This is a genomic window from Streptomyces sp. NPDC037054 (assembly GCF_055606745.1).
In genome coordinates this window covers 110,645-152,513 of sequence record NZ_JBVJSJ010000017.1, presented here as the reverse complement: position 1 = coordinate 152,513, position 41,869 = coordinate 110,645, and the positions used below count along the sequence as shown (strand labels likewise).

Here is a 41,869-nt window from a genome sequence, read left to right as displayed (position 1 = left end):
CTTCGGTCTTGCGTTTCCGACTCTATCAGATCCTTTTCTCGACCTGACCCCCAGTCAGCGGGGTTTGTCTTCCCGGCCGTTGGGCCGTTCCGACGAGTGAGACTTTAGCGGATTCTCAGCTCCCGAGCGAATCGGGGGTTGATTCCTCATTTCGCGAATACGCATACCAATGAAACGACGGCAGACGCAGCACGACTGTCGCCGAGTAATGGTGGTACTTGCGGAATGGTTGTCCGGGGACCGACCGGAGTCGGCGCTCACGTCGGACAACTCGGAGAACAGTACGGAGGGACCCGGGGCGTGTCAACTTCGGTGCGGACGGCACCCCCGGGGCGTACCCTGAGCCGCATGACGACGCGTACGCGCAACCAGTTCTGGTGGGCCGCCTGACGGCGGCCGCGCTCACGTACGCACTCAACGGCCGCCGCTACGGCGGCCGTTCTCGTTTCTCCTCCGGGGGTCGGCCGGCCGGTCGCGGCGGTCTCGACCAGGAGGTGGAGAGATGAAGCGGGTTTTCAGCGGGATCAAGCCGACCGGGCATCTGACGCTCGGGAACTACCTGGGGGCCATGCGGCAGTGGGCCGCGGTCGACCAGCACCGGGCCGACGCGTTGTTCTGCGTCGTCGACCTGCACGCGCTGACCGTGGACCACGATCCGGCGCGGGTGCGGCGGCTCAGTCGGCAGGCGGCGACGCTGTTGCTCGCCGCCGGTCTCGATCCGCGGTTGTGCACCGTGTTCGTCCAGAGTCACGTGGACGAGCACGCCCGGCTGTCGTACGTGCTGGAGTGCGTCGCGACCGACGGGGAGATGCGGCGGATGATCCAGTACAAGGAGAAGGCCGCGCGGGAGCGGGGGCGCGGCGGGAGTGTGCGGCTGTCGCTGCTGACGTATCCCGTGCTGATGGCGGCGGACATCCTCGCGTACGGGGCCGACGAGGTGCCGGTCGGTGACGACCAGGCGCAGCACGTGGAGCTGACGCGGGACCTCGCGGTGCGGTTCAACCAGCGGTACGGGCACACGTTCGTGGTGCCGCGCGCGACGGTGCCGAAGGTGGCGGCGCGGGTGATGAACCTCCAGGACCCCGCGTCGAAGATGGGCAAGTCCGACGACTCGGGGCCGGGCATCGTCTATCTGCTCGACGAGCCGGACGTGATCCGGAAGAAGGTGATGCGGGCCGTGACCGACAGCGGGCAGGACGTGGCGTACGACCCACAGGCGCGGCCCGGGGTGGCGAACCTGCTGGAGATCCTCGCGGCGTGCTCGGGCGGGGATCCGGCGGAGCTGGCCGGTGCGTACGCGTCGTACGGGGCGCTGAAGAAGGACACCGCCGAGGCCGTGGTCGAGACCCTCAGGCCCGTGCAGGAGCGGCATCGCGAGCTGTGCGCGGACCCCGGTCACGTGGAGGGCGTGCTGCGGGACGGGGCCGAGCGGGCGCGGGGCATGGCCCGCCCGACCGTGGACGCGGCCTATCGGGCGATCGGGTTGCTGCCGGCCGGGTCCGAAGCGGAGGCGGAGGCGGGAGTCGTGCTGAACGCGGCGCGGTAGGCGCGTGGGCTGGTGGCGAGGCGCGATGCGAAGTGCTGGCGCATCGTGACCTCGCTGCCGAAGCCGGCGCGGCGGGCGACCTCGGGCATGGGCAGGTCGGTGCGTTCGAGGAGTTTCTGCGCGGCGGCGAGGCGCTGGTCGAGGAGCCAGCGCAGCGGCGTGGTGCCGGTCTCGGCCGTGAAGTGCCGGGCGAAGGTGCGGGGGGCCATCCCGGCGCGGGCGGCCAGGTCGGCGACCGTGAGCGGTTCGTGCAGGTGGCGCAGGGCGTGTTCGCGTACGGCGGCGAGGGTGTCGGCGGCGCGGTCGGCGCGTGGGGTGGGGCGCTCGATGAACTGGGCCTGCGTGCCGGTGCGGAAGGGGGCGGTGACCATGGAGCGGGCGATGGCGGCGGCGGCCTCGGCGCCGTGGGCGACGCGTACGAGGTGGAGGCACAGGTCGATGCCGGCTGCCGTGCCGGCGGAGGTCCAGACGGTGCCGTCCTCGATGAAGAGGGCGTCGGGCTCGACCGTGATCCGGGGGTAGCGGGCCTGGAGGTGCGGGGCGAGGTGCCAGTGGGTGACGGCGCGGCGGCCGTCGAGGAGTCCGGCCTGGGCGAGGACGAAGGCGCCGGCGCAGAGGGCGGCGATCGGGGTGCCGACGGCGTGGGCGCGGCGCAGCGCGTCGAGGACGGGGGCGGCGACGACGGTGTCGTGGTCGACCAGTCCCGGGACGACGACCAGGTCGGCCCCGTCGAGCCAGTCGAGGGGGCGATCGGGGGTGAGGGTGAGGCCGCCGGGCATCGGGACGGGGTCGCCGGGGGCGGTGGCGGCGCGGCGCAGTTCGAAGGGCGGGACGCCGCGGAGGGTGCGTTCGCTGCCCCAGACCTCGGTGATGACGGAGACGTCGAAGGCGCGGATGCCGGGGAAGGCGAGGAGGGCGATGCGCTGCATGGCGTCATGATGGCAGTAAGCCATCGATGCTCGGCGTTGCTGCCACTGTTTCGGCGGGTGCCGGATCGGCAGCATCGTGGCCATGGAGAAGACACAGCTTGAGGTGGCAGGCGACGCGGCGCTCGTGGTCGTGGATGTGCAGAAGGGGTTCGAGGACGCGTTCTGGGGGCTGCGGAACAATCCGGACGCGGAGCGGAACATCGCCGCGCTCATCGATGTCTGGCAGGCGACGGGGCGGCCGGTGGTGTTCGTGCGGCACGATTCGCCGGCGCAGTCGCGGTCTCCGCTGCGGGTGGGGTACGCGGGCAACGACTTCAAGGACTTCGTGGAGGTGCGGCGGGGCAGGGGTTCGGGCCCCGAGCTGCTGGTGACGAAGTCGGTGAACTCGGCGTTCTACGGCGAGCCCGATCTGGACGGCTGGCTGAAGGGCTCCAGGGTGCGGCAGATCGTGGTCGCCGGTATCCAGACCAACATGTGCAACGAGACGACGGCGCGCATGGCCGGGAACCTCGGGTACGACGTGCTGTTCGCGCTCGACGCCATGCACACCTTCGACCTGGCCGGGCCGTTCGGCTGGTCGGCGACGGCGGACGAGTTGACGCGGGCGACCGCGGTGTCGCTGCACGGCGGTGGATTCGCAAAGGTCGTGACGACCGGGGACGTGGTGGCCGCGGCGGAGTGAGGCCGCGGCCGGGCGGGGGCCGCCGGGTCAGCCGTTGCCGGAGGCGAGTTCGCGGCTGCGGTCGCGGGCGGCTTCGAGGGCGGCGATGAGGGCGGCCCGTACGCCGTGGTTCTCCAGTTCGCGGATGGCGTTGATGGTGGTGCCCGCGGGGGACGTGACGTTCTCGCGGAGCTTGACCGGGTGTTCGCCGCTGTCGCGGAGCATCGTGGCGGCGCCGATCGCGGACTGGACGATCAGGTCGTGGGCCTTGTCGCGGGGCAGGCCGAGCAGGATGCCCGCGTCGGTCATGGCCTCGACCAGGTAGAAGAAGTACGCCGGTCCCGAGCCGGAGAGCGCCGTGCAGGCGTCCTGCTGGGACTCGGGGACGCGGAGCGTCTTGCCGACGGCGCCGAAGATCTCCTCGGTGTGGGCGAGGTGATCCGCGGTGGCGTGGCTGCCGGCGGAGATGACGGACATGGCCTCGTCCACGAGGGCGGGCGTGTTCGTCATGACGCGGACCACCGGGGTGCCGGGGGCGAGGCGCTCCTCGAAGAACGCGGTCGGGATGCCGGCGGCGCCGCTGACGACGAGGCGGTCGGCGGGGACGTGGGGGGCGAGTTCGTCGAGGAGGGTGCCCATGTCCTGCGGCTTGACCGTGAGGATCAGGGTGTCGGCGCTCTTGGCGGCCTCGGCGTTGGTGACGGGGGTGACGCCGTGGCGGGCGCGGAGTTCCTCGGCGCGCTCCGGGCGGCGGGCGGTGACCAGGAGGTCGGCCGGGGCCCAGCCGGCCCGGATCATTCCGCTGAGCAGGGCTTCGCCGATCTTGCCGGTGCCGAGGACTGCGACTTTCTGGGTCATGGTGCGGGGCCCTCCGGGGGTTGCGTCGTCCGGGGTCATCCTCGCACCGCGGGCGTGGTGGCGGGGTGGTTGTCCGGTGGGCGGGACGCGTCGGTGGCCGCTGGCGAGGTGCTCGCCCCCGCCACCCCTTCCCTTCCCGACCCCGGGGGGCTGCCGCCCCCGGATCCCCGCTTCGGCCCGAAGGGCCTCGTCCTCAAGCGCCGGACGGGCTGGTTGGTCACTGTGTGCGGCGTTTCAGTGTGGCCGCTCCCAGGCCCAGGACCAGCAGGGCGCAGCCCGCGACGATGAGGACGTCCCGTACGAAGGCCGCTGTCATGTCGGTGTGCCTGAGGACCTCGTTCATGCCGTCGACCGCGTACGACATGGGGAGCGCGTCGGAGACGGCCTCCAGGGCGGGGTGCATCTTGTCGCGCGGGGTGAACAGGCCGCACAGGAGGAGCTGGGGGAAGATCACCGCCGGCATGAACTGCACCGCCTGGAACTCGGAGGCCGCGAAGGCCGAGACGAAGAGGCCGAGGGCCGTGCCGAGGAGGGCGTCGAGCAGGGCCACCAGGAGCAGCAGCCAGGGGCTGCCGGTGACGTCGAGGCCCAGGAACCAGACCGCGAGGCCCGTGGCGAGGGCGGACTGGACGACGGCGAGGGTGCCGAAGGCGAGGGCGTAGCCCGCGATGAGGTCGCCCTTGCCGAGGGGCATGGCGAGGAGGCGTTCGAGGGTGCCGGAGGTGCGTTCGCGCAGGGTGGCGATGGACGTCACCAGGAACATCGTGATCAGCGGGAAGATCCCGAGGAGCGAGGCTCCGATGCTGTCGAAGGTGCGGGGGCTGCCGTCGAAGACGTAGCGCAGCAGGAGCAGCATCACGCAGGGGACGAGGATCATCAGCGCGATGGTGCGCGGGTCGTGGCGGAGCTGGCGCAGGACGCGCGCGGCGGTCGCGGTGGTGCGGGACGCGTTCAGGGCGCGCGGGGCGGGCGGGTGGGTGGTGGTCATCGGGTGCGCTCCTTGTCGCGGCGTGCGGCGGTCGCCTCGTCCACGAGGTGGAGGAAGGCGGCTTCCACGGTGGCGGTGCCGGTACGGGTGCGCAGGGCGTCCGGGGTGTCCTCGGCGAGGATCTCGCCCTCGCGCATGAGCATGAGGCGGTGGCAGCGCTCGGCCTCGTCCATGACGTGGGAGGAGACGAGGAGTGCGGCGCCGCGGTCGGCGGCGATGGTGTGGAAGAGGGCCCACAGGTCGCGGCGCAGGACGGGGTCGAGGCCGACGGTCGGCTCGTCCAGGACGAGGAGTTCGGGCGTGCCGAGGAGGGCGACGGCGAGGGAGACGCGGCTGCGCTGGCCGCCGGAGAGGTTGCCGGCGAGGGCGTCGGCGTGGCTGGTGAGGTCGACGTCGGCGATGGTGCGGGTGACGTTGTCGTGGCGGCGCTCGGCCGCCGCGCGGCCGGGGTCGAGGATCGCGGCGAAGTAGTCGAGGTTCTGGCGGACGGTCAGGTCGTCGTAGACGGACGGGGCCTGGGTGACGTAGCCGACGCGGTCGCGCAGGGTGGGGTGGCCGGCGGGGCGGCCGAGGACGTCGAGGGTGCCGGTGACCTTGGCCTGGGTGCCGACGACGGCGCGCATCAGCGTGGACTTGCCGCAGCCGGAGGGGCCGAGGAGGCCGGTGATGCGGCCGCGGGGGACGGTGAAGTCGAGGGAGCGCAGGACGGTGCGGGGGCCTCGGACGACGGTGAGCCCCGCGGCGTGGACGGCCGGGGCGGGGGTGTCGGGTGGTGTGCCGGTCGGCCTGTCGGGCGGGGTGGTGGCCGGCGGATCGGGCCGGCGATTTTTATTCATCACATGATGAATAATGCTCTCGGGTGCGGGGGCGGTCAAGCGACGGGAATGCCGAACGGGGCCGAACCCTCGGGCTCGTTCCGTGGTGCCGGAGGACAGCGGGCGGCGCGGGCCGGCGGGCGAGTGCGCCGCAGGGCGCGCCCCGCGCCCCCGGGTCCTCCAGGAACGTCGCCGGGCAAGCGCTCTCACCGACACGGAGGAGGGGATCACCCGAACCGATTTGGCGTATTTCCCTACTACTCCTCGCCGTCTTGTCTCCCCGTCCCCCGTCCGGCTTGCTTTCCCTGGGCCGGCGCACGGCGCGGCGGAAGCTCCGGTGGTTCCCGCCGCGAGCCGGCCGACACCGCCTGCCATCCGGCGGCGGACGGGCACACACCCATGAAGGAGAGCTCATGAAGAAGGCGTACGAGGCTCCGACCCTCGCCCGGCGCGGCACCTTCCGGAAGAAGACCGGCCTGCTCGGCTTCGCGGGCAACGACCGACTGGTCCTCAGCAAGAACTGACGCCGGCCACCCGGCATGACGCATCTGCACGAGAGTGCGGGGACGGGCCCCGGCGGCGCGGCGTACTTCGCGGTCTTTCCCGACCGCGCGGACGCGGCCGCCGTGGCCCGCTCCTTCCGACGTACCGGCACGCGTGTCCTCGCACACGCCTCGGGCCGGCCGTGGCTGGTGGGCGAGTGGGACGACACGGACGTCGTCACCGCCCATGTGCGCGGCACGTCCCTCGCCCTGATCGGCTCCGGCTCCCTCGACGCGGCGGGTCTGGAACGCCTGGCCGCCCGGCTGGACGGCCCGGCCGGTCTCGACCGCTGGGCGCGCACCGCGCCCGGCAGCTTCCACCTCGTCGCCGTTCTCGACGGGCGGCTCCGGGTGCAGGGCACCGCCTCCGGAACGCGGCTGGTGTTCCACGCCCTCGTCGACGGCACCCGGGTCGCCGCCACCCGCGCCGACCTCCTCGCCCACCGCCTCGGCCTCGAACCCGACGTCGAGCAGATCGCCGTACGGCTGCTGTGGCCCACGCCGCTGCCGCTGGCCGAACGGCCCCTGTGGGCCTCGGTCGACGCGGTCGCCCCGGACGAGGCGCTGATCGTCGACCGGGACGGACGCGGCGCGCACCACACGCGCTGGTGGACGCCGCCGGAGCCGGTCCGCACCCTCGCGGGCGGCGCTCCCCTGGTCCGGGAGGCGCTCGCCGGGGCCGTGGCCGTACGCACCCGGGGCGGCGGGGTCGTCAGCTGCGACCTGTCCGGCGGCCTCGACTCGACGTCCGTCTGCTTCCTCGCCGCCGCGTCGCCCGCCCGGGTGGTCGCCAGCACCTGGCCGGGCCGCGACCCGGCCGACACCGACCTGCACTGGGCGCGGCAGGCCGCGGCCGCCCTCCCGGACGTGGAGCACGTGATCTGGGACCCCGACGACTCGCCGCTGGTCTACACGGACCTGCTCGCCATCGACGACCTCCTCGACGAGCCGACCATCGGCGTGATGGACCGCTCCCGGATGCTGCGGCACCTGCCCGCCATGGCCGAGCGCGGCAGCCGCGTCCATCTGACGGGGATCGGCGGCGACCACGTGGCCTGGTGCTCCGAGGCGTACTACCACCGGCTCGCGCGCACCCGGCCGCTGTTCGCGCTGCGGCAGTTGCGCGGCTTCCGGGCGCTGTGGCAGTGGCCGCTTGGCGGCACGCTGCGCGCGCTGGCCGACTCCCGCCCCTACGCGACGTGGCTCGCGGACGCGGCCGGGCAACTGCGCGAGCCGCTGCCGCCCGGCGTGGCCACCGGCCTCGGCTGGGGGATGGCGCCACGGCTGTTCGACTGGGTGACGCCCGAGGCCGAGCGCCTCGCCGGGCGGGCGCTGCGCGAGGCGGCGGTCTCCGCCCGGCCGCTGCACCCGGACCGGGGACTGCACGCGGACCTGGAGCAGATCCGCTCCTGCGCCCGCATCATGCGCCAGTGGGACCACATGGCCGCGCGGGCCGGGACGCCGCAGGCGCATCCGTTCCTCGACGACCGGGTGATCGAGGCCTGCCTCGCCGTACGGCCCTCGGAGCGCGTCACGCCCTGGGCGTACAAGCCGCTGCTGGGCGCGGCGATGCGCGGGCTCGTGCCCGACGGGTGCCTGCGGCGCACCACCAAGGCCACGGCCTCGATGGACGCGGCGGAAGGGCTGCGCGCCCACCGGGCCGACCTGCTGGCGCTGTGGGAGGACTCCCGGCTGGCGCGGCTCGGCCTGGTGGACGGCGACGCGCTGCGCCGCCTCGCCCAGCGGCCGGGGACGCCCGAACTGCAGAACTCGATCCTCTACTCGACCATCGCGGCGGAGGTGTGGCTGCGGGGGCTCGAACGGGCCCGGCACCTCGCGTCCGCCCCGGAGCCGACCACGCCCGTGCGGCCCGGAACCGACCACGTCGGAAGGGACCCCTCATGACCCTGCGATTCGCGGACAGCGTGTCCACGGCGAAGACCGACCACGGCACTGTCCTGCTGGACGAACGCGGCGGTGACTACTGGGAGTTGAACCCGACCGCGAGCCTCGTCGTCGGCATCCTCATGGACGGCGGCGACGAGGAGACGGCGAGCGCCGCGCTCGCCGCCGAGTTCGACATCGACGCCGCGACCGCGCGGCAGGACGTCGACCACCTCGTACGGCAGCTGCGGGAATCGGGGCTGGCGCGGTGACCACGCCGAGCGCCATCGAACGGCCGCGGGGCGTGCCGCTGGGCCGGCGCGTCGCCGCCCGCCTGGTCCTGGTGCCGGCGCTGCTGCTGACGCTGCTGCCGCCGGGCCGGCTCCGGGCGGTCCTCGGCGTGCTGCGCCGGGGGGCGGTCCCGGCGACGGCCGCGCAGGCGCAGCGGGCGCGCGACGCGATGTGCGCGGTGAGCCTGCGCTGCGCCGGCCCGATGGGCTGCCTGCCCCGGTCCCTGGGGGCGGCGCTGCTGTGCCGCCTGCGGGGCACGTGGCCGACGTGGTGCACGGGCGTCCGCGTGGTCCCGCCGTTCACCGCGCACGCCTGGCTGGAGGCGGAGGGCCGGTTGGTGGGCGAGGCGGTCCCGGACGGCTATTTCGCGCGGCTGATCACGGTGGAGCCGGTGGGGCGGCCGGTGCCCCACCGGCCGCCGGCCGGCCCTGGGGCTCAGGCGCAGCGTGGGCGGATGTAGCCGTCGCTGCCCGTGTTGACGTAGGCGTCCGAGATGAACTGGCCGTTGGCGATGTTGTCCCAGATGTTCGACGTGCCGTACGGGCCCGTGACCCACGTGCCCGGGGACTGGCAGTTGATGGCGACGCGCGAGCCCTCGGGCAGGACGCCGACGATCGAGTAGCCGGTGCCGGGGCCGCTGCGGATGTTCACCCGGTAGCCCGGGGCGATCGCGTAGGAGCGGGTCGTCGTGGCCCCGGCCGTCGCCACCATCGGCTCCGGCGCGCCGCTCTCCGCCGCTTCGGCACGGTCAACAGACATGCGATTCCTCCCCCGTTGCACCCCATGACTGCCATGGGGACGCGTTGATACCCCCGGATCACGCCACGAAACAGTCGTGCGCGATTCGTACAAAGAGGCTAGCAAGCCGCCTCTGACTCGTACGAGTCATCGACTAGGCTCCGAGCGTCGCGCGCGCGGACGAAAGCACGGGGGTGGTCCCATGGCGCCACAGCGAAACGCCGGAGCGGGCGCGGAAGCGGAACTTCCCGAGTACGCCGGTCACTACCGTCTCGAAGCATGCCTGGGCTCGGGCGGCATGGGGGTCGTGCACCTCGCGCGCAGCACCTCCGGGATGAAGCTCGCGGTGAAGGTCGTGCACGCCGAGTTCGCCCGGGACCCCGAGTTCAGGGGGCGTTTCCGGCAGGAGGTGGCGGCGGCGCGCCGGGTCAGCGGCGCCTTCACCGCGCCGGTGGTGGACGCGGATCCCGAGGGCGAACGACCCTGGATGGCCACGCTGTTCATCCCCGGCCCGACCCTCGCCGAGCACGTGAAGCGGAACGGCCCGATGGACGCCGCCCAACTGCGCCGGCTGATGGCCGGGCTGGCCGAGGCGCTGCGGGACATCCACCGGGTCGGGGTGGTGCACCGGGATCTCAAGCCGAGCAACGTCCTGCTCGCCGAGGACGGCCCGAAGGTCATCGACTTCGGCATTTCTCGGCCAACCGACAGCGAACTGCGGACCGAGACGGGCAAGTTGATCGGCACGCCGCCGTTCATGGCGCCGGAGCAGTTCCGTCGGCCGCGTGAGGTGGGGCCGGCGGCGGACGTGTTCGCGCTGGGTTCGGTGCTGGTGCACGCGGCGACCGGGCGGGCGCCGTTCGACTCCGACAGCCCGTACGTCGTCGCCTACCAAGTCGTCCACGACGAGCCCGACTTGACGGGCGTACCGGCCGAACTCACCCCGCTCGTCCTGCGCTGCCTCGCCAAGGAACCCGCCGAACGGCCCACACCGGACGAGCTGATGCGCGAACTGCGGTCGGTGGCGGCGTCGTACGACACGCAGGCGTTCATACCGACACAGCGGACGCCGGCGGGGGCGTCGCCGCAGAAGCCGCCCGCCGGCCGCCCCGTGTCCGCGGCACCGCGCGGCCCCCGCAAGCGTGCCGCGCTGCTGGCCGCCACGGCGCTGGCCCTCGTCACGGGGGCGGGCACCGCCTTCCTGCTGCTGGACGACGACCCCACGCCGCGTCAGACCCCGGCGGGTGCCTCCGCCCCGTCGGCGGACTTCCGCCCCTGGGCGGCCACGCCGTCGATCGGAAAGCAGGGCATGCCCCGGTGCACGTACGGCGCGGAGCGGCTGCTGTGCGTACGGCCGGGGCGGGTCACCGCGCTCGACCCGGCCGACGGCCACGTGCTGTGGCGGCGCGCCCTCGACGGTGCCGAAGGTCCCGCCGAGGCGCCGGTCTTCTCCGGCGGCCTCGTGCACGTGCGGACCCACTCGGGGGCCCGCGTGGAGGCCCTCGACCCGGCGTCCGGCAAGCGCGCGTGGGAGCTGGACCTGAGCGAGTACCGCGCCTCCCGCCACGCGGGCGGCGTGCTGCTGCTGACGGCCGCCGACGGGCGGGTCACCGGCGTCGACAGCGCCTCGGGCGAGGCGCGGTGGACCCGGCGCGTCGCGGACCTGCGCAGCCCGTACTTCACGTCGTTCGACGGCGGCCCCTACGCCCTGTCCGCCACCCCGGCCGACGGCGGGACGCGGACGCGGCTCACGGCGGTGGCACCGGAGACCGGCGACGTGCTCTGGGACGTGCGCCTCAAGGGCCGGTTGACCCCGGTCGGCGTCGCGGGCGGCAGCGTCGTCCTCCTGTCGGCCAGTGGCACGTACGGGGAAATCGACGGCGTCGTCCGGTACGACCCGGGGGTCGGGGCCTCGCGGCGCGTCGCCCTGGGCGTTCCGCTGGAGCAGGCGCAGGCGACCGTGCGCGGGGACCTCGTCAGCCTCCTGGGCCTCGGCGGCTCCCTCACGGTCGTCGACACCGGCAGGGAGCGGCAACTGTGGTCACTGGAAACGTCGGTGAGCCGGGGATCGGCGCCCGTCACCGACGGTCGGCACGTGTATGTCACCGGCGCGGACGGACGGCTGCTCGCCGTGGACGCCGCCGGGGGCCGGCTCCTCGGTCAGACGCGGGCCCGGCTCGGCGGGAACACCGACGACCTCGTGTCCACCCTGCCCAGACCCATGCTCGCCTCCGGCACCGTCTACGCCACCGCCCCCGACGGCACCGTCTTCGCCGTGGACGGGCGGCGGCCCGCCGACTGGTAGGGCACCGGCCGGCGCGACGCCGAAGGGCCGCCCCCGTCACGGGAGCGGCCCTTCCTCACGCACGCGCGGCGTCAGCCCAGCTTCGACACGTCCCGCACCGCGCCCTTGTCCGCGCTCGTGGCCATCGCCGCGTAGGCGCGCAGGGCCGCCGAGACCTTGCGGTCGCGGTTCCTCGGCGCGTACGCGCCGTTGAGCGCGGTACGGCGGCTCGCCAACTCGTCGTCGGAGACGAGGAGTTCGATCGAGCGGTTCGGGATGTCGATGCGGATCCGGTCGCCGTCCTCCACCAGCGCGATCGTGCCGCCCGAGGCCGCCTCGGGCGAGGCGTGGCCGATGGACAGGCCGGACGTGCCGCCGGAGAAGCGGCCGTCCGTGATCAGGGCGCAGGCCTTACCGAGGCCGCGGCTCTTGAGGTACGACGTCGGGTAGAGCATCTCCTGCATGCCGGGGCCGCCCTTGGGGCCCTCGTAGCGGATGACGACGACGTCGCCCTCCTTGACCTGCTTGGTGAGGATCTTCTCGACGGCCTCGTCCTGCGACTCGCAGACCACCGCGGGCCCCTCGAAGGTCCAGATGGACTCGTCGACGCCCGCGGTCTTCACGACGCAGCCGTCGACCGCGAGGTTGCCGCGCAGCACGGCCAGGCCGCCGTCCTCGGAGTACGCGTGCTCGGCGGAGCGGATGCAGCCCTCCGCGGCGTCCACGTCGAGGGCGTCCCAGCGCTCGGACTGGGAGAAGGCCTCGGCGGAGCGGACGCAGCCGGGCGCCGCGTGCCACATCTCGACGGCCTCCGGGGACGGGGAGCCGCCGCGGACGTCCCAGGTCTTCAGCCAGTCCGACAGGGACGGGCTGTGCACCGAGTGGACGTCCTCGTTCAGCAGGCCGGCGCGGTGCAGCTCGCCGAGCAGGGCCGGGATGCCGCCCGCGCGGTGCACGTCCTCCATGTAGTACGTGCGGGTCTTGGCGACGTTCGGCGCGACCTTCGCCAGGCACGGCACGCGGCGCGAGAGGGCGTCGATCTCGGTGAGACCGAACGGCACCTCCGCCTCCTGCGCGGCGGCCAGCAGGTGCAGAATCGTGTTCGTGGAGCCGCCCATGGCGATGTCCAGCGCCATCGCGTTCTCGAAGGCGGCGAACGACGCGATCGAGCGGGGCAGGACCGTGTCGTCGTCCTGCTCGTAGTAGCGGCGGGTGAGGTCCATGACCGTGTGCGCCGCGCGGACGTAGAGGTCCTTGCGGGCGGTGTGGGTGGCCAGCACCGAGCCGTTGCCCGGCAGGGAGAGGCCGATCGCCTCCGTCAGGCAGTTCATCGAGTTGGCGGTGAACATGCCGGAACAGGAGCCGCAGGTGGGACAGGCGTTCTCCTCGATGCGGAGGACGTCCGCGTCGGACACCTTGTCGTTGGCGGCCTCCACCATCGCGTCGATCAGGTCCAGCGTGCGGACCGTGCCGTCGACCAGGGTGGCCCGGCCGGCCTCCATCGGGCCGCCGGAGACGAAGACCGTCGGGATGTTCAGGCGCAGGGCCGCGTTGAGCATGCCCGGGGTGATCTTGTCGCAGTTGGAGATGCAGATCAGGGCGTCCGCGCGGTGCGCCTCGACCATGTACTCCACGCTGTCCGCGATCAGGTCGCGCGAGGGCAGGCTGTAGAGCATGCCGCCGTGGCCCATCGCGATGCCGTCGTCCACGGCGATCGTGTTGAACTCGCGCGGGATGCCGCCCGCCTCGACGACCGCCTCGCTGACGATGCGGCCGACCGGCGCGAGGTGCGTGTGGCCGGGCACGAACTCGGTGAAGCTGTTGGCGACCGCGATGATCGGCTTGCGGCCGATGTCCGCACCGGGTACACCGGAGGCGCGCATAAGGGCGCGTGCGCCCGCCATGTTGCGGCCGTGGGTGACTGTGCGGGACCTCAGCTCGGGCATCGTCGCTCGCTCCTTCGGAGAGTTGTGACTCCCGTCGAGCGTACGCCCGTCATCCAGGGAGCGGACACGGTGTCCGGATCGCGGGACGCATGTCTCATGCGCGACGGGGGTTCCAGGCCCGGCCGGGGATGGGCTCAGGGGCCGGTCAGATGGCCCTGCACCACCGGCGCGACCCGCGCGACGATCTGCTCCGGGTCCGCCGTGGCCAGCGGTTCCACCTTGATCACGTACCGGATCATGGCGACCCCGACGAGCTGCGCGGCGGCGAGTTCGGCCCGCAGGTCGGCGTCCGGCAGGTCGAGCCGGGCGGCGACGCGGCGCAGCAGCTGCGTGGCGATCAGGCGCCGGAAGACGGCCGCCGCGGCCTCGTTGTTGACGGCCGAGCGGACGATGGCCAGCAGCGGGGCTCGGGTGACCGGGCTCTCCCACAGCCCGAAGAACATGCGGGTCAGGCGCTCGCCGACCCCGTCGAGGGGCCCTTCTAGGACCTCGTCGCGGACCTTCAGGGCGGGCGCGAAGGCCACCTCGACGGCGGCTTCGAAGACCTGTTCCTTGGTACCGAAGTAGTGATGCACGAGCGCGGAGTCGACGCCGGCCGCCTTGGCGATGCCGCGCACGGACGTCTTCTCGTAGCCGCGCTCGGAGAACTCGTCGCGGGCCGCGTCCAGGATGCGGCCCCGGGTGTCGCCGGACTCGGTGCGCGAGGGACGCCCCCGGCGCCGGCCGGGGGCCGCGTCCGCCTTGGGACCGTCGCCCGTCGCCGGGTCGGCGTCGGTCATCGCCGCGGCACCCGCGCCGTGGACGCCAGGTGCAGACGCGTGAACGCCAGCGCCTCGGCGAGGTCGGCCTCCCGCTCGGCGCTGGACATGGCGCGGCGGGTGTTGACCTCGACGACCACGTGACCGTCGAAGCCGGTCAGGGCCAGGCGCTCCAGCACCTCGGCGCAGGGCTGGGTGCCGCGACCCGGGACGAGGTGCTCGTCCTTGGCCGAGCCCCGGCCGTCCGCGAGGTGGACGTGCCCGAGCCGGTCGCCCATCCGGTCGATCATGTCGAGGGCGTCGGAGCGGGCGGTCGCGGTGTGGCTGAGGTCGATCGTGAAATGCCGGTAGTCGTCCTTGGTGACGTCCCAGTCGGGGGCGTACGCCAGCATCTCGCGGTCGCGGTAGCGCCACGGGTACATGTTCTCGACGGCGAACCGCACGTCGGTCTCGTTGGCCATCCGCCAGACGCCGTCCACGAAGTCGCGCGCGTACTGCCGCTGCCAGCGGAACGGCGGGTGCACGACGACCGTGCTCGCGCCGAGCTTCTCGGCCGCCGCCCGCGCGCGCTGGAGCTTGGTCCAGGGGTCCGTGGACCACACCCGCTGCGTGATGAGCAGGCAGGGCGCGTGCACGGCGAGGACGGGCATGCGGTGGTAGTCGCTGAGTCTGCGCAGCGCCTCGATGTCCTGGCTGACCGGGTCGGTCCACACCATGACCTCGACTCCGTCGTACCCGAGGCGCGCGGCGATCTCGAAGGCCGTCGCCGTCGACTCCGGATACACCGAGGCCGTCGACAGGGCGACCTTCGCCTCCGGGATCCGTACGACTGGCTCTGCCATGGTGGACAGATTACGGGGTGCCGTACGGCGAACGCGGGGTGTCCCTTGGCCGTTGTGGTGTTCGCCACGGGCGCGTGCCGGACGCGTGCCGGACGCGCGTGCGGTCGTCCGGGGCCTTCCGCGGTCGGCTCCGGCCCCCACGGTCGGCCCCGGCCCCCGCGTCCGGTGTCACTCCGCGGGCATGTGGTCGAGCCGCCGCAGGATGATGCCCTCCCGCAGGGCCCATGGGCAGATCTCCACCGTCTCCACGCCGAGCAGGTCCATCGCGCCCTCGGCCACCAGCGCGCCCGCGAGCAGCTGGCCCGCCCTGCCCTCCGAGACGCCCGGGAGTTCGGCGCGCTCGGCGGCGGTCATGCCGGCCAGGCGCGGCACCCAGGCCTCCACGGACTGCCGCTTCAGCTCGCGCTGCACGTACAGGCCCTCGGCGGAGCGGGCCGCGCCGGCGATGCGCGCCAGCTGCTTGAACGTCTTGGACGTCGCCACCACGTGGTCGGGCGCGCCGAAGCGGGCTATCTCGCCGACCGTACGCGCGATCTGCGCGCGGACGTGGCGGCGCAGCGCCCGTACGTCCTCCGGTGCGGGCGGGTCGCCGGGCAGCCAGCCGGCGGTCAGGCGGCCCGCGCCGAGCGGCAGCGAGACGGCGGCGTCGGGTTCCTCGTCGATGCCGTACGCGATCTCCAGGGAGCCGCCGCCGATGTCCAGGACGAGGAGCTTCCCGGCCGACCAGCCGAACCAGCGGCGGGCGGCGAGGAAGGTGAGCCGGGCCTCCTCGGCGCCGGTGAGGACGGTGAGCTCGACGCCGGTCTCGGCACGCACGCGTGCCAGCACGTCGTCGGCGTTGCGGGCCTCCCGCACGGCGGAGGTCGCGAACGGCAGCAGGTCCTCGACGCCCTTGTCCTCGGCGGCCTGAAGCGCCTCCTGGACGACCGCGACCAGCTTGTCGATCCCCTCGGGGCCGATCGCGCCGTCGTCGTCGAGAAGCTGGGCGAGGCGCAGATCCGCCTTGTGCGAGTGCGCGGGGAGCGGGCGTGCGCCCGGGTGCGCGTCCACCACCAGCAGATGCACCGTGTTCGATCCCACGTCGAGGACACCGAGTCTCATGTACGGAACGCTACTGCCCGGCACGCGGCCCGCCGCCCCCGCGTCAGGGGCGGACGCGGTCCCGCCGGGGGCACCGGGCGACTTACCCTGGTCGGGTGCCAAAGACGAACAAGGCGAAGAACGGCAAGAACGACAAGAGCGGCAAGCGCCACAAGAAGGACAAGGTGGCCGGGAACGCCGGTTCGGCCACGGGTTCTTCGCAGGCGACCGCGCCGGGAGCGGGCTCGGCCCCGGTGGGCGACGAGAAGGGGATCGACTTCGCCCGGGCGTGGGTGGAGTTCCCTGATCCGGCGGACGACGAGCAGGTCTTCCGCTGCGATCTGACATGGCTGACCTCGCGCTGGAGCTGCATCTTCGGAAGCGGCTGCCAGGGCATCCAGGCGGGCCGCGCGGACGACGGGTGCTGCACGCTGGGCGCCCACTTCTCCGACGAGGACGACGAGAAGCGGGTCGCCGAGCACGTGGCGAGGCTCACGCCGGACATCTGGCAGAACCACGCCGAGGGCACCCGCGGCGGCTGGACCGCCGAGGACGACGAGGGCTCCCGGCAGACCCGCCCCTTCCAGGGCTCGTGCATCTTCCAGAACCGGCCCGGCTTCTCCGGCGGCGCGGGCTGCTCGCTGCACATCCTGGCGCTGCGGGAGGGCCGCGAGCCGCTGGAGACCAAGCCGGACGTCTGCTGGCAGCTGCCGGTCCGGCGGACATACGACTGGATCGACCGGCCCGACGACACGCGCGTGCTCCAGGTGTCGATCGGCGAGTACGACCGGCGCGGCTGGGGCCCCGGCGGCCACGACCTGCACTGGTGGTGCACGTCGGCGACCTCCGCGCACGGCGCGGGCGACCCGGTGTACGTCTCCTACCGGGCGGAGCTGACCGAGCTGATGGGCAAGGCGGGCTACGACCGGCTGGTCGAGCTGTGCGAGCAGCGCCTGGCCTCCCAGCTGCCCCTGGTGGCGCCCCACCCGGCGGACCCCGTCGGCTGAACCCCCGGCCCCAGGAGGTCTGAGCCCCGGCCTCAGGACGTCGACGGGCTCGGGTCGCCGCTGCCGCTCGGCGGTGGTGACGAGCCGCCCGGGTCGGACGGCGACGGCTCGCTCGGCGTCGGGTCCGGGGGCGGTGACGACGGCGTGTCGGTCGGCTCGCTCGGCGTGGGCTCCGGCGGGCTCGGCTCGGGCGGTGCCGGCGTCGGGTCGGACGGGCTCGGGGGCGGGCCGCCGGGGCCGCTCGGCAGCGGGGCGGGGCCCGGCCGGGACGGGCCGGGGGCGGTGCCGTACCCCTCGATGGAGACGACGGAGCCCGCGGGGGCGACGGCGACCCGCGCGCTCCAGTGCCCGGACGGCTCGCGCAGGTGGTCGACGTACACCTTGACCGTCAGCGTCTCGCCGGGCTTCAGCGTGCCCGACGACTGGCTCAGGTAGAGCCAGGACGCGCGCGTGGACGCCGACCAGCGGACCGGTGCCGAGCCGGTCGCGGTGAGGGTGATCAGCGTGGTGTCGCCGCTGTGTCCGGCCGACACCTCCAGGGCCGCCGCGCCCTTCCCGGCGCCGCCCGCGACGCTGACGACCTCCACCGAGACGTCCGGTCCGCCGCGCTTGCCGAACCGGCCGCCGGGGCTGGTGCTGGCGTTGCCGGCGTTCTCGTAGCCGCCCGCCGTCTCCCCGTCGAGCGCGTCCGGGCCGTGCGCCTCGCGCGCGCTGGCCGAGCGGCCGTCCTCGCCCTCGCCGATCGGCGTGCCCCGGTAGGCCGCCCACAGGGCGAGCACGGGCGCGGCGACGACGGTGGCGACGACGGTCGTCGTGACGGCGCGCGTGCGCAGCCGGTCGCGGCGGGCGGCGCGGTCGCGCGGGTCCATCGGGAAACCGCGCCGGTCGAAGCGGGGCGCGTGTCCACGCGTGCGCGTGGCGTGCGCCATCGCGGCGTGCAGGGCGGCGCGCGGCGCGACCAGCACGGGCAGTTCGGCGGGCGTGACGGCCGTGCCGGGCCAGCGCCCGGGGATGGCGCGCTCGGCGGTGCGGCGGCAACGCGGGCAGTCGTCGACGTGCCGGACGAGTTCGCGGCGCAGCGCCGAGCTGAGGACGAGCTGGTTGTCACCCGTGAGGTGGGCCACGCTCGGGCAGGTGCCGGTCTCCACGACGGCGAGCGCCGCGCGCGTGCGCTCGACCTCGCAGGCGGCCGAGGCGAGAAGTTCCTTGGCGGCGTCCGGTTCCATGCCGACGACCGCCGCGACCTCGTGCGGGGCGAGGTGGTGGCGGACGGCGAGCTCGAGCGCCTCGCGCTGCTCCGGGGTGATCCCGGCGGCCTCGGGCCAGGCCAGCAGGGCGAGTTCGCGGCGGCGGTGCTCCTGGACGTCCTCGGGCACGGCCGGTCCCGCGGGCCGCGCCACCCGTCGCCGGTCGGCGCCGGAGCGGCCCGCCGCGTGGGTGCCCGGACGTTTCTGCTGGGCCGCGGCGAGCCCTCGCAGGCACGCCCAGCGGGCCAGGGCGTACAGCCAGGCCCGGCGGTCGGCGGCGGACTCCGGGACGTGCCGGCCGCGCCGCTCGGCGAGCGCGAGGACGTCGCCGAGGGCGGCGGTGGCCGCGTCGTGGTCGCACAGCACGGACAGGCAGTAGGTGAACAGGCCGTCCAGGTACGGCTCGTAGCGAGCGGGCGGCCGTTCCGCCAGCGTACGGGCCGCCGCGCGGTCGCGCGCCTCCCTGCGCGCCCGGTGCGCGCCGGTCGTGCGGGTCGGGGTCTGCGGACTGCTGCTCATCATCCGGCGACCGTAGGCGCCGGTGGTCGGCCCCTTCTCCCACCTTGAGCACATTTAATCCGTACGGGTGAAACGATCCCTCATAAGGGGACGAGGGCCCGTTGTTCGAGGGCGCGTTCGCGCCGCGGTGGCCGGATCTCAACGGGCGTACGGTGTGCGCCGGTGGGCGTCGGCGGCCCGTTGTCACAGGCGGGGGCTACGGTTCACCCATGGCTGCCCGCACGAAGACCACCAAGGACCGGCCGTCCTACCGCTGCACGGAGTGCGGCTGGCAGACGGCCAAGTGGCTCGGCCGCTGCCCCGAATGCCAGGCCTGGGGCACGATCGACGAGTACGGCACGCCCGCGGTCCGCACCACGGCGCCGGGGCGCGTCACCACGTCCGCCCTGCCCATCGGCCAGGTCGACGGCAAGCAGGCCACGGCCCGTTCCACCGGCGTCCCCGAGCTGGACCGGGTGCTCGGCGGCGGCCTGGTCCCCGGCGCGGTCGTGCTCGTCGCGGGCGAACCGGGCGTCGGCAAGTCGACGCTCCTGCTGGACGTGGCGGCCAAGTCGGCCAGCGAGGAGCACAAGACCCTCTACGTGACGGGCGAGGAGTCGGCGAGCCAGGTCCGGCTGCGCGCCGACCGCATCAAGGCGATCGACGACCACCTGTACCTCGCGGCCGAGACCGACCTGGCGGCCGTGCTGGGCCACTTGGACGCGGTCAAGCCGTCGCTGCTGATCCTCGACTCGGTGCAGACGGTCGCCTCCCCGGAGATCGACGGCGCGCCCGGCGGCATGGCCCAGGTCCGCGAGGTGGCGGGGGCGCTCATCCGGGCGTCCAAGGAACGCGGCATGTCCACCCTGCTCGTGGGCCACGTCACCAAGGACGGCGCGATCGCCGGCCCCCGCCTGCTGGAGCACCTGGTGGACGTCGTCCTGCACTTCGAGGGCGACCGCCACGCGCGCCTGCGCCTCGTACGCGGCGTCAAGAACCGCTACGGCACGACGGACGAGGTCGGCTGCTTCGAGCTGCACGACGAGGGCATCACGGGCCTGACCGACCCGAGCGGCCTGTTCCTCACCCGCCGCGCCGAGCCCGTGCCCGGCACCTGCCTCACCGTCACCCTGGAGGGCCGCCGCCCGCTGGTCGCCGAGGTGCAGGCGCTCACCGTCGACTCCCAGATCCCGTCCCCGCGCCGCACGACGTCCGGCCTGGAGACCTCCCGCGTGTCGATGATGCTGGCCGTGCTGGAACAGCGCGGCCGGATCAGCGCCTTGGGCAAACGGGACATTTACTCCGCGACGGTGGGCGGCGTGAAGCTGTCCGAGCCGGCCGCCGACCTCGCCGTCGCGCTCGCGCTGGCGTCGGCCGCGAGCGACACCCCGCTGCCGAAGAACCTCGTCGCGATCGGCGAGGTCGGCCTCGCGGGCGAGGTGAGACGCGTCACGGGCGTGCAGCGCCGGCTGGCGGAGGCACACCGCCTGGGCTTCACGCACGCCCTGGTACCGGGCGACCCGGGGAGGATTCCGGCCGGTATGAAGGTCCTGGAAGTCGCGGACATAGGGGACGCCCTGCGGGTCCTTCCGCGCTCCCGTCGGCGAGAGGCACCCCGGGAGGAGACGGACCGCCGGTAGACTTTGCCCAGGTCTCGCCCGTCCGTACGACCGAGTGTGCGACACGGGAGCGCCCCAGAACCTGCGACCGGAGGAGTGCAGTGGCAGCCAACGACCGGGCCCCGGCTCCCGGAAAGTCCGGTGGGAGTGCCGGTTCCGATGGCCTGATGCGCGCCTCGCTGAGCGCCGTGGCTCCCGGCACGCCGCTGCGTGACGGCCTCGAGCGCGTGCTTCGCGGCAACACGGGCGGTCTCATCGTGCTCGGCTCGGACAAGACCGTGGAGTCGATGTGTACGGGCGGATTCGTCCTGGATGTCGAGTTCACGGCGACGCGGCTGCGCGAGCTGTGCAAGCTCGACGGCGGCATCGTGCTCTCGTCCGACCTGTCGAAGATCCTCCGGGCGGGCGTCCAGCTCCTCCCGGACCCGACGATCCCGACCGAGGAGACCGGCACCCGGCACCGCACGGCGGACCGCGTCTCCAAGCAGGTCGGCTTCCCGGTCGTGTCCGTCTCCCAGTCCATGCGCCTGATCGCCCTCTACGTCGACGGCCAGCGCCGCGTCCTGGAGGACTCCGCGGCCATCCTGTCCCGCGCCAACCAGGCCCTCGCGACCCTGGAGCGCTACAAGCTCCGCCTCGACGAGGTCGCGGGCACGCTGTCCGCGCTGGAGATCGAGGACCTGGTGACCGTCCGGGACGTGTCGGCGGTCGCGCAGCGCCTGGAGATGGTGCGCCGCATCGCCACGGAAATCGCCGAGTACGTGGTGGAGCTGGGCACCGACGGACGTCTCCTCGCCCTCCAGCTCGACGAGTTGATCGCGGGCGTCGAGCCCGAACGCGAACTCGTCGTCCGGGACTACGTCCCCGAGCCCACCGCCAAGCGCTCCCGCACGGTCGAGGAGGCCCTGGCCGAGCTGGACAAGCTCAGCCACGCGGAACTGCTCGAACTGTCCACGGTGGCCCGCGCCCTGGGCTACACCGGCTCCCCCGAGACGCTCGACTCGGCGGTCTCGCCGCGCGGCTTCCGCCTGCTGGCCAAGGTGCCCCGCCTGCCCGGCGCCATCATCGACCGCCTGGTGGAGCACTTCGGCGGCCTCCAGAAGCTGCTGGCCGCGAGCGTGGACGACCTCCAGACGGTGGACGGCGTGGGCGAGGCCCGGGCCCGCAGCGTCAGGGAGGGCCTGTCGAGGCTGGCGGAGTCGTCCATCCTGGAGCGGTACGTCTGACCGGACCGGGCCGTACGCGGACCTGTACGCGGACCCGTACGCGGACCCGGCGGGTCGACTGCTGGCCTCGCCGGTTTCCGGTCTCGTCGGCCTAGTCGGCCTCAAGCACGAACGACGTCTGCACCTTCGCGAAGCCCGGCGCCTTGGCCTCCACCAGATAGGTCCCGGCCTTGGCCGACCCCGCCGGAGGCGTCGCGCACTTCGGCGCGCTCGGCTCGCGCTCCCACTTCACGGTGTACGTGATGCCCTCCTTGGCCGGCACCCGGTACAGCCGGCTTCCGGCGTTCTTGGGGCAGTGGTCCGACGCCCAGAACGCGTCGTCGGCGGAAGCCTGAGTGACCGTCAGAACCGCGCTCCTGGGCCCGAGATCGATCTTGCAGTCGCTGCCGGAGATGTTCCGCGCGGCCAGCACGAAGGTCGGCGTCTGCCCGGGCTCGTAGGTGTTGCGGAGGCTGCGCAGGCTCAACTTCACCGCGCCCGGCGTGCAGTTGGGCAGCGAGGACCCGGCCGGAACCGTGTCGCCGGACCCCGTACCGACCCCGGTCCCGGAGCCGCCGCCGGAGCCTCCGGCACCGCCCGCGTCACCGGATCCGCCGTCGCCCGCCCCGGACCCGTCGCCAGAGCCGCTCCCGTCACCGGAACCGTCACCGTCTCCGTCGCCCGAGCCGCCGGTGTCCTCGCCCTCCGACTCGTCCCGCCCGCCCGGCGCCTGACTGATCGCCGGGCCGGAACTCGACGGTCCCGGAGTGATCGTGGGCGCGGGATTCTTGCCGTTGGCCCCGTTCTGACCGCCGTTGCCGCCCCCGCCGCCCGACGTGACGACCCAGGTGATCAGCAACGTCAACAGGGCGACGACGGACAGGAGTACGGCCCTCCGTCGCCAGTAGATGGAGGAGGGAAGCGGCCCGACCGGATTGCGCAGAGATCCCACGGCGCAAACTGTACGAGAGATCGAGGCGTTCACTGGCCCCACCCGCCGCCCCCGGCCACAACTTTTCCGGATCATCATCCTGCAAACGTTTCGGGTACGGCCCGCCCGCCGACCCCCGCTCGTCAGATACGGCCCGCCCACACCGGCGCGCGACCCCCACCCGCGGCACGCCGGCCCGCCGCCCAAGGGTCACGCACGGCATGCCCGCCACCGCCCGGCCACCACCCATGGCATGCCCGCCACCGCCCCCACCACGACGGTCCCGGCCCCCCTCGCCGCGCGAACCGCCCGCCCCGGTGCCCTTGCCCCCGTACGGACGGCTCCGCATGGCAGGATCGGAAGGGCCATGACTGCTCCCACGAAGCCCCCGCACGGCGGCACCGCCGAGACCGCGTCCGAGCGCACCGCCGGAGAGCCACCGCACTCTCCGCCACCGCACTCCCCGCCGCTGCACTCCCCCGTCATCGACTGGTTCGACGAGCACGCCCGCGACCTGCCGTGGCGGCGCCCGGAGGCCGGGGCCTGGGGGGTGATGGTCAGTGAGTTCATGCTCCAGCAGACGCCGGTGAACCGCGTCCTGCCCGTCTACGAGCAGTGGCTGTCGCGCTGGCCGCGCCCCGCCGACCTCGCCGCCGAAGCCCCCGGCGAGGCCGTCCGCGCCTGGGGCCGGCTCGGCTACCCGCGCCGCGCCCTGCGTCTGCACGGCGCGGCCGTCGCCATAGCGGAACGGCACGGCGGCGACGTACCGGCTGACCACGCCCAACTCCTCGCACTGCCCGGCATCGGCGAGTACACGGCGGCTGCCGTGGCGTCGTTCGCGTACGGGCAGCGGCACCCCGTGCTGGACACCAACGTCCGCCGGGTCCTCGCGCGCGCGGTCACCGGCGTGCAGTACCCGCCGAACGCGACGACCGCCGCCGAGCGCAGGCTCGCCCGGGAGCTGCTGCCCGAGGACGACGCCACCGCCGCCCGCTGGGCCGCCGCGTCCATGGAGCTCGGCGCGCTGGTGTGCACGGCCCGCAACGAGCAGTGCCACCGCTGCCCGATCGCCGCGCAGTGCGCCTGGCGGCTGGCCGGCAAGCCCGAGCACGACGGTCCGCCGCGCCGCGGCCAGACGTACGCCGGTACCGACCGCCAGGTGCGCGGCCGGCTGCTCGCGGTGCTCCGGGAGGCGCACGCGCCCGTGCCGCAGCAGGCCCTCGACCGCGTGTGGCACGAGCCGGTGCAGCGCGCCCGCGCGCTGGACGGCCTCGTCGCCGACGGCCTGGTCGAACCGCTGCCGGGCGGTCTGTACCGGCTCCCGCTCACGTGACCTGACGTTGACTCCGGCTCCGAAGCCGCGAATCCCCCATAGCCGCCCCACCCGGGCCCGCTCGGCGCCACTCCTCCGCCTCCGTTACACAACCGACGGACAGCCGCGCGTTTCCCGCAGGCTCCCCCGCACCGTGCCGTGACAAGCCGCCCGTAGCTTCTGTCCCGTTGCCCGGCGAACCCGGGACGACCACGGATCACAGGGGAGGCGGTTCACCATGGCGCAGGGCGAGGTGCTCGAGTTCGAGGAGTACGTCCGCACCCGGCAGGAAGCGCTGCTGCGCAGCGCCCGGCGCCTGGTCCCGGACCCGGTGGACGCCCAGGACCTGCTGCAGACGGCGCTGGCGCGGACGTACGGCAAGTGGGACGGCATCGCGGACAAGCGGCTCGCGGACGCCTACCTGCGCCGGGTCATGATCAACACCCGTACGGAGTGGTGGCGGGCGCGCAGACTGGAGGAGGTGCCCACCGAGCAGCTCCCGGACGCCTCCGTGGACGACTCCACCGAGCAGCACGCCGACCGTGCCCTGCTGATGGACGTGATGAAGGTGCTCGCGCCCAAGCAGCGCAGCGTGGTCGTGCTGCGACACTGGGAGCAGATGTCCACGGAGGAGACGGCCGCCGCCCTCGGCATGTCGGCCGGAACGGTCAAGAGCACGCTGCACCGGGCGCTCGCCCGGCTCCGTGAGGAGCTCCAGGCCCGCGAGCTGGACGCACGCGCGCTGGAGCGTGAGGAGCGGGAGCGTTGCGCGGCCTGACCTGTGCCGGTGATGGTGATGGCGCCTGTGCCACTCGGGCGCGGGGCGGTTTCAGGGCGGTGGGTGCGGCGGCGGCCGTGCTCACCGCCGTCGCTCTGTCCGTGTCCGGCTGCGCGGCCGGCGGCACCGGCGCCCGCGACGAGGGCCCGGCGCACGCCGACACCGTCTCGGGCGCCCCCGCCGTGCCGTCGGTGCGGCCGGTGCGGAGCCCCGACCGGGTGGACGCCGTGCGGCTGGTGAAGGACGATCCCCTGGTGTCGGCGGAGGTCAAGCGGGAGCTGAAGCCGTGCGTCGCCGACGAGTACCCCGTCGACGTGTCGTACGGCGAGCTGACCGACGGCCCCGCCGAGGACGTCGTCGTGAACGTCCTGACCTGCGGCGACGCGGTGGGGGTGGGGGCGTACGTGTACCGCTTGGAGGGCGGGGAGTACCGCAACGTGTTCCGGGCCGAGGAGCCGCCGGTGTACGCGGAGCTCGACCGGGGGGATCTGGTGGTGACGAAGCAGGTGTACGAGAAGGGCGACCCGGTGTCGAGTCCGTCGGGCGAGAACGTGATCACGTACCGGTGGGCGGCGGGGCGGTTCACGGAGCGCTTCCGCACGCACAACGACTACAGCAACGCGGTCGGCGGCGACGTGTCACCGGAACCGGCCGGCTGAGCGCGGGCCGACGCCGACCGGTCCCGGCGCGTGCCGATCCGGACCGGCGCGATCGGCGCAAGCCGACCGGGTCGGGCGTGAACCGATCGGGCGCGGTCGGACGATGAAGAGGTGAACGCGGACGCCGCACGACACGTCCGCACAAGTGAGAACGCCAGCTGCGACACGAGGACTGAGAGCACCGGGATGGCAGACCAGACCCACGTCCTGTTCGTCGAGGACGACGACGTCATCCGCGAGGCGACCCAACTCGCCCTGGAGCGGGACGGCTTCGCGGTGACAGCGATGCCCGACGGCCTGTCCGGCCTGGAGGCCTTCCGGTCGAGACGGCCCGACATCGCCCTGCTGGACGTCATGGTCCCCGGCCTGGACGGCGTCAGCCTGTGCCGCCGCATCCGCGACGAGTCCACGGTGCCGGTGATCATGCTGTCCGCGCGGGCCGACTCCATCGACGTGGTGCTGGGCCTGGAGGCGGGCGCCGACGACTACGTGACGAAGCCGTTCGACGGCGCGGTCCTGGTCGCCCGCATCCGCGCGGTGCTGCGCCGCTTCGGACACGCGAGCGGCGACCGGTCGGAGGCTCCCGCGTCCGACGACAGCGGCGGCGTGCTGAGCTTCGGCGACCTCGTGGTCGACACCGACGGCATGGAGGTGCTGCGCGCCGGGCAGCCGGTCGCGCTCACGCCGACCGAGATGCGGCTGCTGCTGGAATTCTCCTCCGCGCCGGGCACGGTGCTCTCCCGGGACAAGCTCCTGGAGCGCGTGTGGGACTACGGCTGGGGCGGTGACACCCGCGTCGTCGACGTCCACGTGCAGCGGCTGCGCACGAAGATCGGCCAGGACCGCATCGAGACGGTCCGCGGCTTCGGCTACAAGCTGAAGGCCTGAGCGGACCATGGGGCGGGGGTTTCCGGGTCGCCCGGCCACCGGAGTCATGGGTCGCGCGGGCATCCGTACGGGCCTGCGGTGGAAGCTGAGCGCGGCCATCGCCCTGGTCGGCGCGCTGGTGGCGGTCGCGCTGAGCCTGGTCGTGCACAACGCGGCCCGGGTCTCCATGCTGGACAACGCGCGCGACCTCGCGGACGAACGCATCATGATCGCCCAGCGCAACTACGAGCTGTCCCAGCGGCCCAACTTCCCGAACGTGAAGCTCGACGACCCGGACCTGCCGGCGGAGCTGCGCAAGAAGGTGGCCGCGGGGCGCCGGGCGACGTACGTTTCCGACCGGGCCGGAGGGCCGCCGGACATCTGGGCGGCGGTGCCGCTCAAGGACGGGCGCGTGATGTCGCTGCACACCGGCTTCACCGACCGCAGCACGGACATCCTCAAGGACCTCGACCAGGCCCTGGTGATCGGCTCCATCGCGGTGGTCCTCGGCGGCAGCGCGCTCGGGGTGCTGATCGGCGGGCATCTGTCGCGCCGGCTGCGGAAGGCGGCGGCCGCGGCCAACGAGGTCGCCCGGGGCGAGCCCGACGTGCGCGTGCGGGACGCCATCGGCGGCGTCGTGCGGGACGAGACCGACGACCTGGCGAGCGCGGTGGACGCGATGGCGGACGCGCTCCAGCAGCGCCTGGAGGCCGAGCGCCGCGTGACGGCCGACATCGCGCACGAGCTGCGCACCCCGGTGACCGGGCTGCTCACGGCGGCCGAGCTGCTGCCGCCCGGCCGGCCGACGGAGCTGGTGCTGGACCGCGCCAAGGCGATGCGCACGCTCGTCGAGGACGTGCTGGAGGTGGCCCGGCTGGACGGCGCCTCTGAGCGGGCCGAGCTCCAGGACGTCATGCTCGGCGAGTTCGTGAGCCGCCGCGTCGCCGTGAAGGACCCGAAGGCGACGGTGCGGGTGGTGCACGAGTCGGAGGTGACGACCGACCCGCGCCGCCTGGAGCGCGTGCTGTTCAACCTGCTGGCCAACGCGGCACGGCACGGCGAGCCGCCCATCGAGGTCACCGTCGAGGGCCGGGTGATCCGGGTCCGCGACCACGGCCCCGGTTTCCCCCCGGACCTGCTGGCGGAGGGCCCGAGCCGGTTCCGCACCGGCAGCAAGGACCGCGCCGGGCGCGGCCACGGCCTCGGCCTGACCATCGCGGCCGGCCAGGCCAGGGTGCTCGGCGCCAGGCTGACCTTCCGCAACGTCCGCCCGGCCGGCGCCCCGGAGCACATACCGGCCGAGGGGGCGGTCGCGGTGCTGTGGCTGCCGGAGCACGCGCCGACGAACACGGGCAGCTACCCGATGCTGCCGTCCGGCCAGTGACCGGCCGGCCCTGACCGCCCCCGCAGGCGCAGGCGGTCAGCAGGCCCAGTCCTTGGTGGTGTCGAGGCCGCCCTCGCGGGGCTGCGTGAAGGAGAACCAGTTCCCGGAGTCGTCGCGGAACAGTGCCTCCACGCCGTAGGGCCGCTCCTGCGGCTCCTGGAGGAACTCGACGCCACGGTCCTTGAGCTTCTGGTAGTCGCCGTGGATGTCGTCGGTGGTCAGCACGCCCGCGCCGAGTACGCCCTTCGCCACGAGCTTCTCGACCATCTCGGCGGACTCGGGGTCCATGCCGCTGCCCGGCACCATCAGCGTCAGTTCGACGTCGGGCTGGCTGGGGGCGCCGACGGTGAGCCAGCGCATGCCGCCGTCACCCATCGTCATGTCGGTGCGGACCTCCAGGCCGAGCTTCTCGGTGTAGAACTCCTTGGCCCGGTCCTGGTCGAGGACCCAGACGGTCGAGATCTTGAGTCCCTTGATCATGGGGCTGCTCCTGTCTGCGGTGGGAGTGCGGGGCGAATGCCCGACACCGTCACCGTAGGACCGGGTGCCGTCAGTCCGCTTCTTCAGAATTGCGCTGCCCCCGGCCGGGTCCGGAGCGGAAGCCGCCGGCCCAGAGCATCGCGTAGCAGCCGGGGATCAGGGCGGCCCCGCGGCCCACGTGCTTCGCGCGGTACTCGCTCGGGGTGAGGCCGGTCCACGCCTTGAACCGGGCGGAGAACGCGCCGAGGCTGCTGAAGCCGACGAGGGTGCAGATCTCGGTCACCGAGAGGTCGGCGGTGCGCAGCAGGTCCTCGGCCCGTTCGATACGGCGGTGGGTCAGGTACTGGCCGGGGGTCTCGCCGTAGACCTCCTTGAAGGCCCGCAGGAAGTGGTACCGCGAGTACCCGGCGTGTGCGGCCACGGCGTCGAGGTCGAGCCCCGGATCGGCCCAGTCCCGGTCCATGGCGTCCTTGGCCAGCCGCAACTGCCGCGTCTTGTCCATCCACCGATGGTGGCACGGGGGTCCGACAACGCCGGGGCGTCTACGCGGCGCCGGACGGGCCGACAACGCCGGGGCCCCTGTCTACGCGGCGCCGGACGGGCCGACAACGCCGGGGCCCCTGTCTACGCGGCGCCGGACGGGACGTCCTCCGCCGGCTTCGGTCCGGCCCCCTTGAGGGGCACCTCCTTGACGAACACCGCCGCCGCCAGCGACAGCACGGCCACGACCGCGCCCAGCAGGAAGGCCGCGTGCGTGCCGTCGGACACCGCGTACTGGTAGGCCTCCCGCGCGGCCTCGGGCAGCTTGGCGAGGCTCGCCGCGTCGAGCTGCGCGGACTGCTCGGTGACACCGCTGCCCAGCGCGCCGCCCCGCTCGGCCATGGCCTCCTGGACGCGGCTGTTGAACAGCGCGCCCATGATCGCGACGCCGAAGGAGGAGCCGAGGGTGCGGAAGAGCGTGGTGGACGAGGACGCGACGCCCATGTCCTTCATCTCGACGCTGTTCTGCGCGACCAGCATGGTGATCTGCATCAGGCAGCCCATGCCGAGGCCGACCACGGCCATGAAGACGCCGGAGGTGAACCGGCTGGTGCCGGTGTCCATGGTCGACAGCAGGTACAGCCCGACGACCATCAGGGCGCTGCCGGCGACGGGGAAGACCTTGTAGCGGCCGGTGTTCGTGGTGACGCGGCCGGCGACCATCGACGTGACGAGCATCGCGCCGAGCATCGGCAGGAGCAGCAGCCCGGAGTTGGTCGCGGACGCGCCCTGCACCGACTGCTGGTAGAGCGGCAGGAACAGCGTGGCGCCGAACATCACGAAGCCGGTGATGAAGCCGATGAGGGACATCAGCGTGAAGTTGCGGCTGCGGAAGATGTGCAGCGGCACGACCGGCTCGGCGGCCCGGGTCTGCCAGAACACGAACCCGACGAGCGCGGCGACGCCGATGCCGATGAGCTCCATGATCCGCGCGGACGTCCACGCGTACTCCGTGCCGCCCCAGGTGGTGACGAGGACGATCGCGGTGATGCCGACGGTCAGCAGCGCGGCGCCGAGGTAGTCGACGCGTGCCGTGGACCGTTTCTTCGGCAGGTGCAGGACGGCGCCCACGGCGGCGAGCGCGACCGCGCCGAGCGGCAGGTTGATGTAGAAGGCCCAGCGCCAGCCCCAGTGGTCGGTGATGGTGCCGCCGACGAGCGGCCCGCCGATCATCGCCAGTGCCATGACGCCGGCCATCATGCCCTGGTACTTGCCGCGTTCCCGGGGAGGTATCAGGTCGCCGATGATCGCCATGACGCCGACCATCAGACCGCCGGCGCCCAGGCCCTGCACCGCGCGGAAGCCGATGAGCTGGCCCATGTCCTGGGCCATGCCGCTGAGCGCGGAACCGATCAGGAAGAGCACGATCGAGGACAGGAAGGTGCCCTTGCGGCCGTACATGTCGCCGATCTTGCCCCAGATCGGGGTGGAGGCGGCGGTGGCGAGGGTGTAGGAGGTGACGACCCAGGACAGGTGCTCCAGGCCGCCGAGTTCGCCCACGATCGTCGGCATGGCGGTACCGATGATCATGTTGTCGAGCATCGCGAGCATCATCGCGATCATGAGCGCGAGCAGGACGACCCGCACGCTTCTGGGTTGCTTGCCGGTTTCCACCCCCGGCGCGGGTACCGCTGTGACCGCCATTGCTACCGCTCCCCCACTTCCCCTACTTACTTGCCGCCCGGCTAGTTGTCTACACTGGGGAAAGTAGACGCGTAGCTAGCCGGTCGTCAAGTAAGTTTCCGGTGGGCGCGGGTAAGAGGAGGATGGGCGCACCATGGACGGCACCAAGCAGCGGCGCCGCGGGGACACCCGCCAGCGCATCCAGGACGTGGCCCTCGGACTCTTCGCCGAACAGGGCTACGAGAAGACGTCACTGCGCGAGATCGCCGAGCGTCTCGGGGTCACGAAGGCCGCGCTCTACTACCACTTCAAGACCAAGGAAGAGATCCTGGTCAGCATCTTCGAGGACCTCTCCAGGCCGATCGAGGAGCTCATCGAGTGGGGCGCCGGGCAGCCGAAGACCCTGGAGACCAAGCGGGAGATCGTCCGCCGCTACAGCGAGGCGCTGGCGAGCGCCGCGCCCCTGTTCCGCTTCATGCAGGAGAACCAGGCGACGGTACGGGAACTGCGCATCGGCGAGACCTTCAAGCGCCGCATGCTGGACCTGCGGGACATCCTGATCGACCCGGAAACCGGCCTGACCGACCAAGTCCGCTACGCGAGCGCCCTGTTCACGATGCACGCCGGGCTGTTCGCCCTCCAGGACGTCGAAGTCGACCCCGAGGACAAGCGCTTGGCCGTCCTCCAGGTCGCCACGGAACTGGTCACCCGGGCCCACGAGGGAACCGTGGGCGCCGGGGGCGTCAAGAGTGCCGGGGGTGCCGGGGGCGTCAAGAGTGCCGGGGGCACCGAACGCCCTTAGAGGCGCACACCCTTGGACCGCAGGAAGGCGGCCGGGTCGACGGCCGAGCCGTAGTTCGGGCTCGTCCGGATCTCGAAGTGCAGGTGCGGACCGCTGGAGTTGCCGGTGTTGCCGGAGCGGGCGATGTGCTGGCCCGTCTTCACGATCTGGCCGACCCGCACGTCGACGCGCGACAGGTGCGCGTACTGGGAGTACGTGCCGTTGCCGTGCTTGATGACGACGGCGTTGCCGTAGGCGGGACCATCACCGGCGCCGTTGCCGCCGGCCTTGACGACGGTGCCGCCGTGGGCGGCCATCACGTTCGTGCCGGTCGGCACGGCGTAGTCCTGGCCGGAGTGCTTCTGCGTCCACATGCCGCCGGCCTGGGCGAACTTGGCGCTCAGCCGGTACTTCTTCACCGGGTCGACCCAGGAAGCCTTCTTCTTCTTGGCCGCGGCGGCGGCCTTCTTCTTGGCCTCGGCGGCGGCCTTCTGCTGGGCGGCGGCCGCGGCCTTCGCCTTGGCGGCCTTGTCGGCCTTGGCCTTCGCGGCCTTGGCCTGGGCGGCCGCCTGCGCCTCGACGGCACTGGCGGCGGAGGACGAAGCGGCGGCCGTGGTGTCGGCGGCGGCCGCGACCCCGACTCCCAGCACGACCGAGGCTCCCAGGCCGGTGGCCAGGACGGCGGCGCGGGTGCGGAGCAGGGACGTACGGAAGTTGCGGGGCGTGACGCGCTGGGACATCGAAACCTCATGGGGACGGGAGCAAGGAAAACACCCGGCGCACAGAACGCCGGATGGCCATCCCTTGGTAACCCGAACCCCCACGAACCCCCAAAGGTGTGACCTACGACGCCAGCTAGTACGTAAGCCCGAAAGACCTCGTCCATTGACAGAGGCCCCTTGAAGCCTCAATTCGGCCAAGATGGCCAAGTCGGACCCACCCCTCGGGAGGGAATGTCCTTTTTGCCCTTCGGGAGTTTTCCACTAAGCCTGCTAGTAACGGACAAAAGGCCTGTGCGGCATGTCACCGCTGACCGAGATCGAAAGACTCCGGAATGTGACCGGCGCTACGCTGACCAGCCGCGACAGCGACAAAACGGGGAGGGGCACGGCGAGATGGAACCGGCCGCGGGAATCAGGCTTGCGTCGAGCGTCGTCGGCCCTCTCGTCAGAAAGCTGTTCGTCACGGAAGGGCCCGGCGCCGGACTGGTCGACAAGCCCGTACGCATAGCGGGCTACGTCTCCTTCCGGGGCGAGAAGCGCACGCTGACGGAGCCCGACCTGCACCGGCTCGCCGCCAAGCTGGTCCTCCAGGCCCTGCGCGGCGGCGGTGAGCGCCCCGTGGCCGAGGACGAGGAACAGGCCGTGGTCCGCGCCCTCGCCGACACCCTGTTCGCGCTCGGCGAGCTCACCATGACGGACGTCCAGGCCGTGGAGCTGGGCCACGAGGCCCTGGCCGCCGCCCTGCGTGCCGCGAGCGGCCATCCGGAGCGGCACCTGTCCCTCGACGCGAGCCTCTTCTACCGCGGCCTCCTCGACACCGCCTGCCTGCACATCCTGCACTTCTTCACGCAGCGCTCCACCTTCGTGCCCCGCACCCTGGTCGAGCAGACCCGGCGCCAGCACGAACTGGTCGGCAAGGTCGACGAGCTCATCGCCCGCACCCCGCTGCCCGGCGGCACCGACGCCGCCTTCGAGCGCCGTTACCTGCCGTACGTCGCCACCCGGCACGGTCACCTCACCATCTACGGCATCGACCTCGTCAACTCCCCCGACCGCTGGCCCCTGGACGCCGCCTACCTCAGCCTCCAGGCCCTCGGCCCCGACGAGCACGACCACGCCACCGGCCCCGGCGGGCCGCACACCGCCGCGCCCACGCCCCGGCCCGCCGAGCAGGCCCTCGCCGAGCACGACCGGGTGCTGCTGCGCGGCGTCGCCGGCTCCGGCAAGACCACGCTCGTGCAGTGGCTCGCGGTGACCGCGGCCCGCGGCGAACGCGGCGACCGCGTCCCCTTCGTGCTGCCCCTGCGCACACTGGTCCGGCGCCCCGACGGCCTCCCGGCGCCGGACGCCTTCCTGGCCGCCGTACGCGTCCCGTTCCACGCGGCCCAGCCGGCCGGCTGGGCGGACCGGGTGCTGTCCGACGGGCGCGGGCTGCTCCTGGTGGACGGCGTCGACGAGATCCCCGACCGGGACCGCGAGCGCACCCGCCGCTGGCTGCGCGAGCTGCTCGACGTGTACCCCGGCAACCAGTGGCTGGTCACCTCCCGCCCCTCCGCCGTACGGGAGGACTGGCTCGCCCCCGACGGCTTCACCGAACTCGCCCTCACCCCGATGAGCCGCGACGACGTGGCCGCGTTCATCGCCCGCTGGCACGCCGCCGCCCGCGCCGGCGCGACCGGTCCCGACGCCGAGCGGCTGGCGGGCTACGAGCGCTCCCTGCTCGACGCCGTCGGCACCAAACCCGACCTCGGCCGCCTCGCTACCAACCCCCTGATGTGCGGCCTGATCTGCGCCCTGCACCGCGACCGGCGCGGCTATCTCCCGCACGGCCGCCAGGAACTGTACGACGCCGCCCTGTCGATGCTGCTGGCGCGGCGCGACGAGGAGCGGGACATGTTCCCGCAGGGCGCGGCCGGCGGCGTCCACCTCACCGAACTCCCGCAGATCCAGCTGCTCCAGCGCCTCGCGTACTGGCTCATCCGCAACAACCAGTCCGAGATGGACCGGGACCGCGCGGTGCGCATCGTGGCCGACGTGCTGCCGTCGCTGCCGGCCGCCGCCGCGCAGGGCGACGCCGAGCGGATCCTCGGACATCTCCTGGTCCGCAGCGGCCTGCTGCGCGAACCCAGCGTCGGCACGGTCGAGTTCGTGCACCGCACCTTCCAGGACTACCTGGGCGCCAAGGCGGCCGTCGAGGACGGCGACTTCGGGCTGCTGGTGCGGGGCGCGGCGGATGAGCAGTGGGCCGACGTGTTCCGGATGGCCGTCGCCCACGCCCGCCCGCGCGAACGCGCCGAACTCCTCGGCGCCCTCACGGAGTCGGCGGCGCGCCTCGAAGAACCGGCCGCCACGCGCGTACGGCTGCTCGCCCTGGCCTCCCTGGAACACGCCACCCAGCTCGACCCGGCCGTGCGCGCCGCCGTCGAGCGGAACGCCGCCTCCCTCATCCCGCCGCGCGGCGTCGAGGAGGCCCGCGCCCTCGCCTCCGTGGGCCCGCTCGCCCTGGAACTGCTGCCCGGACCCGAGGGCCTCGGCGACGAGGAGGCGCGGGCCGTCGTCGTCACCGCCTCGCTCATCGGCACGGACGCCGCCCTGCCCGTCCTCGCGCGCTACCGCTCCCACCTGGCCCTGGACGTGCGCGCCCAGCTCACCTGGACCTGGAACCGCTTCCCGACCCGCCGCTACGGCGAGGACGTCGTCGCCCACCTGCACGAGGACGGCCTGTTCTTCACCGCCCACTCCGGCGAACAGGTGCGTTTCCTGGGGGAGTTGGGCGGCAGGAGCAGAGTCCAGCTGGCCGGTGACATCGATCCGGCCGACATCGCCGCCGGGCTCGTCCCCGACCGGCTGACCGAACTCGTCGTCCGGGGCAACGAGCGGCTGACCGGCCTGGAGTGGCTGCGGCCGCTGCACCGGCTCACGTACTTCGACCTCAGCCGCTCCCCCCTGGTCCGCGACCTCACCCCGCTCACGCACCTGCCGCTGACCTGGCTGTCCCTGGATTCCGTGCCGGGCCTGCACGACCCGGACCGGCTGTCCGTGCTCGGCCGGTGCGCCACGCTGAGCCGGCTCGACCTCGGGCTCGCCCTCCAGGGCGACTCACTCGACGAGGCGCTCCCCGTCGAACTGCCGCTGCGTTACCTGCGGCTCGCCAAGAACGCGGTGGTGCACACCGGCCTGCGCGGCCTGCACCGGTTCGCGTCCCTGCGGCAGCTCAGCCTCGCGAGCCTCTTCGCGGAGCTGACCCCGGGGGACTACGAGGAGATCGCCCGGCTGCCCGAGCTGACGGACCTGCGCATCGAATGGGACGCCGTCGGCTGGCACGGCCCCCCGCTGCCCGGCATCACCGGCCTGCGGCTCAACCGGCTCCACGGCACGGAGGACTTGAGCCGGATCCCGGCGCTGTTCCCGAACGTCCGTGAGATCACCGTCGTCCCCGCACCGGAGACGGACACCCTGCCGGACGAGCTCCTCGCCGCGCTGCCCGTCACCCCAACGGTCAAAAGGATCCGCCGAGTTGTGTGACGGGTTGTGTGACGCGTTGTGTGACGCACACCTCTAGCCACCTACCGTCCGGTAACCCTACGGTTCCTCCCGCGCCACCCTCACCCATGAGCATGCCCCTGACACCGGCAGCGACCCGACGTGAGAGGAACCCCCCACCATGACCCGCACCGTCAGCAGACGCGCCTGGACGCACCGCCTCGCCGGCACCGCCGTGGCCACCGCCGCCCTCGTCGCCCTGGCCGCCCCCGCCGAGGCGGCCACCGGCACCGCCCCGACCACCGCGACGGCCACCGCCGCCGCGGCCGACGTCGACTACGCCACCTGGCAGAAGGACGTCCAGGCCGTGATGAACACGGCGATGCCCTACCTCAAGCAGCGCATCGCCGCCCCGCGGCCGGGCGAGAAGCAGGCCGTCGTCCTCGACATCGACAACACCGCCCTGGAGACCGACTTCGGCTTCAGCTACCCGCAGCCCGCCAACAAGCCGGTCCTGGAGGCCGCCAAGTACGCCCAGGACCGCGGCGTCGCCGTCTTCTTCGTCACGGCCCGCCCCGGCATCATCTACTCGGTCACCGACTACAACCTGAAGTACACCGGCTACAAGGTCTCCGGCCTGTACGTCCGCGGCTTCTTCGACCTCTTCAAGAACGTCGCCGACTACAAGACGGCCCAGCGCGCCGACATCGAGTCGAAGGGCTACACGATCATCGCGAACATCGGCAACAGCGCCACCGACCTGTCGGGCGGCCACGCCGAGAAGACGTTCAAGCTGCCGGACTACAACGGCCAGCTCTCCTGAATCCAGCAGAAAAAGGGGGCTGCCCCGGAACCCTTGGTTCCGGGGCAGCCCCCTTTTCTCCTGCTCAAGCCGAGCGCAGCGGCTACGCGTCCTTGCTCAGGTTCGGCCCGGCACCGCCGGCCGCCTGCTCGATCGGCGGGACGTCGGGCAGCGCCGACTTCTCCTCGCCGCGGAACGTGAAGGTCTCGGCGTCGCCCTCGCCCTCGGTGTCCACGACCACGATGTGACCGGGGCGCAGCTCACCGAAGAGGATCTTCTCCGACAGCGAGTCCTCGACCTCGCGCTGGATCGTGCGACGCAGCGGACGCGCGCCCAGCACCGGGTCGTAACCCTTCTTGGCCAGCAGCTCCTTGGCGGACTGGGAGAGCTCGATGCCCATGTCCCGGTCCTTCAGGCGCTCGTCCACCTTGCCGATCATCAGGTCGACGATCCGCAGGATGTCGCCCTGGGTCAGCTGCGGGAAGACCACCACGTCGTCGACGCGGTTGAGGAACTCGGGCCGGAAGTGCTGCTTCAGCTCGTCCGAGACCTTGTTCTTCATGCGCTCGTAGTTGGTCTTCGTGTCACCCGCGGCGGCGAAGCCCAGGTTGAAGCCCTTGGAGATGTCCCGGGTGCCGAGGTTGGTCGTCATGATGATGACCGTGTTCTTGAAGTCCACGACCCGGCCCTGGGAGTCGGTCAGCCGACCGTCCTCCAGGATCTGCAGCAGCGAGTTGAAGATGTCCGGGTGGGCCTTCTCGACCTCGTCGAAGAGGACCACCGAGAACGGCTTGCGCCGCACCTTCTCCGTCAGCTGGCCGCCCTCTTCGTAGCCCACGTAGCCGGGGGGCGAACCGAAGAGACGCGAGACCGTGTGCTTCTCGCTGAACTCCGACATGTCGAGGGAGATCAGCGCGTCCTCGTCACCGAACAGGAACTCGGCGAGCGCCTTGGACAGCTCCGTCTTACCGACACCGGACGGGCCGGCGAAGATGAAGGAGCCACCCGGACGCTTCGGGTCCTTGAGCCCGGCGCGCGTACGGCGGATCGCCTTGGACAGCGCCTTGACGGCGTCGTCCTGGCCGATGACCCGCTTGTGCAGCTCGTCCTCCATGCGGAGCAGACGGCTGGACTCCTCCTCGGTCAGCTTGAAGACCGGGATGCCGGTGGCCGTCGCGAGGACCTCGGCGATCAGGTCGCCGTCGACCTCGGCGACGACGTCCATGTCGCCGGCCTTCCACTCCTTCTCCCGCTTGGCCTTCGCGGCGAGGAGCTGCTTCTCCTTGTCGCGCAGGGAGGCGGCCTTCTCGAAGTCCTGCGAGTCGATCGCGGACTCCTTGTCGCGGCGGACGCCGGCGATCTTCTCGTCGAACTCGCGCAGGTCCGGCGGCGCGGTCATCCGGCGGATACGCATCCGGGAGCCGGCCTCGTCGATCAGGTCGATCGCCTTGTCCGGCAGGAAGCGGTCCGAGATGTACCGGTCGGCCAGCGTGGCGGCCTGGACCAGCGCCTCGTCGGTGATCGAGACGCGGTGGTGCGCCTCGTACCGGTCGCGCAGACCCTTGAGGATCTCGATCGTGTGCGGCAGGGACGGCTCGGCGACCTGGATCGGCTGGAAGCGGCGCTCGAGGGCCGCGTCCTTCTCCAGGTGCTTGCGGTACTCGTCCAGCGTGGTCGCACCGATGGTCTGGAGCTCACCGCGGGCCAGCATCGGCTTCAGGATCGAAGCCGCGTCGATGGCGCCCTCGGCGGCACCCGCACCGACCAGCGTGTGCAGCTCGTCGATGAACAGGATGATGTCGCCGCGGGTGCGGATCTCCTTGAGCACCTTCTTCAGGCGCTCCTCGAAGTCACCGCGGTAGCGGGAGCCGGCGACCAGGGCGCCGAGGTCCAGGGTGTAGAGGTGCTTGTCCTTGAGGGTCTCGGGCACCTCGCCCTTGACGATGGCCTGGGCGAGGCCCTCGACGACGGCGGTCTTGCCGACGCCGGGCTCACCGATCAGGACCGGGTTGTTCTTCGTACGGCGGGACAGCACCTGCATGACCCGCTCGATCTCCTTCTCGCGCCCGATGACCGGGTCGAGCTTGGACTCACGAGCGGCCTGGGTGAGGTTCCGGCCGAACTGGTCGAGGACCAGGGACGTGGAGGGCGTGCCCTCGGCAGGACCGCCGGCGGTGGCGGTCTCCTTGCCCTGGTAACCGGAGAGCAGCTGGATCACCTGCTGCCGCACGCGGTTCAGATCTGCGCCCAGCTTGACCAGGACCTGGGCGGCGACGCCCTCGCCCTCGCGGATCAGGCCGAGCAGGATGTGCTCCGTGCCGATGTAGTTGTGGCCGAGCTGAAGCGCCTCGCGGAGCGACAGCTCCAGCACCTTCTTGGCACGGGGGGTGAAGGGGATGTGGCCCGACGGCGCCTGCTGCCCCTGGCCGATGATCTCCTCCACCTGCTGGCGGACCGCCTCGAGCGAAATCCCGAGGCTCTCAAGGGCCTTGGCGGCGACACCCTCACCCTCGTGGATCAGGCCCAGGAGGATGTGCTCGGTGCCGATGTAGTTGTGGTTGAGCATCCGGGCTTCTTCCTGAGCCAGGACGACAACCCGCCGCGCGCGGTCGGTGAACCTCTCGAACATCGTTAATCGCTCCTCAGAGCGGTCAGGCAGTGGGGGGAACTTCCCCTCCCTGTCCTTCCGCAGCTTAGTCCCGCAAGCGGGGACCGCTCATTCCAACTGCCGACACCGTCCTTGGCCTCCTGACCCCGAACGCCGACATGTGCTCCAACCCGATGGTGCGAGACGATGTTCCCGCAGGCCAGGCAGTTACCCCCATCGCCAGTACGCCGATGGCGAACGTGAGACGTCCTGTCCTGCGTGTCGCCCCCTCCCACTAGGGATGTCTTACCCGCCCGGACCGACAGTCCATGCCGCGCGCACCGGTTCCCTCCGCTACGGGCGAACAACCTTGCGCCTCCCCACAGCCCCACGAGCCCCCTTGTTCGACACGCTGCGCACACGTCGTGACACCCAGCGTAACTCGCGAGCCCTCGGGGCGGTTGCTCCTGACATGGTCGATCCCGCAGCCGTGCCACCGCCCCGCCGGCCACTCGAACAGAGCGGGCGGGGCGCGGGAACGCGAACGGACCGTGACCGCCGGGACGCGGGGGTCCGGCACTGGTACGAGAACGAACTGGGGTGGCCCACAGTGCCCGGCTCCCCCGTACGGCTCGCCGTGGGCGTCCGCTTCGACGTGCTGGACGTTCCCGCGGAGGCGGGCCGGGCGGCGCTGCGGCGCCTGGCGCCGGGCTCTCCGGTGGCCCTGCGGGGCGACCGGATGCGGCTGCTCGTGGCGGCGGGCTGCGCGGAGGAACTGCCCGGGCTGCTGGAGTGGCTGGAGTGGGGCGGGCTGGCGCTCGACCTGTCGGCGCTCGGAGCGGGCGCGGTCATGACCGCGCCGCCGCCTCCGGGGCCCGCCACCGGTGCCGGGGGTGCCACGGGTGCCGGGGCCGGTGGTTCGCAGGGGGCCGCCGTGTGGGTGCGGCCCCCCGAGCCCGGGTGCGAGGTCGAGGCCTCGCTGCCGACACTGTCGGCGCTGGGGGGCGGCGGGGGCGCCCCCGATCTCGTGCGGCTGGTCGACACGGTGGCAGCGCAGTGCCACCGGGTCCGGCTGCGGCGCGCGTGCACCCGGCCGTCTGCCTGGTGTGCGAAGGGTCGGTAAGGCCGTCGATCAGCCGTTGGCCTTCTCGTAGGCCTCGCGAATGGACGCGGGAACGCGGCCGCGGTCGTTCACCTCGTAGCCGTTCTCCTTCGCCCACGCGCGGATGGCCGCGGTGTCCTGGCTGCCGCCGGAAGAGGCACGGGACTTTCCGCGCCCGCCCGAAGCACGGCCCCCGGTACGGCGACCGCCCTTGACGTAAGGCTCGAGAAGGCCACGGAGCTTGTCCGCATTGGCAGTGGTGAGATCGATCTCGTACGTCTTGCCGTCCAACGCGAACGTGACGGTCTCGTCCGCCTCGCCACCGTCGAGGTCGTCGACAAGAAGGACCTGAACCTTCTGTGCCACCGGATTTCCTTTCATCGATAACTTCAGGACCGGGGGTGTCGGCATCCGCCGTATCGCCGTCCCCTGTTATATGCAGTACTGCAGTACGTCGGAAAGCAAACCGCTTTTGCCGGAAAAACACAAACCCCTGGGAGAGACTCACGGGCCGGGGCACGTCCGGAAACATGCGCGTTTCGGACATAGGGCACCGGGGCAGCTTCCCGTCGCGTCAATCGCCGACGATCACAGATGGAGAAGCATCCTGCTGTTGCCCAAGGTGTTCGGTTTCACTCGTTCGAGTCCGAGGAACTCCGCGACGCCCTCGTCATAGGAACGCAGGAGCTCCGCGTAGACATCGGTGTCGACCGGCGTCTCACCGATCTCGACGAAGCCGTGCTTGCCGAAGAACTCCACTTCGAAGGTCAGACAGAAAACGCGGCGAACGCCGAGCCAGCGGGCGGTCTCCAGCAACTTCCCCAGCAACTGATGGCCGACGCCGGCGCCCTTGAGGCCCGGCTTCACGGCGAGAGTGCGGACTTCCGCGAGGTCTTCCCACATCACGTGCAGGGCGCCGCAGCCGACCACCTCGGCGTTGTCGTCGCGTTCCGCCACCCAGAACTCCTGGATGTCCTCGTAAAGCGTCACCGTCGCTTTGTCGAGCAGGATGCGGTCACGGACGTAGACGTCAAGGAGACGGCGCACCGCCGGGACATCGCTGGTTCGGGCCCGCCGGACGGTGATGGCTTTTGCGGTGACTTCGGGGCTGTCTGCTGACATGAGCGGACGCTATCGCCCGACGTCGTCCGATGCGGAGCCGGGGTTCTCGTCGGGGTTCTGGACGATGCGCAAGGCGTCCCGGAGGGCCTGGCGCTGTTCGTCGCTCATCATCGCGAAGAAGGCGACGAGAGCGGCGGCGGGGTTGTCGCTCTGCGACCACGCCTCGTTCATCAGAGCCGCGGAGTACGCGGCCCGCGTGGAGACCGCCTCATATCGATAGGCCCGGCCTTCCGCCTCGCGGCGCACCCAGCCCTTCTGATGGAGATTGTCCAAAACGGTCATCACGGTGGTGTACGCGATCGAGCGCTCCTGCTGGAGATCTTCCAGGACTTCTCGAACGGTCACCGGGCGGTTCCACTTCCACACCCGCGTCATGACCGCGTCTTCGAGTTCTCCCAATGGGCGAGGCACTCTCAGCACAATAGTGGGAGATCGCGGCGATGGCGTGCCGAACGTGCGCTTTGCCGACAAACAGAACAAAAAGGGCGCGCGGCCCGAGAGGGGCGAGCCGGCGGCGAGCCGGGGCCAGGGCCGGAGCCGGGGGTCAGGCGTCCTTGGAGGCGGCGGGGCCGCCGGCCGCCTCGGCGCGGGCGAGCGCGGCGTCGACCGCCGCGTCCTCCTTGGTCTTGTTGGCGCCGCCCTGGGTCTTGACGATCACGCGGATCAGACCGATGAAGAACACGGCCATGACGACCGGGGGCAGCAGCGCGGAGACGTAGTCCATGGATCCAGGGTAGCCACGGTCGCGGGGTGGTCCGGGAGCGGGGCGGTCGCCGCCGCCCCCGGACCCGCGGTCAGCCGGCGGCCAGCTGCTGCGGCGGGTTCGCCGGGGGCGGGGTGGGCTTGCGACGCGGGAAGACCTCGCCCGGGGTGGGGATGGGCCGGCCGGGCCTGGGGGTGCCGGGGTCGGGAGCGGCCGGGGCGGGCTTCGGGGCCGCCGGCTTCTCGGCGGGCTTCT

40 protein-coding genes (1 of these 40 only partly in view) are annotated in these 41,869 nt (G+C 72.5%); 19 read left to right on the top strand and 21 right to left on the bottom strand.

Features of this window, described 5'->3' with window-relative positions:
- Window positions 1-502 precede the first annotated feature (502 nt).
- A complete protein-coding gene (trpS, locus tag ACZ7D7_RS31675) occupies window positions 503-1,546 on the top strand; it encodes a tryptophan--tRNA ligase (RefSeq protein ID WP_470828804.1) in 1,044 nt (347 codons plus the stop codon).
- On the opposite strand, the gene ACZ7D7_RS31670 is transcribed toward trpS, so the two are convergent.
- The gene (locus ACZ7D7_RS31670) at window positions 1,468-2,475 is read right to left on the bottom strand and encodes a GlxA family transcriptional regulator (RefSeq protein ID WP_470828803.1); all 1,008 of its coding nucleotides are present in this window, start codon (window positions 2,473-2,475) and stop codon (window positions 1,468-1,470) included. The two genes, trpS and ACZ7D7_RS31670, sit on opposite strands and share 79 nt — an antisense overlap.
- Window positions 2,476-2,557: 82 nt before the next feature.
- Between ACZ7D7_RS31670 and ACZ7D7_RS31665 the strand changes: the two genes are divergently transcribed.
- Complete coding sequence (locus ACZ7D7_RS31665; RefSeq protein ID WP_470828802.1) at window positions 2,558-3,157, top strand: cysteine hydrolase family protein; 600 nt, start codon at window positions 2,558-2,560, stop codon at window positions 3,155-3,157.
- Window positions 3,158-3,184: 27 nt separating this feature from the next.
- Here ACZ7D7_RS31665 and proC read toward each other — a convergent pair whose 3' ends face one another.
- The 3 genes from proC to ACZ7D7_RS31650 all read right to left on the bottom strand — a co-directional run bounded on the left by proC (window position 3,185) and on the right by ACZ7D7_RS31650 (window position 5,818).
- Window positions 3,185-3,994, bottom strand: coding sequence for a pyrroline-5-carboxylate reductase (gene proC, locus ACZ7D7_RS31660; RefSeq protein WP_470828801.1), 810 nt, complete (start codon window positions 3,992-3,994; stop codon window positions 3,185-3,187).
- Window positions 3,995-4,211: 217 nt separating this feature from the next.
- Window positions 4,212-4,982: an ABC transporter permease gene (locus ACZ7D7_RS31655; RefSeq protein ID WP_470828800.1), complete on the bottom strand. Its 771-nt coding sequence runs from the start codon at window positions 4,980-4,982 to the stop codon at window positions 4,212-4,214.
- Window positions 4,979-5,818, bottom strand: a complete 840-nt coding sequence (locus ACZ7D7_RS31650; RefSeq protein ID WP_470828799.1) for an ABC transporter ATP-binding protein — start codon at window positions 5,816-5,818, stop codon at window positions 4,979-4,981. Before ACZ7D7_RS31650 ends, ACZ7D7_RS31655 begins: the two co-directional genes overlap by 4 nt.
- 392 nt (window positions 5,819-6,210) lie before the next feature.
- Here ACZ7D7_RS31650 and ACZ7D7_RS31645 point away from each other — a divergent pair, with 392 nt between their 5' ends.
- Genes ACZ7D7_RS31645 through ACZ7D7_RS31630 form a run of 4 tightly spaced genes read left to right on the top strand, consistent with a single transcriptional unit; the run spans window position 6,211 to window position 8,974 of the window.
- Window positions 6,211-6,321: a keywimysin-related RiPP gene (locus ACZ7D7_RS31645; RefSeq protein WP_470828798.1), complete on the top strand. Its 111-nt coding sequence runs from the start codon at window positions 6,211-6,213 to the stop codon at window positions 6,319-6,321.
- A 15-nt stretch (window positions 6,322-6,336) separates the two neighbouring features.
- Complete coding sequence (locus ACZ7D7_RS31640) at window positions 6,337-8,244, top strand: lasso peptide isopeptide bond-forming cyclase (RefSeq protein WP_470828797.1); 1,908 nt, start codon at window positions 6,337-6,339, stop codon at window positions 8,242-8,244.
- Window positions 8,241-8,495: a lasso peptide biosynthesis PqqD family chaperone gene (locus tag ACZ7D7_RS31635; RefSeq protein WP_470828795.1), complete on the top strand. Its 255-nt coding sequence runs from the start codon at window positions 8,241-8,243 to the stop codon at window positions 8,493-8,495. Before ACZ7D7_RS31640 ends, ACZ7D7_RS31635 begins: the two co-directional genes overlap by 4 nt.
- Window positions 8,492-8,974, top strand: a complete 483-nt coding sequence (locus tag ACZ7D7_RS31630; RefSeq protein ID WP_470828794.1) for a lasso peptide biosynthesis B2 protein — start codon at window positions 8,492-8,494, stop codon at window positions 8,972-8,974. The genes ACZ7D7_RS31635 and ACZ7D7_RS31630 overlap by 4 nt, the downstream gene beginning before the upstream one ends.
- On the opposite strand, the gene ACZ7D7_RS31625 is transcribed toward ACZ7D7_RS31630, so the two are convergent.
- Window positions 8,950-9,273, bottom strand: coding sequence for an SH3 domain-containing protein (locus ACZ7D7_RS31625; protein WP_470828792.1), 324 nt, complete (start codon window positions 9,271-9,273; stop codon window positions 8,950-8,952). The two genes, ACZ7D7_RS31630 and ACZ7D7_RS31625, sit on opposite strands and share 25 nt — an antisense overlap.
- 181 nt (window positions 9,274-9,454) lie before the next feature.
- On the opposite strand from ACZ7D7_RS31625, the gene ACZ7D7_RS31620 reads away from it, so the two are divergent.
- Window positions 9,455-11,557: a serine/threonine-protein kinase gene (locus tag ACZ7D7_RS31620; protein ID WP_470828791.1), complete on the top strand. Its 2,103-nt coding sequence runs from the start codon at window positions 9,455-9,457 to the stop codon at window positions 11,555-11,557.
- Window positions 11,558-11,628: 71 nt separating this feature from the next.
- Here ACZ7D7_RS31620 and ilvD read toward each other — a convergent pair whose 3' ends face one another.
- From ilvD to ACZ7D7_RS31600, 4 genes are all read right to left on the bottom strand, one after another.
- A complete protein-coding gene (ilvD, locus tag ACZ7D7_RS31615) occupies window positions 11,629-13,482 on the bottom strand; it encodes a dihydroxy-acid dehydratase (protein ID WP_470828789.1) in 1,854 nt (617 codons plus the stop codon).
- 134 nt (window positions 13,483-13,616) lie between these two features.
- Entirely contained in the window at window positions 13,617-14,261 is a 645-nt protein-coding gene (locus ACZ7D7_RS31610; RefSeq protein WP_470828788.1) for a TetR/AcrR family transcriptional regulator, read from the bottom strand.
- On the bottom strand, window positions 14,258-15,082 hold the full coding sequence (locus tag ACZ7D7_RS31605; protein WP_470828787.1) for a sugar phosphate isomerase/epimerase family protein: 825 nt from the start codon (window positions 15,080-15,082) through the stop codon (window positions 14,258-14,260). Before ACZ7D7_RS31605 ends, ACZ7D7_RS31610 begins: the two co-directional genes overlap by 4 nt.
- A 168-nt stretch (window positions 15,083-15,250) precedes the next feature.
- Window positions 15,251-16,183 (bottom strand): Ppx/GppA family phosphatase, encoded by a 933-nt coding sequence (locus ACZ7D7_RS31600; protein WP_470828786.1) that lies wholly within the window; start codon window positions 16,181-16,183, stop codon window positions 15,251-15,253.
- A gap of 95 nt (window positions 16,184-16,278) precedes the next feature.
- Here ACZ7D7_RS31600 and ACZ7D7_RS31595 point away from each other — a divergent pair, with 95 nt between their 5' ends.
- Complete coding sequence (locus ACZ7D7_RS31595; RefSeq protein WP_470828785.1) at window positions 16,279-17,169, top strand: DUF3109 family protein; 891 nt, start codon at window positions 16,279-16,281, stop codon at window positions 17,167-17,169.
- Window positions 17,170-17,201: 32 nt separating this feature from the next.
- Here the strand turns inward: ACZ7D7_RS31595 and ACZ7D7_RS31590 are convergent, their stop codons facing one another.
- Window positions 17,202-18,938 (bottom strand): BACON domain-containing protein, encoded by a 1,737-nt coding sequence (locus ACZ7D7_RS31590; protein WP_470828784.1) that lies wholly within the window; start codon window positions 18,936-18,938, stop codon window positions 17,202-17,204.
- A 206-nt stretch (window positions 18,939-19,144) separates the two neighbouring features.
- Between ACZ7D7_RS31590 and radA the strand changes: the two genes are divergently transcribed.
- Together radA and disA are read left to right on the top strand one after the other, a co-directional pair.
- Complete coding sequence (gene radA, locus ACZ7D7_RS31585) at window positions 19,145-20,554, top strand: DNA repair protein RadA (protein ID WP_470828783.1); 1,410 nt, start codon at window positions 19,145-19,147, stop codon at window positions 20,552-20,554.
- Window positions 20,555-20,634: 80 nt separating this feature from the next.
- The gene (disA, locus tag ACZ7D7_RS31580) at window positions 20,635-21,759 is read left to right on the top strand and encodes a DNA integrity scanning diadenylate cyclase DisA (RefSeq protein WP_470828782.1); all 1,125 of its coding nucleotides are present in this window, start codon (window positions 20,635-20,637) and stop codon (window positions 21,757-21,759) included.
- Window positions 21,760-21,850: 91 nt separating this feature from the next.
- Here the strand turns inward: disA and ACZ7D7_RS31575 are convergent, their stop codons facing one another.
- Window positions 21,851-22,690, bottom strand: a complete 840-nt coding sequence (locus tag ACZ7D7_RS31575) for a hypothetical protein (RefSeq protein ID WP_470828781.1) — start codon at window positions 22,688-22,690, stop codon at window positions 21,851-21,853.
- A 346-nt stretch (window positions 22,691-23,036) separates the two neighbouring features.
- Here ACZ7D7_RS31575 and ACZ7D7_RS31570 point away from each other — a divergent pair, with 346 nt between their 5' ends.
- From ACZ7D7_RS31570 to cseC, 5 genes are all read left to right on the top strand, one after another.
- On the top strand, window positions 23,037-24,002 hold the full coding sequence (locus ACZ7D7_RS31570; protein WP_470828780.1) for an HhH-GPD family protein: 966 nt from the start codon (window positions 23,037-23,039) through the stop codon (window positions 24,000-24,002).
- Window positions 24,003-24,219: 217 nt separating this feature from the next.
- Window positions 24,220-24,759 (top strand): SigE family RNA polymerase sigma factor, encoded by a 540-nt coding sequence (locus ACZ7D7_RS31565; protein ID WP_470828779.1) that lies wholly within the window; start codon window positions 24,220-24,222, stop codon window positions 24,757-24,759.
- Window positions 24,747-25,418: a hypothetical protein gene (locus tag ACZ7D7_RS31560; RefSeq protein WP_470828777.1), complete on the top strand. Its 672-nt coding sequence runs from the start codon at window positions 24,747-24,749 to the stop codon at window positions 25,416-25,418. The genes ACZ7D7_RS31565 and ACZ7D7_RS31560 overlap by 13 nt, the downstream gene beginning before the upstream one ends.
- Before the next feature lie 186 nt (window positions 25,419-25,604).
- Complete coding sequence (gene cseB / locus ACZ7D7_RS31555) at window positions 25,605-26,306, top strand: two-component system response regulator CseB (RefSeq protein WP_470828776.1); 702 nt, start codon at window positions 25,605-25,607, stop codon at window positions 26,304-26,306.
- A 7-nt stretch (window positions 26,307-26,313) separates the two neighbouring features.
- The gene (cseC, locus tag ACZ7D7_RS31550; RefSeq protein WP_470828775.1) at window positions 26,314-27,669 is read left to right on the top strand and encodes a two-component system sensor histidine kinase CseC; all 1,356 of its coding nucleotides are present in this window, start codon (window positions 26,314-26,316) and stop codon (window positions 27,667-27,669) included.
- Window positions 27,670-27,705: 36 nt separating this feature from the next.
- Here cseC and ACZ7D7_RS31545 read toward each other — a convergent pair whose 3' ends face one another.
- The 3 genes from ACZ7D7_RS31545 to ACZ7D7_RS31535 all read right to left on the bottom strand — a co-directional run bounded on the left by ACZ7D7_RS31545 (window position 27,706) and on the right by ACZ7D7_RS31535 (window position 30,333).
- Window positions 27,706-28,149, bottom strand: a complete 444-nt coding sequence (locus ACZ7D7_RS31545) for a VOC family protein (protein WP_470828774.1) — start codon at window positions 28,147-28,149, stop codon at window positions 27,706-27,708.
- Between the two features lie 70 nt (window positions 28,150-28,219).
- The gene (locus ACZ7D7_RS31540) at window positions 28,220-28,651 is read right to left on the bottom strand and encodes a helix-turn-helix transcriptional regulator (RefSeq protein WP_470828772.1); all 432 of its coding nucleotides are present in this window, start codon (window positions 28,649-28,651) and stop codon (window positions 28,220-28,222) included.
- A 122-nt stretch (window positions 28,652-28,773) separates the two neighbouring features.
- A complete protein-coding gene (locus ACZ7D7_RS31535) occupies window positions 28,774-30,333 on the bottom strand; it encodes an MDR family MFS transporter (RefSeq protein WP_470828771.1) in 1,560 nt (519 codons plus the stop codon).
- Between the two features lie 133 nt (window positions 30,334-30,466).
- Here ACZ7D7_RS31535 and ACZ7D7_RS31530 point away from each other — a divergent pair, with 133 nt between their 5' ends.
- The gene (locus tag ACZ7D7_RS31530; protein ID WP_470828769.1) at window positions 30,467-31,114 is read left to right on the top strand and encodes a TetR/AcrR family transcriptional regulator; all 648 of its coding nucleotides are present in this window, start codon (window positions 30,467-30,469) and stop codon (window positions 31,112-31,114) included.
- Here the strand turns inward: ACZ7D7_RS31530 and ACZ7D7_RS31525 are convergent.
- Window positions 31,111-31,833, bottom strand: coding sequence for a M23 family metallopeptidase (locus ACZ7D7_RS31525; RefSeq protein ID WP_470828768.1), 723 nt, complete (start codon window positions 31,831-31,833; stop codon window positions 31,111-31,113). The two genes, ACZ7D7_RS31530 and ACZ7D7_RS31525, sit on opposite strands and share 4 nt — an antisense overlap.
- Before the next feature lie 375 nt (window positions 31,834-32,208).
- On the opposite strand from ACZ7D7_RS31525, the gene ACZ7D7_RS31520 reads away from it, so the two are divergent.
- Complete coding sequence (locus ACZ7D7_RS31520) at window positions 32,209-35,340, top strand: NACHT domain-containing protein (protein ID WP_470828767.1); 3,132 nt, start codon at window positions 32,209-32,211, stop codon at window positions 35,338-35,340.
- 139 nt (window positions 35,341-35,479) lie between these two features.
- A complete protein-coding gene (locus ACZ7D7_RS31515; RefSeq protein ID WP_470828766.1) occupies window positions 35,480-36,121 on the top strand; it encodes an HAD family acid phosphatase in 642 nt (213 codons plus the stop codon).
- Window positions 36,122-36,203: 82 nt separating this feature from the next.
- Here ACZ7D7_RS31515 and ACZ7D7_RS31510 read toward each other — a convergent pair whose 3' ends face one another.
- The gene (locus ACZ7D7_RS31510) at window positions 36,204-38,729 is read right to left on the bottom strand and encodes an ATP-dependent Clp protease ATP-binding subunit (RefSeq protein WP_470828765.1); all 2,526 of its coding nucleotides are present in this window, start codon (window positions 38,727-38,729) and stop codon (window positions 36,204-36,206) included.
- Between the two features lie 430 nt (window positions 38,730-39,159).
- Between ACZ7D7_RS31510 and ACZ7D7_RS31505 the strand changes: the two genes are divergently transcribed.
- A complete protein-coding gene (locus ACZ7D7_RS31505) occupies window positions 39,160-39,810 on the top strand; it encodes an SCO3374 family protein (RefSeq protein ID WP_470828763.1) in 651 nt (216 codons plus the stop codon).
- 9 nt (window positions 39,811-39,819) lie between these two features.
- On the opposite strand, the gene ACZ7D7_RS31500 is transcribed toward ACZ7D7_RS31505, so the two are convergent.
- From ACZ7D7_RS31500 to ACZ7D7_RS31480, 5 genes are all read right to left on the bottom strand, one after another.
- Window positions 39,820-40,155: a histone-like nucleoid-structuring protein Lsr2 gene (locus ACZ7D7_RS31500; protein WP_470828762.1), complete on the bottom strand. Its 336-nt coding sequence runs from the start codon at window positions 40,153-40,155 to the stop codon at window positions 39,820-39,822.
- A gap of 222 nt (window positions 40,156-40,377) precedes the next feature.
- The gene (locus ACZ7D7_RS31495; RefSeq protein WP_470828761.1) at window positions 40,378-40,911 is read right to left on the bottom strand and encodes an amino-acid N-acetyltransferase; all 534 of its coding nucleotides are present in this window, start codon (window positions 40,909-40,911) and stop codon (window positions 40,378-40,380) included.
- Between the two features lie 9 nt (window positions 40,912-40,920).
- Window positions 40,921-41,256: a BlaI/MecI/CopY family transcriptional regulator gene (locus tag ACZ7D7_RS31490; protein ID WP_470828759.1), complete on the bottom strand. Its 336-nt coding sequence runs from the start codon at window positions 41,254-41,256 to the stop codon at window positions 40,921-40,923.
- A gap of 199 nt (window positions 41,257-41,455) precedes the next feature.
- Entirely contained in the window at window positions 41,456-41,635 is a 180-nt protein-coding gene (locus ACZ7D7_RS31485) for a hypothetical protein (protein WP_470828758.1), read from the bottom strand.
- 70 nt (window positions 41,636-41,705) lie between these two features.
- On the bottom strand, window positions 41,706-41,869 hold the 3' portion of the coding sequence (locus ACZ7D7_RS31480) for a hypothetical protein (RefSeq protein ID WP_470828812.1). 595 nt of this gene lie beyond the right edge of the window; the window shows 164 of its 759 coding nt (coding positions 596-759); its start codon lies off the right edge, out of view — the gene reads right to left on this strand; the stop codon is at window positions 41,706-41,708.

Bases quoted from the DNA above. Each gene is read 5' to 3' on its own strand.
- trpS (WP_470828804.1), top strand. From the start codon at position 503: ATGAAGCGGGTTTTCAGCGGGATCAAGCCGACCGGGCATCTGACGCTC.
- ACZ7D7_RS31670 (WP_470828803.1), bottom strand. From the start codon at position 2,475: ATGCAGCGCATCGCCCTCCTCGCCTTCCCCGGCATCCGCGCCTTCGAC.
- ACZ7D7_RS31665 (WP_470828802.1), top strand. From the start codon at position 2,558: ATGGAGAAGACACAGCTTGAGGTGGCAGGCGACGCGGCGCTCGTGGTC.
- proC (WP_470828801.1), bottom strand. From the start codon at position 3,994: ATGACCCAGAAAGTCGCAGTCCTCGGCACCGGCAAGATCGGCGAAGCC.
- ACZ7D7_RS31655 (WP_470828800.1), bottom strand. From the start codon at position 4,982: ATGACCACCACCCACCCGCCCGCCCCGCGCGCCCTGAACGCGTCCCGC.
- ACZ7D7_RS31650 (WP_470828799.1), bottom strand. From the start codon at position 5,818: ATGAATAAAAATCGCCGGCCCGATCCGCCGGCCACCACCCCGCCCGAC.
- ACZ7D7_RS31645 (WP_470828798.1), top strand. From the start codon at position 6,211: ATGAAGAAGGCGTACGAGGCTCCGACCCTCGCCCGGCGCGGCACCTTC.
- ACZ7D7_RS31640 (WP_470828797.1), top strand. From the start codon at position 6,337: ATGACGCATCTGCACGAGAGTGCGGGGACGGGCCCCGGCGGCGCGGCG.
- ACZ7D7_RS31635 (WP_470828795.1), top strand. From the start codon at position 8,241: ATGACCCTGCGATTCGCGGACAGCGTGTCCACGGCGAAGACCGACCAC.
- ACZ7D7_RS31625 (WP_470828792.1), bottom strand. From the start codon at position 9,273: ATGTCTGTTGACCGTGCCGAAGCGGCGGAGAGCGGCGCGCCGGAGCCG.
- ACZ7D7_RS31620 (WP_470828791.1), top strand. From the start codon at position 9,455: ATGGCGCCACAGCGAAACGCCGGAGCGGGCGCGGAAGCGGAACTTCCC.
- ilvD (WP_470828789.1), bottom strand. From the start codon at position 13,482: ATGCCCGAGCTGAGGTCCCGCACAGTCACCCACGGCCGCAACATGGCG.
- ACZ7D7_RS31610 (WP_470828788.1), bottom strand. From the start codon at position 14,261: ATGACCGACGCCGACCCGGCGACGGGCGACGGTCCCAAGGCGGACGCG.
- ACZ7D7_RS31605 (WP_470828787.1), bottom strand. From the start codon at position 15,082: ATGGCAGAGCCAGTCGTACGGATCCCGGAGGCGAAGGTCGCCCTGTCG.
- ACZ7D7_RS31600 (WP_470828786.1), bottom strand. From the start codon at position 16,183: ATGAGACTCGGTGTCCTCGACGTGGGATCGAACACGGTGCATCTGCTG.
- ACZ7D7_RS31590 (WP_470828784.1), bottom strand. From the start codon at position 18,938: ATGATGAGCAGCAGTCCGCAGACCCCGACCCGCACGACCGGCGCGCAC.
- radA (WP_470828783.1), top strand. From the start codon at position 19,145: ATGGCTGCCCGCACGAAGACCACCAAGGACCGGCCGTCCTACCGCTGC.
- ACZ7D7_RS31570 (WP_470828780.1), top strand. From the start codon at position 23,037: ATGACTGCTCCCACGAAGCCCCCGCACGGCGGCACCGCCGAGACCGCG.
- ACZ7D7_RS31565 (WP_470828779.1), top strand. From the start codon at position 24,220: ATGGCGCAGGGCGAGGTGCTCGAGTTCGAGGAGTACGTCCGCACCCGG.
- cseB (WP_470828776.1), top strand. From the start codon at position 25,605: ATGGCAGACCAGACCCACGTCCTGTTCGTCGAGGACGACGACGTCATC.
- cseC (WP_470828775.1), top strand. From the start codon at position 26,314: ATGGGGCGGGGGTTTCCGGGTCGCCCGGCCACCGGAGTCATGGGTCGC.
- ACZ7D7_RS31545 (WP_470828774.1), bottom strand. From the start codon at position 28,149: ATGATCAAGGGACTCAAGATCTCGACCGTCTGGGTCCTCGACCAGGAC.
- ACZ7D7_RS31540 (WP_470828772.1), bottom strand. From the start codon at position 28,651: ATGGACAAGACGCGGCAGTTGCGGCTGGCCAAGGACGCCATGGACCGG.
- ACZ7D7_RS31535 (WP_470828771.1), bottom strand. From the start codon at position 30,333: ATGGCGGTCACAGCGGTACCCGCGCCGGGGGTGGAAACCGGCAAGCAA.
- ACZ7D7_RS31530 (WP_470828769.1), top strand. From the start codon at position 30,467: ATGGACGGCACCAAGCAGCGGCGCCGCGGGGACACCCGCCAGCGCATC.
- ACZ7D7_RS31525 (WP_470828768.1), bottom strand. From the start codon at position 31,833: ATGTCCCAGCGCGTCACGCCCCGCAACTTCCGTACGTCCCTGCTCCGC.
- ACZ7D7_RS31520 (WP_470828767.1), top strand. From the start codon at position 32,209: ATGGAACCGGCCGCGGGAATCAGGCTTGCGTCGAGCGTCGTCGGCCCT.
- ACZ7D7_RS31515 (WP_470828766.1), top strand. From the start codon at position 35,480: ATGACCCGCACCGTCAGCAGACGCGCCTGGACGCACCGCCTCGCCGGC.
- ACZ7D7_RS31510 (WP_470828765.1), bottom strand. From the start codon at position 38,729: ATGTTCGAGAGGTTCACCGACCGCGCGCGGCGGGTTGTCGTCCTGGCT.
- ACZ7D7_RS31505 (WP_470828763.1), top strand. From the start codon at position 39,160: ATGGTCGATCCCGCAGCCGTGCCACCGCCCCGCCGGCCACTCGAACAG.
- ACZ7D7_RS31495 (WP_470828761.1), bottom strand. From the start codon at position 40,911: ATGTCAGCAGACAGCCCCGAAGTCACCGCAAAAGCCATCACCGTCCGG.
- ACZ7D7_RS31485 (WP_470828758.1), bottom strand. From the start codon at position 41,635: ATGGACTACGTCTCCGCGCTGCTGCCCCCGGTCGTCATGGCCGTGTTC.